The sequence below is a fragment of the Tenacibaculum sp. 190524A02b genome (assembly GCF_964036645.1).
Taxonomy (GTDB): Bacteria; Bacteroidota; Bacteroidia; order Flavobacteriales; family Flavobacteriaceae; genus Polaribacter; species Polaribacter vairaonense.
In genome coordinates this window covers 631,212-688,882 of sequence record NZ_OZ038525.1, presented here as the reverse complement: position 1 = coordinate 688,882, position 57,671 = coordinate 631,212, and the positions used below count along the sequence as shown (strand labels likewise).

Annotated in this window: 47 protein-coding genes and 1 riboswitch (2 of these 48 cut by a window edge); of the genes, 19 read left to right on the top strand and 28 right to left on the bottom strand. The window is 30.6% G+C overall.

Going from position 1 to position 57,671, the window contains the following annotated elements; translation table 11 throughout:
* Positions 1-83: riboswitch (cobalamin riboswitch) on the bottom strand (it extends 117 nt beyond the left edge of the window).
* A gap of 183 nt (positions 84-266) precedes the next feature.
* The 6 genes from ABNT65_RS02885 to ABNT65_RS02860 are packed head-to-tail and all read left to right on the top strand — an operon-like array spanning position 267 to position 5,533.
* The gene (locus ABNT65_RS02885; protein WP_348701960.1) at positions 267-770 is read left to right on the top strand and encodes a bifunctional adenosylcobinamide kinase/adenosylcobinamide-phosphate guanylyltransferase; all 504 of its coding nucleotides are present in this window, start codon (positions 267-269) and stop codon (positions 768-770) included.
* Positions 771-776: 6 nt separating this feature from the next.
* On the top strand, positions 777-1,814 hold the full coding sequence (cobT, locus tag ABNT65_RS02880) for a nicotinate-nucleotide--dimethylbenzimidazole phosphoribosyltransferase (protein WP_348736542.1): 1,038 nt from the start codon (positions 777-779) through the stop codon (positions 1,812-1,814).
* A 4-nt stretch (positions 1,815-1,818) separates the two neighbouring features.
* Positions 1,819-2,589, top strand: a complete 771-nt coding sequence (locus tag ABNT65_RS02875; protein ID WP_348747120.1) for an adenosylcobinamide-GDP ribazoletransferase — start codon at positions 1,819-1,821, stop codon at positions 2,587-2,589.
* Positions 2,574-3,101: an alpha-ribazole phosphatase family protein gene (gene cobC / locus ABNT65_RS02870; protein WP_348747119.1), complete on the top strand. Its 528-nt coding sequence runs from the start codon at positions 2,574-2,576 to the stop codon at positions 3,099-3,101. Before ABNT65_RS02875 ends, cobC begins: the two co-directional genes overlap by 16 nt.
* A gap of 17 nt (positions 3,102-3,118) precedes the next feature.
* Positions 3,119-4,234, top strand: a complete 1,116-nt coding sequence (locus ABNT65_RS02865) for an ABC transporter substrate-binding protein (protein ID WP_348747118.1) — start codon at positions 3,119-3,121, stop codon at positions 4,232-4,234.
* Positions 4,235-4,264: 30 nt separating this feature from the next.
* Positions 4,265-5,533 carry a hypothetical protein gene (locus ABNT65_RS02860; protein WP_348736536.1) on the top strand — a complete coding sequence of 423 codons (1,269 nt, stop codon included), beginning with the start codon at positions 4,265-4,267 and terminating at the stop codon, positions 5,531-5,533.
* Here ABNT65_RS02860 and recG read toward each other — a convergent pair.
* The gene (gene recG, locus ABNT65_RS02855) at positions 5,526-7,643 is read right to left on the bottom strand and encodes an ATP-dependent DNA helicase RecG (protein WP_348747117.1); all 2,118 of its coding nucleotides are present in this window, start codon (positions 7,641-7,643) and stop codon (positions 5,526-5,528) included. The two genes, ABNT65_RS02860 and recG, sit on opposite strands and share 8 nt — an antisense overlap.
* A gap of 62 nt (positions 7,644-7,705) precedes the next feature.
* Here recG and ABNT65_RS02850 point away from each other — a divergent pair, with 62 nt between their 5' ends.
* On the top strand, positions 7,706-8,917 hold the full coding sequence (locus ABNT65_RS02850) for an RsmB/NOP family class I SAM-dependent RNA methyltransferase (RefSeq protein WP_348701971.1): 1,212 nt from the start codon (positions 7,706-7,708) through the stop codon (positions 8,915-8,917).
* 18 nt (positions 8,918-8,935) lie between these two features.
* Positions 8,936-9,985 (top strand): endonuclease, encoded by a 1,050-nt coding sequence (locus ABNT65_RS02845; protein ID WP_348701972.1) that lies wholly within the window; start codon positions 8,936-8,938, stop codon positions 9,983-9,985.
* Positions 9,986-10,059: 74 nt separating this feature from the next.
* Here ABNT65_RS02845 and ABNT65_RS02840 read toward each other — a convergent pair whose 3' ends face one another.
* Positions 10,060-11,241, bottom strand: a complete 1,182-nt coding sequence (locus ABNT65_RS02840; RefSeq protein ID WP_348747116.1) for a DUF3103 family protein — start codon at positions 11,239-11,241, stop codon at positions 10,060-10,062.
* Between the two features lie 564 nt (positions 11,242-11,805).
* Here ABNT65_RS02840 and gyrB point away from each other — a divergent pair.
* The 4 genes from gyrB to ABNT65_RS02820 all read left to right on the top strand — a co-directional run bounded on the left by gyrB (position 11,806) and on the right by ABNT65_RS02820 (position 17,325).
* Complete coding sequence (gyrB, locus tag ABNT65_RS02835) at positions 11,806-13,743, top strand: DNA topoisomerase (ATP-hydrolyzing) subunit B (protein WP_348701975.1); 1,938 nt, start codon at positions 11,806-11,808, stop codon at positions 13,741-13,743.
* 154 nt (positions 13,744-13,897) lie between these two features.
* Positions 13,898-14,941 (top strand): DUF6588 family protein, encoded by a 1,044-nt coding sequence (locus ABNT65_RS02830; protein WP_348747115.1) that lies wholly within the window; start codon positions 13,898-13,900, stop codon positions 14,939-14,941.
* Between the two features lie 138 nt (positions 14,942-15,079).
* Entirely contained in the window at positions 15,080-16,006 is a 927-nt protein-coding gene (gene mdh, locus ABNT65_RS02825; protein ID WP_348736526.1) for a malate dehydrogenase, read from the top strand.
* A gap of 233 nt (positions 16,007-16,239) precedes the next feature.
* On the top strand, positions 16,240-17,325 hold the full coding sequence (locus ABNT65_RS02820; protein WP_348736524.1) for a glycosyltransferase: 1,086 nt from the start codon (positions 16,240-16,242) through the stop codon (positions 17,323-17,325).
* A gap of 2 nt (positions 17,326-17,327) precedes the next feature.
* Here the strand turns inward: ABNT65_RS02820 and ABNT65_RS02815 are convergent, their stop codons facing one another.
* Positions 17,328-18,146: a 2OG-Fe(II) oxygenase gene (locus tag ABNT65_RS02815; RefSeq protein ID WP_348747114.1), complete on the bottom strand. Its 819-nt coding sequence runs from the start codon at positions 18,144-18,146 to the stop codon at positions 17,328-17,330.
* Between the two features lie 67 nt (positions 18,147-18,213).
* On the opposite strand from ABNT65_RS02815, the gene ABNT65_RS02810 reads away from it, so the two are divergent.
* Positions 18,214-19,329, top strand: a complete 1,116-nt coding sequence (locus ABNT65_RS02810; protein WP_348747113.1) for a hypothetical protein — start codon at positions 18,214-18,216, stop codon at positions 19,327-19,329.
* Here the strand turns inward: ABNT65_RS02810 and ABNT65_RS02805 are convergent.
* A complete protein-coding gene (locus ABNT65_RS02805; protein ID WP_348701981.1) occupies positions 19,313-20,014 on the bottom strand; it encodes a cell division ATP-binding protein FtsE in 702 nt (233 codons plus the stop codon). The two genes, ABNT65_RS02810 and ABNT65_RS02805, sit on opposite strands and share 17 nt — an antisense overlap.
* 128 nt (positions 20,015-20,142) lie before the next feature.
* Between ABNT65_RS02805 and ABNT65_RS02800 the strand changes: the two genes are divergently transcribed.
* A complete protein-coding gene (locus ABNT65_RS02800; protein WP_348747112.1) occupies positions 20,143-23,166 on the top strand; it encodes a tetratricopeptide repeat protein in 3,024 nt (1,007 codons plus the stop codon).
* Between the two features lie 30 nt (positions 23,167-23,196).
* A complete protein-coding gene (locus tag ABNT65_RS02795) occupies positions 23,197-24,975 on the top strand; it encodes a hypothetical protein (RefSeq protein WP_348736518.1) in 1,779 nt (592 codons plus the stop codon).
* Positions 24,976-25,236: 261 nt separating this feature from the next.
* On the opposite strand, the gene ABNT65_RS02790 is transcribed toward ABNT65_RS02795, so the two are convergent.
* From ABNT65_RS02790 to ABNT65_RS02760, 7 genes are all read right to left on the bottom strand, one after another.
* On the bottom strand, positions 25,237-26,340 hold the full coding sequence (locus ABNT65_RS02790) for a hypothetical protein (RefSeq protein WP_348747111.1): 1,104 nt from the start codon (positions 26,338-26,340) through the stop codon (positions 25,237-25,239).
* A gap of 210 nt (positions 26,341-26,550) precedes the next feature.
* Complete coding sequence (locus ABNT65_RS02785) at positions 26,551-27,063, bottom strand: alpha-ketoglutarate-dependent dioxygenase AlkB (protein ID WP_348736514.1); 513 nt, start codon at positions 27,061-27,063, stop codon at positions 26,551-26,553.
* Positions 27,064-27,192: 129 nt separating this feature from the next.
* Positions 27,193-27,687 carry a hypothetical protein gene (locus ABNT65_RS02780; protein ID WP_348747110.1) on the bottom strand — a complete coding sequence of 165 codons (495 nt, stop codon included), beginning with the start codon at positions 27,685-27,687 and terminating at the stop codon, positions 27,193-27,195.
* A 70-nt stretch (positions 27,688-27,757) separates the two neighbouring features.
* Positions 27,758-28,057, bottom strand: coding sequence for a hypothetical protein (locus ABNT65_RS02775; RefSeq protein ID WP_348747109.1), 300 nt, complete (start codon positions 28,055-28,057; stop codon positions 27,758-27,760).
* A 400-nt stretch (positions 28,058-28,457) separates the two neighbouring features.
* Positions 28,458-29,135 (bottom strand): hypothetical protein, encoded by a 678-nt coding sequence (locus ABNT65_RS02770; protein WP_348736508.1) that lies wholly within the window; start codon positions 29,133-29,135, stop codon positions 28,458-28,460.
* A 318-nt stretch (positions 29,136-29,453) separates the two neighbouring features.
* Positions 29,454-29,792: a hypothetical protein gene (locus tag ABNT65_RS02765; protein ID WP_348747108.1), complete on the bottom strand. Its 339-nt coding sequence runs from the start codon at positions 29,790-29,792 to the stop codon at positions 29,454-29,456.
* 52 nt (positions 29,793-29,844) lie between these two features.
* Positions 29,845-30,609: an NYN domain-containing protein gene (locus ABNT65_RS02760; protein WP_348747107.1), complete on the bottom strand. Its 765-nt coding sequence runs from the start codon at positions 30,607-30,609 to the stop codon at positions 29,845-29,847.
* 477 nt (positions 30,610-31,086) lie between these two features.
* Between ABNT65_RS02760 and ABNT65_RS02755 the strand changes: the two genes are divergently transcribed.
* Together ABNT65_RS02755 and ABNT65_RS02750 are read left to right on the top strand one after the other, a co-directional pair.
* On the top strand, positions 31,087-32,124 hold the full coding sequence (locus tag ABNT65_RS02755) for a M12 family metallopeptidase (RefSeq protein ID WP_348736504.1): 1,038 nt from the start codon (positions 31,087-31,089) through the stop codon (positions 32,122-32,124).
* A gap of 347 nt (positions 32,125-32,471) precedes the next feature.
* Complete coding sequence (locus ABNT65_RS02750) at positions 32,472-32,594, top strand: hypothetical protein (protein ID WP_348701991.1); 123 nt, start codon at positions 32,472-32,474, stop codon at positions 32,592-32,594.
* A gap of 39 nt (positions 32,595-32,633) precedes the next feature.
* Here ABNT65_RS02750 and ABNT65_RS02745 read toward each other — a convergent pair whose 3' ends face one another.
* The gene (locus ABNT65_RS02745) at positions 32,634-33,194 is read right to left on the bottom strand and encodes an ASCH domain-containing protein (RefSeq protein WP_348747106.1); all 561 of its coding nucleotides are present in this window, start codon (positions 33,192-33,194) and stop codon (positions 32,634-32,636) included.
* 161 nt (positions 33,195-33,355) lie between these two features.
* Between ABNT65_RS02745 and ABNT65_RS02740 the strand changes: the two genes are divergently transcribed.
* Positions 33,356-33,931 carry an XRE family transcriptional regulator gene (locus tag ABNT65_RS02740; RefSeq protein ID WP_348736500.1) on the top strand — a complete coding sequence of 192 codons (576 nt, stop codon included), beginning with the start codon at positions 33,356-33,358 and terminating at the stop codon, positions 33,929-33,931.
* Between the two features lie 87 nt (positions 33,932-34,018).
* Here ABNT65_RS02740 and ABNT65_RS02735 read toward each other — a convergent pair whose 3' ends face one another.
* From ABNT65_RS02735 to ABNT65_RS02705, 7 genes are all read right to left on the bottom strand, one after another.
* The gene (locus ABNT65_RS02735) at positions 34,019-35,839 is read right to left on the bottom strand and encodes an alkaline phosphatase family protein (protein ID WP_348747105.1); all 1,821 of its coding nucleotides are present in this window, start codon (positions 35,837-35,839) and stop codon (positions 34,019-34,021) included.
* 244 nt (positions 35,840-36,083) lie between these two features.
* Positions 36,084-36,752, bottom strand: coding sequence for a phosphonatase-like hydrolase (locus ABNT65_RS02730; protein WP_348701998.1), 669 nt, complete (start codon positions 36,750-36,752; stop codon positions 36,084-36,086).
* Positions 36,753-36,756: 4 nt separating this feature from the next.
* Entirely contained in the window at positions 36,757-37,914 is a 1,158-nt protein-coding gene (locus ABNT65_RS02725) for a TIGR03364 family FAD-dependent oxidoreductase (protein WP_348747104.1), read from the bottom strand.
* A complete protein-coding gene (locus tag ABNT65_RS02720; protein ID WP_348747103.1) occupies positions 37,904-39,166 on the bottom strand; it encodes a DUF5690 family protein in 1,263 nt (420 codons plus the stop codon). Before ABNT65_RS02720 ends, ABNT65_RS02725 begins: the two co-directional genes overlap by 11 nt.
* A gap of 129 nt (positions 39,167-39,295) precedes the next feature.
* Positions 39,296-40,447: a phosphoglyceromutase gene (locus ABNT65_RS02715; RefSeq protein ID WP_348747102.1), complete on the bottom strand. Its 1,152-nt coding sequence runs from the start codon at positions 40,445-40,447 to the stop codon at positions 39,296-39,298.
* A 7-nt stretch (positions 40,448-40,454) separates the two neighbouring features.
* Positions 40,455-41,840, bottom strand: a complete 1,386-nt coding sequence (locus ABNT65_RS02710; RefSeq protein ID WP_348736491.1) for a SusD/RagB family nutrient-binding outer membrane lipoprotein — start codon at positions 41,838-41,840, stop codon at positions 40,455-40,457.
* A 17-nt stretch (positions 41,841-41,857) separates the two neighbouring features.
* Positions 41,858-45,169 carry a SusC/RagA family TonB-linked outer membrane protein gene (locus ABNT65_RS02705; protein ID WP_348747101.1) on the bottom strand — a complete coding sequence of 1,104 codons (3,312 nt, stop codon included), beginning with the start codon at positions 45,167-45,169 and terminating at the stop codon, positions 41,858-41,860.
* A gap of 305 nt (positions 45,170-45,474) precedes the next feature.
* Here ABNT65_RS02705 and ABNT65_RS02700 point away from each other — a divergent pair, with 305 nt between their 5' ends.
* Entirely contained in the window at positions 45,475-46,425 is a 951-nt protein-coding gene (locus tag ABNT65_RS02700; protein ID WP_348747100.1) for an AraC family transcriptional regulator, read from the top strand.
* Between the two features lie 27 nt (positions 46,426-46,452).
* Here ABNT65_RS02700 and ABNT65_RS02695 read toward each other — a convergent pair whose 3' ends face one another.
* The 9 genes in view from ABNT65_RS02695 to ABNT65_RS02655 are tightly spaced (at most 28 nt apart) and all read right to left on the bottom strand, a layout consistent with a single transcriptional unit that may run on beyond the window.
* On the bottom strand, positions 46,453-47,283 hold the full coding sequence (locus tag ABNT65_RS02695) for a crotonase/enoyl-CoA hydratase family protein (protein ID WP_348736485.1): 831 nt from the start codon (positions 47,281-47,283) through the stop codon (positions 46,453-46,455).
* Between the two features lie 11 nt (positions 47,284-47,294).
* The gene (locus tag ABNT65_RS02690; RefSeq protein WP_348736483.1) at positions 47,295-48,374 is read right to left on the bottom strand and encodes a heparan-alpha-glucosaminide N-acetyltransferase domain-containing protein; all 1,080 of its coding nucleotides are present in this window, start codon (positions 48,372-48,374) and stop codon (positions 47,295-47,297) included.
* A gap of 3 nt (positions 48,375-48,377) precedes the next feature.
* Entirely contained in the window at positions 48,378-48,959 is a 582-nt protein-coding gene (locus ABNT65_RS02685; RefSeq protein WP_348702015.1) for a nitroreductase, read from the bottom strand.
* Positions 48,960-48,962: 3 nt separating this feature from the next.
* Entirely contained in the window at positions 48,963-50,774 is a 1,812-nt protein-coding gene (locus tag ABNT65_RS02680; RefSeq protein ID WP_348702016.1) for an IucA/IucC family siderophore biosynthesis protein, read from the bottom strand.
* Entirely contained in the window at positions 50,774-51,364 is a 591-nt protein-coding gene (locus ABNT65_RS02675) for a GNAT family N-acetyltransferase (RefSeq protein ID WP_348747099.1), read from the bottom strand. Before ABNT65_RS02675 ends, ABNT65_RS02680 begins: the two co-directional genes overlap by 1 nt.
* Positions 51,364-53,787, bottom strand: coding sequence for a GNAT family N-acetyltransferase (locus ABNT65_RS02670; protein ID WP_348747098.1), 2,424 nt, complete (start codon positions 53,785-53,787; stop codon positions 51,364-51,366). Before ABNT65_RS02670 ends, ABNT65_RS02675 begins: the two co-directional genes overlap by 1 nt.
* A 4-nt stretch (positions 53,788-53,791) precedes the next feature.
* Positions 53,792-54,940: an MFS transporter gene (locus ABNT65_RS02665; protein ID WP_412766861.1), complete on the bottom strand. Its 1,149-nt coding sequence runs from the start codon at positions 54,938-54,940 to the stop codon at positions 53,792-53,794.
* A gap of 28 nt (positions 54,941-54,968) precedes the next feature.
* Positions 54,969-56,297 carry a lysine N(6)-hydroxylase/L-ornithine N(5)-oxygenase family protein gene (locus ABNT65_RS02660; protein WP_348747096.1) on the bottom strand — a complete coding sequence of 443 codons (1,329 nt, stop codon included), beginning with the start codon at positions 56,295-56,297 and terminating at the stop codon, positions 54,969-54,971.
* Between the two features lie 4 nt (positions 56,298-56,301).
* Positions 56,302-57,671, bottom strand: partial view of an aspartate aminotransferase family protein gene (locus tag ABNT65_RS02655; protein WP_348747095.1) — the 3' portion only. 136 nt of this gene lie beyond the right edge of the window; 1,370 of the gene's 1,506 nt are visible here — the last part of the coding sequence; its start codon lies beyond the right edge, outside the window; its stop codon occupies positions 56,302-56,304.

Here is a 57,671-nt window from a genome sequence, read left to right as displayed (position 1 = left end):
GAACAGCTTCGGCTTTTCACCGAATTCCCTTTTAATTTTGTTTAACAGATTGCTAAGCAAAAACCAAAAATCGCGGCAAATGTATAGTATTCTAATTAATTAACAACTATTAGATAACAATTATTTAACCTATATGACAATGAATTTTTATGCTAATATCTACATCCTATTAGAGAGCTACTTTCTCTTTATATGAAATTTCACTTTAAAAAACAGCTTATGTAACAAAACTTTATAATATTTGCGTGTACAAACAATTTAAAAAAATGATATACTATATAACTGGAGGTGAACGATCAGGTAAAAGCAATTATGCACAAAAGCTGGCTGAATCTATTTCAGATACTCCTGTTTACTTAGCTACTTCTAGAATCTGGGATGATGATTTTAAAAAACGGGTAGATAGACATAAATCTGATAGAGATGAACGCTGGACAACCGTTGAGGAAGAAAAATGGCTTAGTACTGTTATCTCGAACAAACAAACTGTAGTTATAGATTGTGTTACACTTTGGTTAACCAATTTTTTTGTTGATGCTGAATATAATGTACAGCAAGCTTTAGAACTAGCTAAAAAAGAAATTAATAAGTTAACTAAGATTAACGCTAATATCATTATTATTTCTAACGAAATAGGTATGGGATTACATGCCACTACTGAATCTGGAAGAAAGTTTACTGAACTGCAAGGTTGGATGAATCAATACATTGCTGAAGTGGCTAATAAAGCTACTTTTATGGTATCTGGACTTCCTTTAACTCTTAAATAGCTAAAAATGAACACAACAATAACTCCACTATCAAAAGAATTAGCGACAACTTTACAACAAGAAATAGATTTTAAAACTAAACCTATTGGTTCATTAGGAATCTTAGAAACCATAGCTAAACAAATAGGCTTAATTCAAAATACATTAACACCAACACTATCTAAACCTAGTATTATGGTTTTTGCTGGTGACCACGGTATTGCAAATACAGGTAAAGTAAGCCCATATCCACAAGAAGTTACCCAACAAATGGTACTTAACTTTTTAAATGGTGGTGCAGCTATTAATGTTTTTTGCAAACAAAATACTATTAACCTAAAAGTAATTGATGCTGGTGTAAATGCAGATTTTGAAAATCATTCACTTTTAACAAATGCTAAAGTTGCTAAAGGTACCAAAGACTATAGTATTACTAAAGCCATGAGTATAGAGCAATGTATTGAAGCTTTGGAAAAAGGAAAAAAATTGGTTAGAAAATTATACAGTGAAGGTTGTAATTGTATAGGTTTTGGTGAAATGGGAATTAGCAACACCTCATCCGCTTCTTTATTAATGAGTTACTTCACCAACACTCCTATAGAAAAGTGTATTGGACGAGGAACTGGTGTAAACGATGATGGTTTACAAACTAAAATACAAACTCTTTCTAATGTATTTAGCAAGCATATCAATAGTATTAACAACCCTATGGATGCTTTAAGTACTTTTGGTGGGTTTGAAATAGTGATGCTTTGCGGAGCTATGTTGGAAGCCGCTTCACTACGTATGACAATACTAATTGATGGTTTTATCGTTACTTCGGCTTTATTAGCTGCACATGCCATACAACCTACTATTTTGGAGTATTGTATTTTTTGCCATACATCAGGTGAACAAGGACACCAAAAAATGTTAGACTTTTTACAAGTAACCCCGCTTTTAAATTTAGGCCTACGCTTAGGTGAAGGAACTGGATGTGCATTGGCTTTTCCTATAGTACAAGCTAGTATAAACTTTTTAAATCAAATGGCTACCTTTAAAAGTGCCAATGTAAGTGAAGCTTAAAAACATGGTTAAACGACAAATTCATTATTTTTTTACAGCTGTACTATTTTTCACACGTATTCCCTGCCCTAAATGGGTAGATCATTCTCCTGAAATTTTAAATAAAAGTAGCAGATATTTTTCATTAGTAGGTATTTTAGTAGGCTCTATAGCTGCTGCAACATATTACATCTCCTCTTTATTACTTCCTACAGAAATAGCCATATTATTAAGTATGATTAGCTCTGTATGGATAACTGGTGCTTTTCATGAAGATGGCTTTGCTGATGTTTGTGATGGGTTTGGTGGTGGATGGACGAAAGAGAAAATTTTAACTATTATGAAAGACTCCAGACTTGGTACATTTGGTGTTAGCGGATTGATATTTATTTTAGCTCTAAAGTTTTTAGCTTTATACTATCTGCAAAATCATGTAATAAATCTTTTGTTAGTTATTGTATCAGGACATAGTCTTAGTCGTTTTACTGCCACTATTTTATTATACACACACAACTATGTTAGAGACATTGATAGCTCTAAAATAAAACCTACCACAAAACAAATGAGTCTTAAATCGTTAGTTATTTCCTCTATTTTTGGCGTACTACCATTATTCTTTTTTCAAAAACCAATGCTATTTTTAGTATTAATTCCTGTCCTTTTAACTTATTGGTACATGGGGTATTTTTTTAAAAAGTGGATAGGCGGTCAAACTGGAGACTGTGCTGGAGCTTTACAACAAGTATCTGAAATTGTATTTTACCTTAGTATATTAGCATTATGGAAGTTATTTTAGTGCGTCATACAACTCCTAATATTACCAAAGGTATTTGTTATGGGCAAGCAGATATTGAGACTGCTGACTCCTTTGAACAAGAACTTCTCCCCATTCTAAGTGAAATACCAATTAATGAGCCTACTATTGCTTACTTTAGTAGCCCATTACAACGTTGTAGTTTATTAGCAAATAGGTTATCAAGAAACGTCATTTTTGATGATCGCTTAAAAGAACTTAATTTTGGAGATTGGGAGTTGAAAGCTTGGGATGCTATCAATGATCCCTTATTTAACCTTTGGATGAATGATTTTGTTAACACTCCTACCAAAAAGGGAGAATCATATATTGATTTATATACTAGAACGGTAGCTTTTTTAAACGAACTAAAACAGTCTCAACATCAAAAAGCGGTAGTTGTTACACATGCTGGGGTCATAAGGAGTCTTTGGGCACATGTTAATAACATACCTTTAGAAAAGTCTTTCGATTTAAAACTCAGTTACAGTGCTATTGTTAAGTTAATTATATAAACTAAAATTACTAATTTATGAAACCATACTTTTTAAGTGTAATAGCTTTATTCTTTTTATTACAATGTAAAAAAGCACCCAAAAAAGTAATCAAAACTAATAATGTCACTAAAACAGTTTTAAAATATGCCAAAGGTTTTGATATTATTACAGAGAATAATCAAAAGAAGTTAGTTTTAAAACGTATGTTCCCTAACTCCAACAAACAATTATCTTTAATTATAGGAAGCACTACAAACCTTAGTAAACAAATAATTAAAACCCCTATAAATAAACTAGTAGTTACCAGTACCACACACATACCCATGCTAGAATTATTAGGTTGTGAAAATAGATTAGTTGGTTTTCCGCACACTAAATATATCTCTTCAAAAAAAACAAGAAATCGTATAAAAAATGGTCATATTATTGAACTTGGTTCAGAACAGAATATTAATACAGAAAAATTAATTGACTTAGCTCCTGAATTAGTGATAGGATTTTCCTTACACCCAAACAACAAAGTGTATGAAAATGTTAAAAAAACTGGAATCCCAGTTGTTTTTAATGGTGATTGGTTGGAGGAAACTCCTTTAGGAAGAGCAGAGTGGATAAAGTTCTTTGGCGTATTACTACAAAAAGAAAAAGAAGCCGATAGTATTTTTAACGTTATTGAATCAGCTTATTTAAAAGCTAAAAATATTGCCAGTAAAAACACCTATACTCCTACTGTTTTATCTGGAAGTATGTATAAAGATGTTTGGAATGTTCCTGCTGGTGAAAGTTTTAAAGCTACTTACTTTAAAGACGCTAACTTAAATTATATTTGGAAAAACACTAAAGGAACTGGAAGTTTACAACTAAGCTTTGAAAGTGTATTAGAAAAAGGAAAAAAAGCAAATTATTGGATTAATTGTGGTTCTTTCACAACTAAAGAACAAATGCTTACAGCTAATATTAATTATAAAGAATTTGATGCTTTTAAAAACAATAGACTGTACACTTTTGCTCATAAAAAAGGAGAAACAGGTGGAACTATTTATTATGAAATGGCTCCTATACGTCCTGATTTAGTCCTAAAAGATTTGGTGAAAATGATAAACCCTGATTTATTACCAAACTATGAATTAACTTTCTATGATAAAGTAGAATAAATACTAAACGCTTAAACGCTATTAATTAAAATGGAAAAAGTATCTAATAAACCTATTACAACCAAAAGTTGGTTACAACGTTTAAAAGATGAAAGCTGGGAGGCTGAACTACTAGTCTCGGCAATTGCTATTTTTGGTACCTTTCAGTTATTTCATATCATAGATTGGTGGGCTAATTCTTTAATAGACGTACTTAACCCTAGTCAATATAAAATCGGTTATTTTATTGTTTTTTTTGGACTTATAGCTATCAGTATACTGGCTTCCATGTTTATTATCCACTTTTTCCTCCGTGCTTATTGGATTGGTTTAGTTGGACTAAATTCTGTTTTCCCTGATTATAGTATAGAAGACAGTGCATATTCTAAGATTTACACCGAAAAAATACTAACAATACTCCCTAAACTTAAAGACTCTATTGAAAAAGTTGATGAGTTATGCAGTGTTATCTTCTCTGTTGCCTTTACTTTTTTACTAATGTATAGCTACGTAGCAATTTCTTCAAGTTTGTATTTACTAATATACAACCTACTATCTCAATACATTCCTTCTCAAATTTTACTAATTCCAGCTTATTTAGCACTTGGCTTATTGATAGTTCAATTATTTTTTAGCATAATAGCTAATTTAAAACAGAATAAAAACAATAGAAAACTTCAAATAATTAACTTTAGGATAGTTCGTATTGTTTCAATTATATCATACGGACCACTTTATAAATCTATACTACAAGTATCTATGATATTTGGTTCTAACTTTAAAAAGAAAAAATCAATTGTATACTTAATATTTCTTTTCTTGGCAGCCGGTATAGTATTAAGTAGCTATAAAATAAAAAATACTAACATCTTATATCTAATTAATAAAGACATTTATTTTGACAATACTAAAACCTATGCGACTTACTACAAGTCAAACAACAAAAACAACACTTTTTTGTTAACACCAGAAATTGAATCAGATATAATAGATAAAAATATAATAAAAGTATTTATCCCAATATTTAATCACGAAAGAAAACAAAGAGAAGAAATTTGCAGCCCTTTCAATGAAGATTCTAAAATAGATCAAAAAGAAGCCTACTTAAAATGTTACCATGCCTATAATTTTGTTTATTTAAATGATGAAAAAGTATCTGTTGATTTTTTAAAATACTATCATCCAAGAACTAATCAATTTGGAATTATTGGATACGTTCCTCTAACAAAGACTAAAACAGGAAGAAACATTCTTGAAATAAGGAAATATTTTGGAGAAAGCACTACTACTAAATGGAGTATTCCATTTTATACTAACTAATGTTGCTCCAGATCCCTGTTTTCTTCTGTAGTTGCATATAGGTAGCTTTTAAACTAGCATTCTCAGTATTTGACAATGTAGGATCATTACTAATTACATCTATGGCTGTTTTTCTTGCTTGAAATAATATTGGAGAATCTTTTACTACATCAGCTATTTTAAGGTTTAACACACCACTTTGCTGTGTTCCCATAATATTACCTGGTCCCCTCAACTTTAAATCTACCTCTGCTATTTTAAAACCATCTGAAGTTTCTACCATTGTTTGCAATCTTGTTTTTCCATCTGAAGACAATTTGTAACTCGACAATAGAATACAATAACTTTGTTCCGCTCCTCTCCCAACTCTTCCTCTCAACTGGTGCAACTGACTTAATCCAAATCGTTCAGAACTCTCTATTACCATTACGGAAGCGTTGGGTACATTTACACCTACTTCTATTACTGTAGTAGCAACCATTATTTGTGTTTCGCCATTAACAAAACGCTCCATTTCATAATCTTTATCAGCAGGTTTCATCTGCCCATGAACAATACTAATTTGATATTTTGGTGGAGGAAACTCCCTAACAATACTTTCATAACCATCCATTAAGTCTTTATAATCCATAGCTTCCGATTCTTGAATTAATGGATACACAATATAAACCTGTCTTCCTTTTTCTATTTCGTCTTTCAAAAACTTAAAAACAGCTAAACGGTGACTATCATACCTATGTACTGTTTTGATTTCTTTACGTCCTGGTGGCAACTCATCAATAACGGAAACATCTAAGTCTCCATATACAGACATTGCTAATGTTCTTGGGATTGGGGTTGCTGTCATCACTAAAATATGAGGAGGGATAACTCCTCCTAAATCATCTACATTTCCTTTTTGCCAAAGCTTTGATCGTTGTGCAACACCAAATCGATGTTGTTCATCAATAATAGCAAGGCCTAGATTTTTAAACTGTACTTTATCTTCTAAAATAGCATGTGTTCCTATTAAAATATGTAAACTTCCATCTTCTAAACCTGTATGTATTTCCCTTCTCTTTTTTATTCTTGTTGATCCTGTTAACAACTCAACTTTTATATCAGTTTTCTCCAATAACTCAGCAATACCATTATAATGCTGATTTGCTAAAATCTCAGTTGGAGCCATTATTGTGGCCTGATATCCATTATCAATAGCCAATAACATAGTCAATAGAGCTACAATCGTTTTGCCAGAACCTACATCTCCTTGTAACAAACGATTCATATGTGCACCCGAACCTACATCGCGTCTAATTTCTTTTAATACTTTTTTTTGAGCGCCTGTTAAATCAAAAGGTAATTTATGATTATAAAAATCTGAAAAAACTTCTCCAACCTCACCAAATACACAGCCTTTTATTTTTGCTTTTCTAATTAATTTTTTTTGAAGTAATTGTAATTGTATAAAGAACAATTCTTCAAATTTTAATCTAAATTGTGATTTTGCTAGTAATTCTTGACTTTTAGGAAAATGAATATTTAACAACGCTTCCTTTTTATCTATTAACTGATGTTGCTGTAAAATGTAAGAAGGTAACGTTTCAGATATTTCACCAATAAATTGCTGAAATAAATTCATCATCATTCCACGCATTACTTTATGACTTATTCCTTTTGTACTCAACTTCTCAGTTGATGGGTATACAGGTTGCATAGAAGTTTGTAATTTATTTTTATAAGCCTGAACAGTTTCCATTTCTGGATGCGGCATACTTGCCACACCATTATACCAGTTTAACTTTCCATAAATTACATATAGAACATTAGGTTTTAAATTATCTTTTATCCATTTTGCTCCTTTAAACCAAACTAACTCCATTATTCCTGTAGCATCCTCAAAAGTGGCTACTAATCTACTTCCTCTTTTTTGCTTTACAGTTTTTATACCCGTTATTTTACCTACTACTTGAACATCAGATGAGTTTTTTTGTAATTGATTAATGGTATAAAACTGAGTTTTATCTACATACCTAAAAGGAAAAAGGTGTAGTAAATCTCTACACGTTTTTATTCCAAGTTCAGAAAATAATAATTCTGCTCTTGCTACACTTACGCCTTTTATATAGGTTACGGGACTATTTAGGTTCATATAAAAACGAAAATACAAAAACCCATTAAATTCAACTATCTTTGCATTCTTAAATTCAGCAAATGAGATTACATAGAAACTTAGTTTTTACCGTTATTGATAGCTTACGAGATATTTTTAATGAGGGTGTATATGCAGACAAAGCAGTGGAGCTTGCTTTAAAAAGAGATAAACGTTGGGGAGCAAGAGATAGAAAATTTGTTGCTGAGACAATTTACGAAATTGTTCGTTGGAAGCGTTTATATGCAGAAATAGCTCAAGTAAAAGCTCCTTTTTCTAGACCAGATTTATGGCGTTTATTTGCCGTATGGTGTGTTTTAAGAGGTATTAAACTTCCTGATTGGAACCAAATTGAACCTACGCCTTCCAGAAGAATAAAAGGAAAATTTGATGAGTTATCTAAAATTAGAAAATTCAGAGAGTCAATTCCTGATTGGATTGATGAAGTTGGTTTAGAAGAATTAGGTGAAAAAATATGGACCAAAGAAATTGCCGCTTTAAACAAACAAGCTGAAGTTATTTTACGTACTAATACATTAAACATTAGTAAAGAAAAACTTCAGAAAGCGCTTGCTAATGAAAATATTGAAACCGAATTTATCAAAGGATATGATGATGCTCTTAAATTAGTAGAACGCGCTAATGTATTTAAAACCCAAGCATTTAAAAACGGGTATTTTGAAGTACAAGATGCTTCTTCTCAATTAGTAGCTGCTTATTTAGATGTACAACCTGGTATGAAAGTTGTTGACACTTGTGCTGGGGCTGGAGGTAAAACATTGCACTTAGCTTCTTTAATGAAGAATAAAGGGCAAATTATTGCTATGGACATTTATGAGAGTAAATTAAAAAAGCTTAAAGTACGTGCAAGAAGAAATGGTGTTCACAATATTGATACTAGAGTAATTGAGTCTACTAAAGTTATAAAAAAGTTACATGACAAAGTTGATAGAGTTTTAATTGATGCACCTTGTTCTGGACTAGGTGTAATTAGAAGAAATCCCGACAGTAAGTGGAAACTTCAACCTGAATTTTTAGATACTATTAGAAATACTCAACAAGAGGTTTTACAACAATATTCTAAGATGGTAAAATCAGGCGGAAAAATGGTGTATGCTACTTGCTCTGTCCTACCATCTGAAAACCAAGAACAAATTAACAAGTTCTTAGCTTCTGATGCGGGAAAAAACTTTAACTTTGTCCAAGATAATAAAGTATTAGCACACCAATCTGGATTTGATGGGTTCTATATGGCTTTATTAGAAAAACAATAACCCTTTAAATATTTTCAAATGGTAAAAAAACTACTTTCCTTATTATTATTCATAGGTAGTTATGCTATTTTTTCACAGCAGAATTATTATAATGATGTTGATTTAACTAAATCTGGGTTAACTCTAAAAGATGAGTTAGCCACGAAAATAGTTAACACACACACTAGAACTTTATCATATAGTCAAGTATGGGATGCATGTAAAGCCACCGATGTAAACCCTGATAATAGCAATGAAGTTCTCTTAATTTATGGATATAGTAGTACTGGTACTACAGCTAGAACTCGAGGTATTAATGAAAATGGAGGTAGTACTGGAGACTGGAATCGTGAACATACGTACCCAAAAAGTCTTGGAAATCCAAACTTAGGTACTTCTGGAGCAGGTGCAGATGCACATCATTTACGCCCTTCTGATGTTCAACATAATGGAAAGAGAGGTAGTAAAAAATTCGCTTCAGGCTCTGGTAACTCTGGTGATTCTTCTGGTGGTTGGTATCCTGGAGATGAATGGAAAGGTGATGTCGCTAGAATGATGCTATATATGTATTTACGTTATGGAAATCAATGTTTACCTAAAAATGTAGCTATAGGTACTACTAATTCTGTAGATAGTAATATGATTGATTTACTATTACAATGGAATGCTGATGATCCTGTTTCAAGTATTGAAGATGCTAGGAATACTTATCATGAAAACACTTCTAACTCAGCTGCTCAAGGTAACCGTAATCCTTTTATTGACAATCCTAATTTAGCTACACAAATTTGGGGTGGTCCAGTTGCCGAAAATAGATGGGCTACAGCTAATATAAATGAAAACTCTCTATTGGAAACCAAAATATTCCCTAATCCTTCTTCTATTAAAAAAGTTTTCATCAAAGTAAATGACAACCTAAAAATACAAGAGGTAACTTTATATTCTATTTTAGGTAAAACGGTTTACAACGTAAAAAATCCAATTTCTAAAAACGGTTTGATTAGTATAAATAACTTGACTAAAGGAATTTACTTATTAAAAATAGCTAATAGAAATTCAAGTATGACAAAAAAGATTATTATTCAATAATAATGCAAATCTATCTATAAAAAATAGGTCTTTCAATTATCGAAAGACCTATTTTATTTTTATTAAATTAACTCTTATTTATTCACTGCTACTAAGTAATGAGATAAGTTAACTTTAGCATTACCTCTTGCTCCATAATAGTTCGTATAATTTTTATATTTTTCTATAGTATAAAAAGAATCTACATAATCATCATCATTTGTATACCAACTATCTGGCATAGCTTGAATAATTGCGCCAGCAACTTGTCCTAAAGCGTTTACCCATGGCTGAGTTGCAACCGTTCCTATTATTTGAAAAACACCATTAACAATAGTAGATACTAAACTTTTGTAATTTACATTATCATCTTTTTCAAATAACTGTATGTTTGCTGCTTGATACTTATAATCATCCCAAAATAATAATATTTGGTTTGGATAATAATCTCTATCTTCATGATCTAAGTAGTACATTGGAATTACCTTAATTTCTGGTCTATTTTCTTCATCCTTAATTCCAGAAGTAATTGCATACACTTCAGCAGCTCCACTTATCCATGGTTCCTCATCGTCATTTAAACGAATTTTATCTAACTTTGTAGTTACTAAGCCTTCATTTTTAGCAGAATTAGCATTCAAATCCATCTTAGAGTTCTCAAATCGAGCATTTTGAACACCTTCTTCTCTTAAATATTTATTCATATACTCAACTTCTCTTTTTAAAGTTTCAAAACCATTAGTTTCAATAACAATAACTGATTGTTCTGGGGCTTTTTTAGGATCTAAATAAACAACTTCTTTGTTCATAGTAAACGCCTCTATAACCTTCCAATCTTTCTCATCCCCTTCAGGTTCAAAAGAGAATAACAAATCTTTAGAATTTATTTTTTTATTTGCGTTATGCATCCAAACTTCCAAAATTTCAATTTTATCAGCGTTTTCTCCTTTTGCAGCTTTCCTTTCTAAATTATTAGTTTTAGTTGATAAACTTTTAAAGGAAGAAGTTTCAGAAACAAAAGATGATGTTTTCTCTAAAATTGTTGTCATTGCTACACTAGGTTTCTGATTTGACAAAAGATCTAATGTAGTTTTTTTAAAATCTTGATTTCTCATCAAGTCAATAAATTGAAAAGCTACTTCTTTTTTATCTACCAAGTTTGGAGATAAAACAGTAGTTGAGTTTTGATTGTTAGTTGTTAAATCATCTGATGAATTACAACTTGTAATTAACATAGAGGCTAAGATTAGCTTTAATAGAATACGAGGGATTCTCATTTTTAAAATTTTTAATTTGGTTAATAATTAAACTTGCAAGCAAACATACAAAAAACACAACAAAACAATAAAAAAATGTTAATTTTTTAAATATTAACCATAAAAAAACAAAACTTAACTTAAAAATAAACACTAAAACACAAAAAAGACAAACAATTCAATAATAACGATAATAAAATTATTTTTTTACCATTTATAAATTATAACATGACGTTTTTCATTAATTTTATGAATTTACCAAAGTTAATTTTAACCTTTTTAAAGCCTTTTCACAAAACACACTATTAAATACTTTTATAAAAAAGAACAAAACTCACTATAAGGTACTTTTTAAGCATTTTGAGACACTTTTACCCAAAACCTTTTTTATTTACTTTTACAACAAAAACCTCTAAAAAACTTTATTTTAACATTAAAAAAATGTAAATTTGTAGAAATCATAATCGCTTATTGCGATTATTTTTTTGGGGGTAATCATCATTTTCATATAGTTCTTTGTATATCATTTTTTGAACTTTTGATGATTTTTTTAATAACTAAAATTTTAATTAACGCAATAGATATATGAGCGAAGAAAAAAAGCATAATTATTCCGCCGATAGTATTCAGGCTTTGGAAGGAATGGAGCATGTACGTATGCGTCCGTCCATGTATATTGGTGATGTAGGTGTTAGAGGTTTACACCACTTAGTATATGAGGTAGTAGATAACTCTATTGATGAAGCTTTAGCCGGGCACTGTGATGAAATTTCTGTTGACATTAATGAAGATAACTCGATAACTGTTAGAGATAATGGACGAGGTATTCCTGTTGGCTTACACAAAAAAGAAGGTGTTTCTGCTTTAGAAGTAGTAATGACCAAAATTGGAGCTGGTGGAAAATTTGATAAAGATTCCTACAAAGTATCAGGTGGTCTACACGGTGTTGGTGTATCTTGTGTAAATGCTCTTTCAGATCACTTAAAGGCTACAGTGCATCGTGATGGAAAAATTTGGCAACAAGAGTACGAAAGAGGTAAAACATTGTACCCTGTTAAAACTATTGGAGGAACTGATAAAACAGGGACAGAAGTAACTTTTGTTCCAGACAAATCTATCTTCCAACAAACAACTGAATATAATTACGATACGCTTGCTACTCGTATGCGTGAATTAGCTTACCTTAATAAAGGTATTACCGTTACTTTAACAGATAAAAGAGAAAAGGATGATGAAGGTAACTTTATTTCTGAAACCTTTCATAGTACTGAAGGGTTATCGGAATTTGTAAAGTATTTAGATAGTACTCGTGAGCAATTAACAGCTGGTGTTATAGCTATGGAAGGTGAGAAAAACGGGATTCCAGTTGAAGTTGCTATGGTTTATAATACTTCTTACTCTGAAAACCTACACTCATACGTAAACAATATTAATACTCACGAAGGAGGTACCCATTTATCTGGTTTCCGTCGTGGTTTAACTCATACCTTAAAAAAGTATGCAGATGAATCTGGCTTACTTAAAAATGTAAAATTTGAAATTTCTGGAGACGACTTCCGTGAAGGGTTAACTGCTATTGTTTCTGTTAAAGTAGCTGAACCTCAATTTGAAGGGCAAACAAAAACTAAACTTGGTAACCGTGAAGTTACCTCTGCAGTTTCTCAAGCTGTAGCTGAAATGCTAACGGATTATTTAGAAGAAAACCCTAATGATGCCAAAACCATTGTTCAGAAAGTAATTTTAGCAGCGCAAGCTCGTCATGCAGCTCGTAAAGCTCGTGAAATGGTTCAGCGAAAAACTGTGATGAGTATCGGAGGTTTACCTGGTAAATTATCAGATTGTTCCGAAACTGATCCTGCTGAATGTGAAATATTCTTAGTTGAGGGAGATTCGGCAGGTGGTACTGCTAAACAAGGACGTGATCGTAATTTTCAGGCTATTTTACCATTACGAGGAAAAATTTTAAATGTTGAAAAAGCAATGCAACATAAAGTTTTTGAAAATGAAGAAATCAAAAACATGTTCACCGCTTTAGGTATTAGCATTGGTACTGAAGAAGACCCTAGAGCCCTTAATTTATCTAAGTTACGTTATCACAAAGTAGTTATCATGTGTGATGCCGATGTAGATGGTTCTCATATTGCTACGCTTATTTTAACTTTCTTTTTCCGTTACATGCGTGAGATGGTTGAGCAAGGTTATATTTATATTGCGACTCCTCCATTATACCTTGTTAAAAAAGGTCAGAAAAGAGAATATGCTTGGGATGATAACCAGCGTGATTTAATTGTTCAAAAAATGGGTGGCGGTGCCTCTATCCAACGCTATAAAGGTCTTGGAGAGATGAATGCTGAACAGTTATGGGATACAACAATGAATCCTGAATTTAGAACACTTAGACAAGTAACTATTGATAACCTAACTGAAGCTGATAGAGTATTTTCTATGCTTATGGGAGATGATGTTCCACCCCGTAGAGAGTTTATTGAAAAAAATGCTAAATATGCAAATATTGATGCATAAAAACATACTATAAAAAAGTAAAAAGGAGTTATAATTTGATTTATAGCTCCTTTTTTATTGATAATCATTAAAATATTAGATTAAATATCTTTTAGATTCTTTTAAACCTAAAAAGTTTTTGTTAGCTTTGAGTATAACTAAACCTTTACTCGAAATGAAAAAAGCTATAACGTTTATTTTTTCCGTTTTTTTTATAACAATTAGTTCAAAAGCTCAAGAATTAGAAAATATTATCTTAGCAAAAGGGGATGCTGAAAAGCTTACTGAAGCCTATTTAAACCCAGCTATGAAAGGGTTAATTTACAGTATAAACGGAGGCTGGTATCATACTGCTAAGGTTCATAAAAAACTTGGTTTTGATATCACTATAGGTGCTAATGTTTCCTTTATACCTGAAAAAGATGAAATTTTTAATTTAGCTGCACTGAACCTATCTAGTAACTCTAATATTACTAATGCTGTTGCTACTTCTCCAACTGTAGCTGGTAGCCAATCTATAACTCCCGCAGAAGTAAAATTCACACTTCGTGACAATCAAGGAAATGAAATTGGTGAAGCCGATTTTGCGCTTCCTAAAGGTGTAAAAGAAGATCTTCCTGCCAATGCTGTTGCTGCTCCAGTAATTCAAGTTGGCTTAGGGCTTCCTTTTAAGCTTGAAGCTATGCTTCGTTATGTACCAAAACTAAAATTTGATGATGTAAAAGCTGGCCTTTTTGGTATAGGGTTGAAAAAAGAAATTACAGACTGGTTTGGGCCAATGGACAAAACACCTTTGCATGTATCTTTATTAGCTTCTTATACTAATATGAGTGCCGATTATTTAATAGAAAATAGAAATACTGTAAGTGTTAGTACTCAAAATGCTGCTGCTGAATTTGATTTAAACGCATACTCTATACAAGCAATAGCCTCTTTAAATTTCCCTATCATTAATATATATGGAGGTATTGGATATAACGGAGGAAGTACATCATTAGGAATGGTTGGAAGTTATACACTTTCTTATCAATCGAGCATTCCAGCTGCTCCTTCAATTCAAGAAACTATTACCAATCCGCTATCAATTAAAAACAAAACTGGTAGTTTTAATACTACTATTGGAACTAGGTTAAGCTTAGGTTTCTTTAAACTATTTGGTAGTTACACATTACAAGAATACAACACTCTTAATGCTGGTATTGCTTTTAGTTTCAGATAAAAAATTAGTATTAAATACATTATATAAAACACTAGAAAACCTTCTTGAAATTTCAAGAAGGTTTTCCTTTTTTATCCATATTCAAATCGCTATTTTTGTGCATCTTATTAATAATTTTCAATAAAAAAATATATAAAAATGAAAGTAACGGTTGTAGGAGCAGGTGCTGTAGGCGCAAGTTGTGCTGAGTACATTGCTATTAAAGATTTCGCTTCTGAAGTTGTTTTAGTAGATATTAAAGAAGGTTTTGCTGAAGGTAAAGCAATGGACTTAATGCAAACTGCTTCTTTAAATAACTTTGATACTAAAATTACAGGAACTACAGGAGATTATAGCAAAACTGCTGGTTCTGACATCTGTGTAATTACTTCTGGAATTGCTCGTAAGCCAGGAATGTCTCGTGATGAATTATTAGGTATTAATGCAGGAATTGTAAAATCTGTTGCTGCTAGTTTAATTGAGCATTCTCCTAATACTATTATTATTGTAGTATCTAATCCAATGGATACAATGACTTATCTAGTCCATAAGGCTACTGGTTTACCAAAAAATAGAATTATTGGTATGGGTGGAGCATTAGATTCTGCTCGTTTCAAATATCGTTTAGCTGAAGCTTTAGAAGCTCCTATTTCTGACGTTGACGGAATGGTTATTGGTGGACACTCTGACAAAGGAATGGTTCCTTTAACTCGTTTAGCTACTAGAAACTCTGTTCCTGTATCAGAATTTTTATCTGAAGAAAGATTAGAACAAGTTAAGCAAGATACTAAAGTTGGTGGAGCAACATTAACTGGTTTATTAGGTACTTCTGCTTGGTATGCTCCTGGTGCTGCTGTATCAGGAATGGTTCAAGCAATTGCTTGCGATACTAAAAAGATTTTCCCTTGTTCTGCTTTATTAGATGGTGAATATGGTTTATCTGGTTTATGTATTGGTGTTCCTGTTGTATTAGGTAAAAACGGTATTGAAAAAATCGTTGAAATTAACTTAAGCGATGCTGAAAAAGAGCATTTATCAGCTTCTGCTGATGCTGTAAAGAAAAATAACGAAGCGTTATCTTTCTAATTTTTCAGATCTTAAAAGCATATTTTCTAACCCGAATAATCTTATATTATTCGGGTTATTTCTTAAAAAGTGTTAAAACTCTTATGCCAATGTAAGAAAATGGAGAATTGCACGTCTTAATATTAGAGAAACATATCTTATGTTTCTTTTTCATAGTTTTTCATAGCAATTTTCCCACTTCTTTTTTGAAGTGGGTTTTGTTTTTTATCTTTCATCCCTTAAATGTTTTTTCCTTGAAAAAAATTATAGTTTCAGTAACTAACGATATTACTACTGACCAACGTGTAGCTAAAGTTTGTAATACTTTACATAATTTAGGATATGAAATTCTTCTTATTGGTAGAAAATTACCAACAAGTAAGCTTCTGAATAGAAAATACAAAACAAAACGATTTAACCTTCTGTTTAATAATGGGTTTTTATTCTATGCTGAATATAATATCCGTTTATTATTATTTTTACTTTTCACTAAAAAAGACCTTCTTTTTTCCAATGACTTAGACACTTTACTTCCTAACTTTATAATAAGTAAACTCCAAAGAAAACAACTTATATATGATAGTCATGAGTTATTCCCCGAAATTCCAGAATTGATTCAAAGACCCTTCGTAAAAAAAGTGTGGGAAAAGCTTGAAAGCATTATTTTACCTAAATTAAAGAATTGCTTAACGGTAAGTCAAAGTATTGCTGATTTTTATAATGATAAATATGAGACAGATTTTAAAGTACTGAGAAATGTTCCTGTAAAAAAGGAAGTACAAAAAGGTGTATTTCCTTTTGATACACAAAATAAAAAAATAATTATTTATCAAGGTGCTGTAAATCTAGGCAGAGGCATTGAGTTAATGGTAAATTCCATGCACTATTTAAAAGGTTTTATTTTTGTGATTGCTGGTGTTGGTGATGTTATAAATGAAATTAAAACATTAGTTAATGAAAAGAACTTAAATAATAGCGTTTTCTTTTTGGGTAGACTCTCACCTAAAGACCTAAAAAAAATAACTCCTTTAGCTGATTTAGGTATGAGCCTAGAAGAAGATTTGGGCCTAAGCTACCGCTATTCATTACCTAATAAGCTTTTTGATTATATTCAAGCTGAAATCCCTGTTATTACATCGGATCTTCCTGAAATGCGAAATATAGTTTCCTCCTATACTATTGGACAAGTTGTCATAGATAGAACTCCTGAATCAATAGCAAAACAAATTGAATCTATCACAAATGAAAACTATTCAAACAACTTGAAGAAAGCAAAAAATGAGCTTATTTGGGAAAATGAAGAAATTGTTTTAAAAAATATACTTAACAACTTGAAATAGCACTATTTTTTATATTGATGAGGGTTTTCTCTAATCCCTTTTTTAAAGATTTTCCGTACCGTTTTTCTTAATAAATTATCTGATTTTAAAACCAAATCTAACTTACGATTTTTAGAACCAACTCTAAACGTAGTCACATGAAAAGTATCTGTTGGTAATACTGGTGTGTCACTAAAGTAATAGTTAGATACACAACAACGAACAGCTTCTCCTTTAACCTTGCTTACTGAATGCCATGAATTTTGATGTGTAGCCATTACAACTAGTCTATTAAACTTGCTAATTATGGTTAATGGATCTTTACTTATTCCATTGGGCCATAACTCTAAATTTCCACCATTATTTATTTCCCATTCTGGTGTTACGTAATACAACAAATTAACAGCTCTCCATCTATTTCTATCCTTATCATGTGAATTATCTAAATGTGGATGTAAATAATTCTCTTTCCCCATTAAAGACAAACCTCCAGCATATAAAAATTCATCAGGTAACATATCTAACTTTCCGCATATTTCACCGACTATTTTCACTACCTTTTTATCTTGAAAAGCATAAATAAGTTCTTCTAACAAAGTATTATACTTATTCATTTGGTACGCAATATGCTTAAACTCTCTAATATCCTTTCTTTCTACAACGTGCTTCTCTCCTATTTTTGGAAAAACTGCATATACTACCTGAACCAATTCAACTGGTAATAAGTCATCAATAAAAAAATACCCAATTGTATCTTTAGATGCTGCAAACTGACTAGTTAATAATTCTTGGTTCTCCTTTAATTTATCGTAAATTAAATCGGCTATTTCCGTTCGTTGCAAAATAATGCGTATTAATTGTGGTTAAATATATTCATTTTAACTTTTAAAATCTATTTTTGTTATATCCATGAGCAAAAACCTTCATATAATTTCTTTTGACAACCCATATCCTCCTAAATATGGTGGTGTCATTGATGTGTTTTATAAAATAAAAGCACTATCAGATTTAGGTGTTGATATTCAACTACATGTTTTTGCTACAAAAAATAAGCAATCAGATATTGAAGTAACAAAATATTGTTCTCAAGTGTTTTATTATAAAAGAAATAATCCACTTTCTGCGCTCTTTTCAAAGCTTCCTTATAGGATAAAAAGTAGAACAAGTGCTACACTTTTACAAAGACTTTCAGAAAACCCCTTCCCTATTATTTACGAAGGGCTTCACTGCTGTGAGTCACTTCCTTTTGTTACCAATAATAAAACCTATGTAAGAACTCATAATATTGAACATACTTACTTTTATAGCTTGGCTAAAAGTGAAAAAAATATGTTTAAAAAGTGTTTTTTCTATGTAGAAGGCTATAAATTAAAATTATTTGAAAAGCATTTACACAAAGCTTTGGGGATTTTTAGTATTGCTCCGCATGAACAAGACTATTTTCACCAAGTTTATGGTAATAAATCAATTTACATTCCAGCATTTCATGAAGCTACAACTAATAATATGCTTCCTAGAAATAAAGAGTTTGTATTATACCATGGTGATTTACGAGTTTCTGATAATATAAAAGCCGCTCACTTTTTAATAGATGTATATAAAGAAAGTCCTTTTAAATTGATTATTGCTAGTAGTAATAGGGAAAGTTCTATTTTAAATAAAATTAAAAAATATGCTAATATCTCGTTTAAAAACATCCCTACTCAAAAAGACTTGAATATACTTTTTAAACAAGCACATATTAACACGTTAATTACTTTTCAAAAAACGGGTATTAAACTAAAACTGCTTAATTCTTTATACAAAGGGCGATTTGTTATTGCAAATACCCCTATGATTGAAGATACTGGTTTGGAAAACTTATGTAAATTAGCAAATACCAAAGAGCAAATTTTACAGCAAACTGCTCTGTTACTAACCAAAGAGTTTACCGTTGATGAAATAGAAAATAGACATAAAACCTTAACGAGTTTAAGCCCTAAAGAATCTGCCAAAAAAATAATCCAAACTATTTTTCAGGAGTAGTTGGTTGCTGTTGTTGTACCACTTCAAACAATTCTCCACCTTCACACTTTACTGTATTTTGCTTAAACTTAACAATTAATTGATAGTCATGCGTTGCCATAAAAATAGTTTTTCCACTTTTATGAATTTCATTTAGAAGCTCCATTACCTCTAGTGAAGTTTTAGGATCTAAGTTTCCAGTTGGCTCATCGGCTAAAATTAATTCAGGATCATTCAATAAAGCTCTTGCAATGGCAACACGTTGCTGCTCTCCTCCTGAAAGTTCAAATGTTTTTTTGTAGTATTTTTCTTTCATTCCTACTTTATCAAGAACTTGATGAATTTTATCCTTCATATCTTGTTTATTCTTCCATCCAGTAGCTTTTAAAACAAACTCCAGATTTTCAAATACATTTCTATCATTTAGCAACTTAAAGTCCTGAAAAACGATTCCTAATTTTCTTCTTAAAAAAGGAATGTCTTTTTCTTTCATTTTTTTTAAATCAAAACCTACAATACTCCCTAATCCACGTTGTAAACGTAAGTCTCCATATAGCGTTTTTAGTAAGCTACTTTTTCCACTCCCTGTCTTTCCTATTAAATAATAAAAATCTCCTTTATTTAGAGTAAAATTAACTTTAGACAATACCAAATTATCTCTTTGGTAGATATCTGCATTTTCTAATTGTAAAACAGGTACGCTCATAAACTAAATTTGTTTTTTACAAAACTAAAATTTTATTATTTAATTCTGCAACATTTCTTACTTTTGAATATTTATTCTTGCCAACAAATAACAAAAACTTACGTTATAGTTTTAGATAACTTAAAAATATGAGGATTAATTGTATCAAAAAACGCTATTTCTTTTTATTAATAATCACTTTTACTACCACTATTTTTTCGCAAAAAACGGCTTTCAACACTGCGGAGAGTGCTGATTACTACAAAGCTATGGAACTTTATAATAGTAAAGCTTATGCAGCAGCACAAAAGCTTTTTATTAAAGCTTCTAAGGAATCTGCTTCTCATAAGACTTTAAAAGCGGATGCTGATTACTATGATGCTATGTGTGCTATAAAGCTAAATCAAGATGATGCTAATTATAAGGTTTTAAATTTTGTTAAAAATTATCCGCACAATAACAAGAAGGATAACGCTTATTTAAATGTAGGGAACTACTATTTTGCTAACAGAAAAGCTTCACATGCTTTAAGATGGTATCAAAAGGTAAATGAAAAGTTGTTAAATCAACCAGCAAAAGATGAATTAAATTATAAAATGGGCTATGCTTTATTAGTTTCTAATTATTTAAAAGATGCTAAGGCTAGATTTAAAACTTTATTAGGAAATCCTATTTATGGAACAGATGCTCGTTATTACTACGGGTATGTTGCCTATAAACAAGAAAACTTTGGGGAAGCTGAAGATAACTTAAGTCAGTTAGCTAATGATGCTACTTATCAAGCAAAAGCCAATTATTATATTTTAGATATTAGTTTTAAAGCTGGAAGGTTTGATAAGTCTGTACAAATTGGAGAGAAATTACTAGAGACCTCTAAAGATAAAAAGGAAGTTTCTCAAATTTCTAAAATTATAGGAGAAAGTTATTTCAACTTAAAACAATATGAAAAAGCCATTCCTTATTTAAAAGCTTACAAAGGTAAAAATGGTAAATGGACAAATACTGATTATTACTATTTAGGCTATGCTTTTTATAAACAAAAGGATTACGAAACTGCTATTAATAACTTTAATAAAATTATTGGCGGAACTAACAAAGTTGCTCAGAATGCCTATTACCATTTGGGTGAATGTTATTTAGAACTTGACAAAAAAGTAGAAGCATTAAATGCTTTTAAAAATGCTAGTGAAATGGACTTTGATCCTAAAATTAAAGAAGGAGCTTGGTTAAACTATGCTAAATTAAGTTATGAACAAGGAAACCCTTATAAGAGTGTTCCTGAAGTGTTAAAAGAGTTCTTAGCAAAATATCCATACTCTTCTGCTAGTGCTGAGATCAATCAATTATTAATTACTTCCTATTTACATCAACAAGATTATGTAGGTGCACTTGCCTACTTAAATAGTGATAAGAAGAATCCTGAAAATCAAAAATTAGCGAATGAAGTTTCTTTATACAGAGGTATTCAGTTATTTAATGAACAAAAAGTAAAAGAGGCTAAACCTTTTTTTAATAATGCTACTAAAGCTGAAAATCCATCTACTACCAATCAAGCAAATTATTGGTTAGCTGAAACTAACTATTTATTAGGAAACTATAAAAATGCTTTAACACAATTTTTATTAGTAAAAGAAGATACTGTTCAAAATATTAATCAATTAGATTATAACATCGGTTACACCTATTTTAAACTGAAAAAATACACAGATGCTTCAAACCATTTCAAAAAGTTTTTAGCTAAAAATAGTGAAAATACAGATTTAAATGATGATGCTTCGAATAGATTGGGAGATTCTTTTTACGCTACTAAACAGTACAACCAAGCCATTGATGCCTATAAAAAAGTAATTGATGAAGGCGGAACTGGTGCTGATTATTCACAATACCAAACAGCTATGAGTTATGGTCTTTTAGGTAAAAGTGATGCTAAAATAAGTAGCTTACAAACCTTGGCTACCGATTATGTTGACTCACAATTAAAAGACGATGCTCTTTTTCAATTAGCAAATACCTATAGTAGTAAAAATAAAGTACAAAAGGCGCAAAACACATACAATACTTTGGTTACCAAACACCCTACAAGTAGCTATATTCCAAGTGTGTTATTACGTCAAGGGTTATTATATTATAACAATAACAACAGTACTAAAGCTTTGCAAAAGTATAAGGAAGTAGTTGCTAAATTTCCTAACTCGAATGAAGCTAAACAAGCCGTTACCAATGTTAAAAATGTATATATTGATATAGGAAAGGTAGATGTTTATGCTGATTGGGTTAAAAATGTAAAGTTTGTAAACGTATCTGATGCAGAACTAGACAACGCTACATATCAAGCTGCTGAAAATAAATTTTTAGAGAATAATCCTGAAAAAGCCACGGCTGGTTTCCGTAACTATTTACAGCGTTTTCCAAATGGTGTAAATGCTTTAAAAGCTCATTTTTATTTAGCACAGTCTTTACATAAATTGAATCAAAAACAGGAAGCTGCTCCGCATTATGCATATGTTACTAAACAAGCTAAGAGTGAATTTACTGAGGAGTCTCTGGTTAAACTTGCTCAAATTTATTTAGACAATGATGATTGGAAAAATGGTATGACTGTATTACAACAGTTAGAAAAAGAGGCGAATTACCCTCAAAATATCATTTTTGCTCAAAGTAATTTAATGAAAGGCTTTTATAAAGGTAAACAATATGATAACGCTATTACCTATGCCGAAAAAGTATTGGGTTATGGCAAATTAGATACTAAAGTAGCTGAAGATGCTCAAATAATTATTGCTAGAGCTGCTTTTGAAACAAATGACTTTATTACAGCGGAAGAATACTTTAACGAGGTTAATAAAAAAGCTACTGGTAAGCTAAAAGCTGAGTGTTTGTACTATAATGCCTTTTTCTTAAATGATCAAAAGGCGTATGAAGATTCTAATAAAGCTATTCAAGATTTAATTGCTAACTACTCTAACTATAAATATTGGGGAGTTAAGAGTTATGTTATTATGGCTAAGAATTATTATGCTTTAAAAGATGCTTATCAAGCCACTTATATTTTAGAAAGTATTATTAAAAACTTCCCTCAATTTAAAGATGTTATTGAGGAGGCTAAAAATGAGCTTACTTCTATAAAAAACAAAGAAGCTAAAACCAACGAATCAGTAACTAAACAAAACTAAATTTTGTTAAAAGCTAAACATTTGAATTACATGAGAAAGCACGTATGGTTACTTGTTTTATTTACAATATCATTTGTAAATGCACAAGAAGAAACAACAAACAAAGCTAAAGATACTATTATAAAAACCGAGGTAGTAAAAGTTGTTACCTCGTATGTTCCTAAAATTACTGATGCGTTTAAAATAAAACAAAAACCTACAATAACGCATTCTAAGGATACTGAAAAGAAAAAACTTGATTATCAAATTATTTCTGTTCCTGTAGCTTCTACTTTTATTCCTAAAAGTGGTGCTATGAAAAAAATAGATTTAGGTAAACGCGAACGTTTATATGACAATTATGTTTCTGCTGGTTTTGGTATGCAAATAGCTCCTTTTCTGGAAGGTTTTTATAGACGTAATCTAAGTCATGATAGTGAATTGGGGGTTTATGCAAACTTTATTCTATCTCTTGATCCTGTTCAAAATACACAGTTAAGTAGTACTTTTTATAATATGGATGTAGATATATCCTACAAACAGGTAGAGCGTTTATATACATGGGAAGCAGGTTTAAATTTAGAACGTAATAAGTATAGCTGGTATGGCTTGCCTACTAATATTGATTTTCGTGAATCTGTTATTTCAAGTATTGATCCTTCTCAAACTTTTGGCTTTTATAACATCTATGGAAATGTTGCTTTTGATGATTCTTTAATTAATACTATAGATGGTTCTGCTTATTTTTTCTCAGACGCATTTAGTAGTTCAGAAGTTAATATTGATGCAAACGCTAATTTTATTTTTCCTTTAGATAGAATTCATAGAGATATGAACGATTTATCTCTAACTTTATCTACCTATTATTTAGCAGGAAAATTTGCTTTTTCTTACGAAGCTCCTACTGAAATAAAATATAGCTTTTTTAACTTAGGTTTACATCCTACTTATAAATTTGCGGTTCGTGATTTGGCAGTTAAATTAGGTGCTAAAGCATATTTAGGACTCGATTTAGAAAATAGTTTAACCAACTTATTAGTGTATCCTGATGTTGAAATTTCATATCCTATTGTAAAGGATTTTGTTGATATTTACATAGGGGCTTCTGGTGACTTGGAAAATAATTCTTTTAGAAAGTTTACAGAAGAAAACCCTTTTGTTTCTCCTTCTTTAAATATTACCCAAACCAATACAAAGTATAGTGCATTTGGTGGTTTAAGAGGTAAATTAGGGCAACAATTTAGTTATAATGTAAAAGGTAGTTATGCTGATATTGAAGATTATGCTCTTCATACGTTAAATTATTCTAAATCTGATGGAAATAGAGGTACTGGTAACAATGGTTTCTTCTTATATGGCTATGAATATGGGAATTCTTTTAGAGTATTGTATGATGATACTAAATTGATTTCTGTTTTTGGTGAAGTTGCTTTTGAAGGTATTAAAGATTTAATAGTTGGTGGTAATGTTACCTTTAATAAGTTTACTTTAGAGAATGAATTACAACCATGGAATATTCCACAAATTAAAGGGGAATTATTTGGTAGTTATAAAGTTGATAAATGGTATGCTGGCGCTAATATTTTCTTTGTTGGTGAACGAAAAGGTGTGCAATACGCTGGTACTGATGTAGCTCCTTTTGATGTGATTAACTTAGATAGTTATATTGATATTAACTTAAATGGTGGTTATCATTTCCATGATGATTTTTCTGTTTTTCTTAACTTAAAAAATATTATGAATACCAACTACCAACGTTATACTAATTATAACGTTCAAGGTTTTCAAGCTATGGCTGGTTTAACATGGAAATTTGATTCTATGTTTTAAACAATAAAATATTTTTAATACACGAAAAAGGATACTTCATTTTTGTAAGTATCCTTTTTTATTTTTAGCTATTAATAGTTAGTTGTTTAATTCAGAATGATATAATTCACACCTTCTTCAGACTTTGGCCTGCTACCTGTCCGAAGACTTAGTTATTGTGAGCTGACTTTTCTTAATTTTAATTGATACACCACTCCATAAATTAGTCCGAGTAACTCACCAACATAACTCAACCCATTGTTGTTCGTTCATTTTCTTTTTTTAAATAATATTTTTTCCAATTTCTGTCACTTCAGCTTCATCATTATTTAATTTAAGGCAATTTATTTTCACTAATTTTTCTATGGTTTTGTCCACTTCTTCAGTTGAAATAACTCCATTAAATCTTTCATAGATTTGGTCAAGTTTAGTTTTGCCTTTTCCTGAATAATTGACAAATCTAAGAATTGAATCATCTCTATGAGTTATCCCTTTCTTGAAATAAATCTTGTATTCAAAATTTTCTGAAAAGGCTCTTTTTGCCGTATCGAAACAGGATATTAATCCTCTCAAATTTTCATGATTAGAATTAAATCTATTCATCAATTCAAATTCTTTTTCTTTATACTTCACCTTTTGAGTTGTTACGAATCTTAACATTCGTTTTTCAATATTAGGCTCTTCATATTCCAAAAATTGCTTGTCGATTTCAATCTCCAAGTCTTGAATTAATTTTTCTATTTCGGATTGTGAAATTGTTATAATTTTGATTCCCAACTCATTATTAACTACTTCGACTTTCTCTTTTATAAATGGAGCTATTTTGAAACTTTCAAAGTTTGAACAATATCCTAAACTTTGAAATTCACCTTTTTTATATAAGTACATATTTACTCCGTCATCGTATGGTTCTTCATCTATTATACTTTGATTTCTCTCTCTCTCTAAATGACAATTATAGCAAATCTCTTTTGGCAAATATGGACTGTCAGTTGGAATGATTAATTTATTGCAATCTACACAATTAATGGCTCTATGTCTCTCTGTCCACCTTGGGCAGTCATCATCTGGATTATTTGGTGAGGGAAAGAAAAACTCTAAACCATATTTTTCTTTTAATTTTTCACCAATTTCTTGTGCCACTTTTGCCTCTGGATATGGTGGAGCAATTCCTTGAAATAATCTAATATCTCCTCCTAAAGAAATTGTTCCTAAATAGTGTGACGATTCTGTTTTTTTGAAAATTCCTGTTCTTACAATTACAAACATACATAGAAACCAACCTTGAGTATCTCCGTCCCATTGAGCTTCTATTACAATTGGTTTTCCTCCAATTGAATCAATTTTCTTTACTGCTTCTTCATATGTAAAAATGGTGTTTTTCATTTTTTTAATAACGTATAACGGTTAATATAACAAGCTTAACCTGACGTAAGCTGCTATGATTTGCTATACAGTGTTAGCCCCTTTTTATATATTTTTTGTTCGGTTTATTTTCAAATCTAAATATTTCAATTACTTCGTAATCTACTGAAAATGTCGCTCTTTCTCTGAAATCAGCTTTATGTTTTAATCTTTTCTCGCAAGGCTCGTGCATTATTTCATTTTTCTAAAAGTCAAACTCATTCGTCCATTTTCAGTGTCTGATTTTGGAATTGCGTGTTGCCATTCATCTTGAACTTTGTTGGTCATATAAATAAACGAACCAGACGGGAGTTCAAAATCCTTTATTATTTCTCGATTTTTGATATTTCGGAACCTTAAAATTCGAGTTTCTCCAATTGATACTATTCCGACTCCTGTATTTTCTTGCAATATATCGGTCTGATCAGAATGAAATCCCATTTTAGATTTTCCGTCCAAATAATAATTAATTAAGCAATTATTCGGTTTGAATTTAAGTGTATTATTAATTGATTCAATTATAACGTTCAGCTCTGGTGTGAATTCTTGAAAAGGATAGCTTATTTGAGAATAGTTATATGCTTTTCCATAACTCGCAGTTTTTCGAGCAGACATTCTTTCATCCCACTCAACATTGTTTTTTAATTTATCAAACAATTCCGTTGAATTATCTATGAAATTCTCTATAAATGTTATTCCCTTCATTTGTATACTTGTGGCTTACGGTCTTATACAACCATCAGTTACGGGTTAATATGTGTTAATTTTCGGTTTAGCACTAATGTTAGCAATTCCGAGTGGATTCGGACGTAGTCGAATCTGCCGTTATTGCGGTTATAAATTGTTGGCAACTATTTTTTTATTCAAAAATAGTATAATCGCTAATATAACGAATTGTAAAATTGGAAGGAATGCAAGGTATCCACGTAACATTAAACTTCCTTTATTTGCTTTTGCATAATTATCAAATTCCGTTGAATATTTTTCCAGCAAAAAGTCAGTTCCGAAATACGTGAATAAAAACTGTAATACTAAAATTCCAAAGAACATCTTTATTAATGATTTCAAAATTTTTTGAGTATCCATTCCAATCGGTTCATTGTATTTTTTTATTCCCAAAATCACAATTATTGTAAAAAGAATTAAACTCATTACTTCAGGTAACCAAATAATAGTTTTAGCTACTGTTCCAGTAATTATTAAGATGTTCTTAAATAAGTATTCAATTAGATCGCAAAATTCACTGATAGCAATGTAAGCGAAAGCTCCAATTCCTAATTTGCTTATAAAGTCTGTTTGAGTTTTTTTCAATTTACTTAATTCATCCATAATTTAATTCCAATTACACACAACCTTTAGTATAACAAGCGTAGCCTACCGGTAGGTGGCTATGATTTGTTTACCAATTTTCTTTATTTCCTCTTACTCTGTCCACAAAAGTCTTTGAATCAATTTCATCTGCTCCGAACCTTTCTCTGAAACGTTCTGCTATTCGATTTACCCATCCCAAATAGCCTTCCATGCCTTCTGCATTAACCACATCTTCTGCAAATTCAATCGCTTGATAGTGTTTCTTTTTTGAAATTTCTTCATGTTCATCAGGAGGGATGCAAAAACCCCATTTCACACAAAGGTCAGCAAGGAAATATATTAATTCTCGTTCCATTGGTGGAACATTTTTTCCTACTTTAAATCCCATTCAGTTTTTAATTGCACATATAACATTATAGGATTAAATCATATAAGCCAAAGGCGCATTTTGATTTAATCCGTAGTTGAACTATGCGGTATCTGTTTTACCTATGGTTTATTATGGGGATTAAATCCTTTTTTCTGTTGACCAAATTTAAATTATTTTACTAAATAAAGACCAATTTTTCTATGTTATTCTGATTTAGATAATCATTATAAATACAGCTATTAAAGTATTAAAAAAGAAAACATTCCTTTGAGTTATGAACCTTTTATACCCAAAAAAACGCTACGTTAAACCCATAGGTAACACTAAAATTACGCTAAACCTTTAAGGGGTTAGCCAACACTATCTTCATACTTTGGTCTACGACCAGTCCGAAGACTTAGTTATTACCAGCTTTTTTTTATTCTTTGAATTCAAGTATATCTTGTTTCATTTCGTTATTCCAAAAATCCACTTTGTCTTTATAGATTCTTGTTATCGGGTATCCATTAGTTTCCTTTTTCGATTTCCATGTTAGATGGACAACAGCAATTCTTTCATCTTCTAGTTCTAGTACGATATCATCATTATTTATCTTTCTAGCAATTAGTTCAGTATTTTGATAACGTAACATATGATCATCAGGTAATTCAAGTTTGAGTTCGTTCATTAAAGCTTGAATATTTTTCTCTTCCATTTCAATTACATCCCAGTACGGATCTAGGAACTTCAATTCAAAAGTCGTGTTATTTAGTATGTCTTCTAAATTTCCATTTTTCAATAAGTCAACGATTGTTTTTTCGATACAATTTCTGGATAATTCTTTTACTAATAAGTCTGGAGGTACTAGATAAAGTCCATTTAGGTTTTCTCCATTTTCTTTATCTGTACTAATCGCAGTTTCAAGAAATTTATACGTCCAAACATTTATTCCATAACTTCTACCATCTAAAGTATCAACTATGATGTTTGCAAAATCATTTTCAATATCATCCCAAGGAGTTGATATTTCAAATTCAAGCCATAATTTGAATGGTTTATTCTCATTTCCAATGACTTTTTCACTTAAAGAATATGGATTTATGTTTCTAATATCCATTTTTATCTAATTGCTGGTAACGAGGGAATAAACACAATGTGTTTACTCCCATTACATATACAAATCTACTAGTTTTTTAACTAATTAAAAACCATAAAATAGTTCAACATCAATTTAACCCCACAAACAACTAACTACAAGCACTTTAATACTAAGTCAATAAGCACAGTTATGATAAACATACATTTTATAAAATAAAAATTAGAATAAACGAATATTATTCGAATAATATTCGTTTAGCAGATACTTCAACAAAATAACCTTATGAGAATGTATCAATGAGCTATGGGAAAGTTTCAGCGGACTACGGAAACACAGCTACGGACTGTGGGAAAACTTCAGCGAACTACGGAAACACAGCAGCGAACCGTGGGAAAGCATCAGCGGACTGACTGCAAGTGTCAGCGAACCGACTGCAAGTATCAGCGAACTGACTGCAAGTATCAGCGAACCAACTGCAAGTATCAGCGAACCACCTGCAAGTGTCAGCGAACCGACTGCAAGTGTCAGCGAACTGACTGCAAGCTTCAGCGAACCGACTGCAAGTATCAGCGAACCAACTGCAAGTGTCAGCGAACCAACTGCAAGCATCAGCGAACTGACTGCAAGTATCAGCGAACCGACTGCAAGCATCAGCGAACCGACTGCAAGCTCCAACTAACTACAGATAAGCCTTATAATTGAATTTTTCTTGTGAGTAAATTTTTAACTATGATTTTCTTCCTCTTGTTGCTCTTGTTTTTTTCTCTTTAATCTTTACAAAGATTAATTTATGCCTGTTTTTTTGATTTTCTCGTTGTTCTACTTCAAACCTATTTATTGATTTTATCAACGGAGTTAGTTTATCAAATCCGTAGTTTCTGGAATCAAAATTTGGTCTCTTTTTCTGTAACAAACTCCCTACATCTCCCAAAAATGCCCAACCATCATCATCCGATAAATCTCTTATTGTTGAAGCTATTAAATTTATATCTCTCTTGGTTATCTTATCGTATGCCGTTTTATCTGATTCTTTACTTTCTACTTTTTCTTCAGATTGTTGTTTTAAAATCTCTATATAAATAAACTTATCACAAGCTACAATAAACGGATTCGGAGTTTTCTTTTCTCCAATACCTATTACTTGCATCCCTGCTTCTCTTAATCTAGTAGCCAAACGTGTAAAATCGCTATCACTTGACACTAAACAAAAGCCGTTTACTTTTTTACTATAAAGAATATCCATAGCATCTATAATCATAGCAGAATCCGTAGCATTTTTTCCTGTTGTATATCCATATTGCTGAATAGGTGTTATGGCATTTTCTAACAACAGATTTTTCCACTTAGTAAGCCCTGGTCTTGTCCAGTCACCATATATTCTTTTAATTGTTGGGTTTCCGTATTTAGCAATTTCTTCCATCATTTCTTCTACATAAGCAGATGGGATATTATCGCCATCTATTAAAACGGCTAGATTTGAGTTGGTAGTCATTTTTTTATAGTTCAAAAAAACATTAAAAAAGCTGTTTGTCTTTCTATGTTTTGTTTTGTAGTAAATGTAGGTAATTCTTCTTAATTGACTTTTAGAATGAAGTGTATTACTTATATTATACTCTTCTTTTTAAGTTTTGAATTGTTTTAAACTAAAAAAATTATCATAAATAATAAAAAAAATCTCATACTAAATTCACAAGTGATTCTCCATTTACTTATTAAATTAATAATTAAGCTCTCGAAAATCCAACAAATAATACATAAAACCCAATAAAACTTATACTATATAGTTTTAATTCTTAAAAACAATACACTACATAGGTAAAATAATATCAATTAAGATAAAATAATACCACCCTACCATCGTTATATTAGCCATAATTAAACAAAACAAAAATTTTTATGTAAAAATTAAACAAATACATAAAAAACAAACATCATGAAAAAACTTAAAACCCTTCTAAAACAATCAATCATGAGAAAGTTAAACTATTGTACCTTATTTATTGGTATACTATTTTTTATAGCTTGTGAAAAGAATGAACTTACAAACGACGTAAACATTACAACTCCCAACATTAATGATCCTGAATTGGCTTTTCCAAACAAATCTGGAACGCTAAAAAAAGGCTTTTATTTAGGAATGCCTATTACTTATGAAGTTATTGATAATCAATACATTATTAATGGAGATATTATGCTTCCTAAAAATCAAGTATACGATTCTATGGAAGGTATAATTTTAGAGCCTGGACAAAAGCCTTCTGCTCATAAAATTTTTAGTGCTGGTAGATCAGATTCTAGATGGCCAAATAATACTGTTTATTATTCAATTGATCCTAATTTACCCAACAAATACAGAGCTACTGATGCTATTAGACATTGGGAAAGTAAAACCAACCTAAAGTTTATACAAAGAACCAATCAGCCTAACTATGTTTATTTTTATAGTGGTCCTGGTTGTAGTTCTCATGTAGGTATGCAAGGTGGTATTCAATATATCTCTTTAGCTGGTGGTTGTACCACAGGTGCAGCAATTCATGAAATTGGACATGCTGTTGGACTTTTCCATGAACATGCAAGAGCAGATAGAGATCAATATGTTACTATACATTGGCAAAATATTCAGTCTGGTACAGCTTATAACTTTGAAACTTATTTGCAAAGAGGCTATCGTGGCTCTGATAATACTGCTTTTGACTTTAATTCTATTATGATGTATGGAGCTTTTTCCTTTACAATAAATAGTAATCCAACCATAACTAAATTAAATGGTAATACCTACCAACATCAGAGAAATGGATTGTCTAGATTAGACATTCAAGGTATTAACAAAATGTACCCTGCTTCTGGAACTGGTGGCGGAGGCGGAAACCCTACCTACGTAAATGGTCAATGGTATACTGTTCATGGGTTACGTGTTTACAGATATAGTAATGTATGGTGGTATCAATACCATGGTACTTGGAGACAAGTAGAATATGTAAACAATCAATGGCAATACGTAAAATAAATTAATAAGATATTTTGTTTTGTTTTCTATTATTAGCTGCCTAAAAGGCAGCTTTTTATTTTAATAGTTCTTATGTAAAAATGAACGTTTAAATTATTCTTAATTAATTTACAAAATATGCTTTGTAAAAATTACTGAAACTAAAAAACAAGCTTAAAAAGCTTGTTTTTCGATTTTAACTTTAACTATTATAAAATTTGTAATTTACATTAAATTACCTTCTAACATTTTCTCTTTGAGTGTTTTTATTAACTGTTTTGGTTTTTCAGCTTCTTGTTTTGTTGTTTCTATAAACTGAATATAATTAAGGCTTGTTGTTTTTAAATAAGAAGTCTATACAACTTAATATGCCAATTACCATCCAACAAATAAAAACCTTTGATGTTAGTTATACGGTTTCTTATCAAGATTTTTCAGGTGTAGTTTTAAGTAAATCTGTTTGTGATCGTCTTTTAGTGGAAGAGGTTTAGTTGGCAACTTTTTTAAATCCTTAAAACTTCTCCGCAATTTTATTTAATTAATGTATTTGTCCAAATAGTTTTAAACTGCTCACATACTATAAGCATATCTTCTGTTGGTTTTTCATTTTTTATTTTCATTTCACGTGAATAATAATCCCAGTGAACTTTTTTCCAATATTCCAATGACTTGTCTCCTTCTCCTTCTATTTCGGCATACTCTTGAGTTATTTTATTGTAAGGCACCTGTTCTATAACTGTAGTTTGAATTATAGCTTTTCCTTTACCGTTCCAATCAGTAATTATATAAATGTCTCCTTTTTTTGGTAAAGGTTCATTATTTGTTTCATACCACCATAATGAAGTTGATGTAGCTTGTTTGATTCCATCAACCACCAACTGAGCACATTCATTAGCATCTTTTTCATTATCGCAAAAAAACCAAGAATCTGGCATAGTTACATTTTTAAAGCTTGGATTATTAGCTAAAAAATCTTCCCATAACTCAATGACAGACCTATCTATTTTAACTTCCATTGTATTCTGTTTAGTTTCTTTATTTTTACATGAACAAAATAACAACAACCCAAATACAAGAAATAACTTTTTCATTATCTATTTAATTTTGGTTGTAAATCTACTTAATTTCTTTTACAAACATGCTTTTTTGCTATATACCTAACCATAAATATTTCTTATAAAAATTAGGTTTTACTTGTTTTAACACTTTCTTTTTAACTATTTTAGTGCAAACTTTATTGAGAATTCTTGTTATGACTAATTTTTTAATAGGCATTGGAAAAAGAATAAAAGAAATCAGAAAGTCTAAGGGCATAACCATTAGTGTATTAGCTGAAAATGCTGGCGTAAGTAATGGACTTATTTCAAGAATAGAAAACGGTAGAACCATCCCCTCTTTACCTGTTTTTTTAGAAATAATTGCGGCTTTAGAAATTGATGCCAGTACTTTTTTTCAAGGTGTTGAAAAAAGAGCTGGTGCTAAATTTATTCATGTAAAAAAAGAAGAGCAACAACTAATTGAAAAAGAGGTTGAAGCTAAAGGGTTTACTTATCATCAAATTTTTGGAAAAAGCTTACATGCTATGGGTTTTGAGGCCGTTATGCTTACGGTTGCTCCAAACTCTGAACGTGAGAAAGTTATTACTGATGCCTGGGAGTTTAAATACATCCTTAAAGGCAGTTGTACTTACATTATAGATGATAGTGAGGTTACAGTTAACGAAGGTGATTCTATTTACTTTGATGGAAGACTACCTCATGTTCCTGAAAATAGAACTCAGGAAAATTGTACTATGCTTGTTCTTTATTTTTATTCTGAAGTTAACTAAAAAAGAATCTCCTATTTTACTAGGAGATTCAAATAAAACAATTAATTAAGAACTTAGCCTTTTATTTTTTAATCAGGCTAAGTATTCTTATTTTTCAAATCCGGGCCAAGTAACGTTATTTATTGGTTTTGGATAACCTACCTCTACCCTATCTAACACTTTACTATATTTTAAATAAGTTCCATCATTTAAAAAGAAATAACAATGAACTGAATTCCAATTAACAGCTGCTGTTATTTTTGTTCCATAGCCTGCCATACCTGGCCAAGTACTATTGTTTACTGGTTTTGGATAGCCTGAATCTACCCTATCATTAGTAATGTTATAGCGTACGTAAGTTCCATCATTTAAAAAGATGTATGCTTTTTTACTATTCCATTGGAAAGCTGCAATTATTTTATTTTTATAAAGAGCTAACCCTGGCCAATTACTATTGGTAATTTCTCTAGCTCCTGAATTAGCACGATCTGTATTCATATTGTAATTAATATAAGTTCCGTCATTTAAGAAAAAGAAACAAGTACTATTGTTCCAATTAAACGAAGCTGTAATTTTATTTCTAAATACCTCTAAACCTGGCCAATTTCCATTAGTTACCATTATTGGGTAACCTGCATCTACTTTATCTAATGCTTTATTATAACGCATGTACTCTCCATTTCCTCTGAAAAAATATGCTTTATTATTTATTGAGTCATTCCAATCTAAACCAGCGATCACATTTATATTTTTTATGGTAACTGAAGCAGTTTGCCCATTTAAAACTAATGTATATGTTAAATCTCCATCTGGCTGATTATTATCTACAAATGAACCTTGTGAAGCATTTACACTGGCTAAATATTGTTTGTTTCTATAAACTTCTATTGTTCCGCTAGCTCCAGCACTCCAATAAATGGTGTTTTTATTTTTCATCATTACTTTTCTTGGTCCTACATTGCCAATTAAAGAAGTTGAACATAATTCCCATTCTCTTTTTATAGGAATCTCTAAATGTGTTAAAATTGTAGGCACTAATGAAGTATGTGATACATATCCATATAATCCACCATAATCTTTATTAGGCACTGAAGCATCTACCGATGTAAACTCCTCATTTCCTGCTCTATTTAATCCAATAAAAATTGTTTTTTCTGTACCTGATTGCCCTCCATGATTGTATCCATTACTTTGTCTACCATGATCTGTACTTAAAATAATAAGCCAATCTTCATTTTTTTCATTCGCTCTTTTTTCTATAGCATTTACAATGGATCCAACTCTTGTATCTGCTCTTCTTACAGCATCGTTGTATAAACCTCCAAAACCACTTGCATGTCCAACTGCATCAGGTTCATCAATATCTATAAATAAAAAATCTGGGTTATGATTATTAATTTCAAATAAAGCATTGTTTACTGCTTTATCATCACCATATTCTGCATGCTTAAAATCTACATACTTCATTTGATCTCTTAAAAAGTCATGTATTGTTTTCCAAGTAATCACACTTGTTGTTTCTAAATTGGGGTTATGCTCTTTAAGTATTTGGAACACACTTTTTACATTTAGTTTATATGAGCTACTGTTATCTAAAACTCTATGTTTATTTGCCCATACTCCTGTTAACATGGTAGTCCATCCTGGTCCACTATTGGTTTTTTGCTCTGATGAAGTACCTTTAATACCTCCGGTATAAGCTTTTACCATATTAAACTTATCTATGTTTGGTGTAGAGACTCCGTGAATTTTTTCCCATTGCAAACCGTCTATACCTAATAGCAATACTTTTTTCTTTTTTACTATTCTTGCTTTGGATGTTTTGTGTTGTGTTGTTTCTTTTGTTTCAAAATCGCCAGTAGTTTGACAAGCTGTGAAGACTAGCAAGCATGCGATTATAACTTGATTGATGAATGTTTGTTTTTTCATTTGGTTGGGTTTAATATTTGTTAATTTTTATATTAAAAGTATCTTCTTTAGAAAGTAAAAAAACTACCTCTAGAGATAGTTTTCTTTTTGTTATTTTTTAACATTAGTAAAACTATAATTCAAAAATACACTTATAGTAAACTAATTTTATTTAAGTAGTTAAGTTTAAGGCAAACTTAACCTAGCTAACATTAGCAAAATACTTACCCAACACAAGGTTTACATTTTATTAATAGTTAACTTTTTAGCTTATTAAATCCACTAAAGATTCTAAAATATAATCAGGTTCGACGGTTTCTAATTGCTCTTTAGTTTGAGCTCCTGATAATACCCCAATGGTAAGTCCGCAATTGGCATTTTTTCCTTCTTCAATATCTATAGCAGAATCTCCAGCTTTTAACACAACAGAAGCATCTTGTATAGCAAACATATCCATAGCTTTTTCAATCATTTCTGGATGAGGACGTCCATTAACTACATCACTTGCTGTTATTAAAGCATCAAAGTGTTCTCCTTCTTTCCAATTCATTTTTTGCAATAGTAAGGTAGCTATTTCTCTATTATAGCCAGTATTTAATACTATTTTAATATCTTGATTACGCAACTTTACTAATACTTGATCTACACCTTTTACTGGTTTTACATTTAAGGTTTGGTATGCTTCATCTAACATTGTTTTAAAGTTTTCAAATACTATTTGTGATTCGTTAACTTTATCAGATGCTAAATGAGCTAAAATATCCTTAATAGCTTGGTGTTTTTCTTTACCTGCTCCTAATTCTAAAACCTTTGGTAAGTCAACTTCTACTCCATAATTTACAATTGCTTTATGTAATGTTTTATAGACTACATTTTGTTCATCAACTGTGGTTCCTGCCATATCAAATACGGCCAATTTTATGTTTTCTAACATTCCCTTATTTGTTATAAATTCTATTAATGTTTTCTTTTGAAAATCCTGCACTCCCTGTCATTCCTTTACCTCCTATTCCTGTAATAATATGTATATTACTTCCAATAGTATGCTCAAATATATCTTGTGATTTACACTGACTATAAAAACCTGCCCAACGATGTTGAATATCATAGTTAGGTAAATTGATTATTTTTTTAGCTTCTGCAATCATAAATGCATCTATTTCTTCCTTTAAATCAAAACCTAAATCATCTATATTTTTTGCGGTTGCATACTCATGAGAATCTCCAATAATTACCGATCCGTCTATTGCTTGTTTAAACAAAATATGAATTCCGTATTCTTTCTCAAAACTGTTTGGGTCTTCTTTTAATTTTATTGCTTCCCATGAAGGACATTCTTCAAAAGCTTCATAACGACGAATAGTTAGTCCTGTTAAAATTGAACCATCTAGTTTATAGTTTTCCTGTGGTTTAGTTTGTAGCATTTGTAATTTTGATACAATTAAATCACTCTCGTTATAGATGGTTGGAAATAGTGCTTTAAAATCACTCCCGTTACATACAATGGTTTTAGCTGCTTTATACTGTGCTCCATCTGCTGTATATACAGTAGTTTCTCCTTGGGTTTCTTGTATATTAACCACTGTAGTATTGTAGAAAAAAGTAACTGCCAATTTTTGTTCCATAAAACTATGCAAACGATGGATCATTGTTCTAGGTTCTACAGTTACCTCATCTGGAAAAAACAATCCTGCCTTACAATACTCTTTTTTTAATCCTGCATATTTTTGTAGGCATTCTGTTTTTGTCAATAATTGCGAGTTATAATTATTCTGTTTGTTTATTTGATGTAACTCTTCTATTAGCTGAATTTCTTCTTCGTTTGAGGCTATATAAACGGTTCCGTTTTGACGAATAGAAATATCAAATTGCTCTTGTATTTCTTTGTAAATTTTTAAGCTTTCTCTTCCATAATTTTGCCACTTTTGGTTCATTCCTGAAGGCACTACTTGTCCGAAATTTCTTACGGTAGCTCCTTGAGGTTTATTGTTTTTTTCTAAAACAGCAACTTTTAATCCTTTTTGTGAAGCATGATAGGCATGAAAAGTACCTAACACACCACCTCCTACAACTATTAAGTCATATCTATTGTCCATATACTAATTTGTTTACTTTAATTGTTTTTTTACGTTCTTTTTTAAAGAAATACATGCAATAAATTGTTATTGCAAAACCAAGAAATCCTAAAATATATAATGCGCTTGTAAAAAATGACAACCAAGAAATACTTGCTTTTCCAAAGTTTTTATAAAGCAGAATTACAATACTTCCTAAATACCCAAATGCATCTGCTATGTATATTAAAAAGCCTACATTTCCTTTTATTTTAAAGGTAGCTATCATTCTATCAAAGAAAATTCCATTAAACGGTACATAAGAACTATATAAGCCTAAACCAGATATAATCATCCAACTAATTGCTGAAATCATTTCTGTTTGAAATAAATATGTAGAAATAATGATAGAGGTGGTTCCTAGTATTAATACATAGTGATAATACATAAATGCTTTATAGTTTTTGGTTACGCTACCTATATACCCTAAAATAAATAATACGATTAATGCGATTGGAATTTCGGTTACACTAAAAATTGAAGCATCTTGATACCCTAATGCATCCCATATTTCACGAGCAAAATTATCTCTGAAATCTCTAATAGATGTTAATGTCATAAAAAACACAACTATTAATGCTAATGGAACAGCATATTGTTTAAAAACTTCTTTACGTTCTGATTTAGTTAAAGGGTTCCTTATGGCTCTTAGTTGATTATCTTCTTCTGTTGGCTTAGGAAGTTTCTCTAAAATGACAGCAAACAACACCAAAGGAGCTACAAACAATAGTCCTGTTACAAAGGGCATCCAAGTTTCAGAAATATGCCAACTATCCATAGTCCATTTACCAATTGTTTTTACAACACCTGAGGAAACAATGAAACTGGAAGATAAAATAACACCTAATAATTCAGTTACTTTACGTCCTTCTATATAAGAGAATACAATTCCCCAAATCATTCCTAACGGTAAACCGTTTAAGAATAAGCATATAATATTGTATGGAGCAGGTATTATTGCAAAACCTAAAAGCGCTAATTCTGCAAATAAAATAAAGCCAATTAAATAGAAAACCCTTCCTTTTGATTTCATTTCAGAAATAATTTTTATTCCTAAAAATTTTGAAAGTGTATACCCTAAAATTTGTGCTATAATTAATAAAATTTTATAGTCAATTCCCCAAAAAGCCAAATCAGAAAAGGTAGCTACCGTAAATGGTTTTCTGAAAGCATACATGCAAAAATAAGTTCCAAAAGCAGCTAGTGAAGCTTGTAGTATAAATCGTATATTCATTTATTTAGCTTTGTATTAATGATTATTGTTAACATACAGGTTTCATTTTTTTTTAGTAAGATAAGCTCTCTTAATAAGAGAGCTTAATCTAACATTAAACAGAATTAATTTATTCAATAGATGAAAAAATTATCTTTCAAGTATTGGTAAAACTTTTTGATTTGCTTTACTTCCTAATACTTTAATTTGTAATATATCTTGAATCGTAGCTGCTATTTGATTGTTATACAGTTGGGCTTCCGTTTTAACTTCACCCTTACTTGATACATTAGGTCCAATTACTGCTAACCATGTTTCATCTGATCCGTTTATATTATAGGTTTTCCCATGATAGGTTAAGTTCAGTCCATGACTTTTCCAGCTTTCCAAAGGTTCTGTTCCTCTACCATGATCTGTAGTTATAATGAATGTTGTTTTTCCTTTATAAAATGGATTCGACTGGCAGTAGTTCCATAATTGCTGTATCATAGCATCTGTATTTTCTGCTGCTAATAAATAATGTGTGTAATCTCCATCATGTGCAAAATCATCTGTTTCACCATAAGAGATATACATTAGTTTAGGCTTTTCCTTCTTAATAAATTCTAAGGCATAATTATGTGTAAATACATCTTGCCTTACAGAACTCCATGGTTGAATGGCTTGCTTTTGTAATTGGTTTAAATAATTTTCTTTAGCAGTTAAATTATCACCAATTGCTTCTTTATAACCTGCATTTACATATATTTTACTTCTTTCTTCATTAATGATATATGGAAATACATCCCAACTACCAAAAGCTCCTACTTTACCTTTATATGCTGGTAAATTATTGGTTAACTCTAAAATGGTTTGGTTTGGGTTATTCTTTTTATCATTACTATTAATCCGATCATTATCTGCATAACCACATAAAATCTCGCTATATCCTGGATAGGAAAACCAATGGGTATTGGCTACATTTACTTTATTATTATAAGTTCTATTACCATACAATTGTCCTTTTTTTGCTATTGAATTCCAAAAAAATGGTAATAAGGTTGTTCTTCTTTCTACCGATTCTTTTTTCCAATACTTTGCTTTTAGGTACGAAGTATCTTTTGTATAAGTTGTATTATTTATTAATAAAGAATCTGCGCCCGTAAAAAGTTCTTGCCATCGTAAACCATCTAAAGTGATTAAAAATACTTTTTGACTGGCATCAATATTTTTAACAGTACCATTGGTATCCTTTGCTTTTTGAGTATTACACCCAAAAAACAAAGGAGTTATTGCTAATAAGTAAAGGATTACTTTTTTCATATGTTGGTTACTTATCCCACCAAGATTTAGAATTATAATCATTCCCTCCAGTTAACCAACTTAAAGCTTGTGCATTGTTTGCTTTATTTGTGAATGTTTCCTCTGATGGATATTTGAATCTTACAGGAACTTTATCTCCATTAATATTATTTAGAGCTACTGGAATTGTTGGAAATCCTGTTCTTCTATAATCAAACCATGCTTCATGTCCTGTCATGATATTAGCTAAATACTTTTGGTTGATGATATTCTCTAAATTACCATTCCATTGTCCTTTCGAAGCACTTGTTAAATAATCAGCTGGAATAGCTACATTTCTATACTCAAAATTTGCTTTTACTGCATTTTCATAATGTGTTTGTGCGTCTGATGTTATATACCCTTTTAAAGCAGCTTCTGCTAAAATAAACTCTTGTTCATGATAGGTAGCAAATACCATATCCATTACATCTGTTGCTCTTAGGTTATTACTTAGTCCTGTATAATTACCTGCTCTATCATTTGAGCCTGGTGTAATTCCTACATAATTGCCAGCATCGTTTGTTTTGTAATAAAATGCTAATCTTGGGTCTTGTTTATCTTCTAACATTTTTAATACCGTAGTAGTAACACTATATAGCGAGAAATCACCATCTCTTACTCTTGATAAAAACCAATGATTAGGTTCTCCTTGAAATGCTAAAACAGCATTATCTGCATTAGAAGCAAAAATATTTCCTGTAGCTATAATTTGCTTAATTTTTGCGCCTACGCTTGGGTAATTTTCACTTATTCTTAGTAAATAACGTAATTGTAATACGTTGGCTAATTTTATCCAAGATTCTTTGTTTCCTGAGAAAAGAATATCTCCAACAATTCCTGTATTATCTGTTGTTAATGTTGAAGTAGCTTGTGCTAATAAACTTAATACTCCATTGGTAGCGGTGTAAATATCTTTTTGTTGATCGTACTTTGGTGTTAAATTATTTTTATTTCCTGCTTCAAAAAAAGGTACTGGTCCGTATAAATCTGTTAGTTCAGCACCAATAATTGCTTTTACAATTTTAGCTACTGCTTTTGTTGATACACTTGCTTTTTCACTTGCTAATACATCGTTCATATCTGCTAATAATTTATAATTAGCTACCCACACAGCATTATTAGTTTCTATCTCATATTGATCTACATCATTAAAATCAAACTTACCATGGTGTTGCATTAACGTACTACTGAATGTAAACCCATTAGTTGCTGTTTGATTTCCTAATGTATAGATTGCGTTTGTTAATAAATAACTTGCTTCCGGTTGTGTTGGTTCGTTTGGATTGATATTTAACTCCGAAAGGTCACTACATGAGGTAAAAATTACGATTAATCCTAGTAGTATATTTTTGAATAAATTACTTTTTTTCATTTTAATATTTTTTTGAATTAGAACTTAAATAAAAAGTTAATTCCGTAGCTTCTTGCTGATGGATACGATACGTCTTCAATACCAGGAACGATATTACTCCCTTGTAATGCTAATGTTTCAGGATCAAAATGTGGATTTGAAGAAGGTGTCCATAAAGCTAAATTTCTTCCAACTAAAGAAACACGTATACTTTCCATTCCTAATTTTTCTACCAATGTAGTTGGTACATTATAACCAAATTTTACTTCTCTTAATTTTACATAAGTTGCATCTACAATTCCTGTTTCTTGATGACTCTTTCTGTTGTAAAGTGGCTTGTAGTATGCCCACCAACCTACTGCATCAGCATCAGTTAATGGTACGTATTGTCCGTTTACCTCTTTTACACCATCAGGAACAATATCTTTATAAGCATTTCTGTCTACTGAACTTTCTAAGTTACCAGCGTACGTACCTACTTGTTTTGTTCTTGAGATTAACGTTCCTCCTTGCTTCCAATCTACTAAAAATGATAAGCTAAAGTTTTTGTAGGTAAATGAATTATTAAAGCCTAGTGAAAAGTCTGGATTATAGTTTCCTAATAATTGTAGCTCATCTTCTATTACTGGTGCTCCATCTTTATAAACTATTTTTCCATTATGACGTTTGAATCTTCTTCCGTACATATTTCCAAGCTTTTCACCTTTTCTTGCTTGAATAAATACTTTTGATCCTTCTGCATCATATACAGAGGCAAAATTAGTAGTTAAAACTCCATCAGTTCCTTCTGGTAACTCTAATACTTTTCCTTCATTTTTGGTAAAGTTTATGCTTGATGCCCATTCAAAGTTCTCATTCTTAACTGGTTTTACTGTTAACAATGCTTCAATACCTTGATTCTGGATTTTACCTCCGTTAATTACCTGACTTAAATATCCTACAGTATTTGATACTGGAACTCTAATAATTTGATCTTCTGAAATAGATCTATAATAAGTAAGATCTAAATTTACGCTATTACCAAACATTCTTAAATCTGCTCCAACTTCATATGAAGTGATTTGTTCTGGTTTTAAATTTTCATTTAATAATACATTACCTCTACTTAAAGTTCTGTTACCAGCATATGGGATTTGATATTGATATGGAGTTTTTAAATTATAGGGTTCTGTATCATTTCCTACTTTTGCCCATGAACCTCTTAACTTAAAGAAATTAAACATTTCTGGCATTTCAAAAATATCAGTCATAACAGCACTTAGCGATGCTGATGGATAGAAATATGAATTATTATCTTCTGGTAAAGTAGAAGACCAATCATTACGAGCTGATAACTCTAAGAATAATTTATTGTCATATGATAACCCAAATACTCCGTATAAACTTCTAATTTCTTTTTCTAATTTATACTGATCTGTTACTAAAGGTAATCCTGAGTTTTTTAAGTTATAAATTCCTGGAATTACTAATTTATTAGCTATATTAGATAAGAAGTTAACTTCTTGTTCCATAATGTTTCCTCCTAAGTCTACATTTAATCCGAAGGAGTCACTAATATCCTTTTTATACGATAGTAATACATCTGTATTTATTTCTTTAAAGTTTACTCTTTCATCTTTATAAGCTCCTTGTAAGAAACGCTGTGTACTATAAGCTCTTTTAGATTCACGATGATCTGAGTAGTAATCCATACCACTTCTTGCTTGTAACTTTAAAGCATCAGTAAATTGGTATTCTAATTTTATATTTCCTAATAACCTATGCTTATCAAATGCATTGGTATTTTCATTTAACATGAAATAAGGATTGTCATGCCAAGCGTAGTTATAGTTAAACTGCTCTAAGCCTTCATAACCTCTTTGCCAGTATTCTTTTAAAGCGTTTGTATTTACCGTTCTTCCATACCATGTAAAAATATACATTGCAGATTCTGAACCATACCCAGAACTTGGACGGTTATTACTTTTTGAATTAATATAGTTTGATTTTAATGATAACTTCATTTTATCCGTTACATCAACACTTCCATTTACTCTAAAAGATTTTCTTGTTAAATCTGTATTTGGAATGATGCCTTCACTATCCAACAAACCTAAACTGAATACCACATCTGACTTTTCTCCTCCAAATCCTACAGATGTTGATATTGTTGAAGTATGTCCTGTTCTAAAAAAATCTTCAACATTATTAGGTCTAGTTACAAATGGTGTAGCAATAATATCATTAGGATCTGTTGCAGGTGAAGTAATTGTACCATCTGCATTTCTTACCCATCCTCTGGCAAAAATGTCTCCAGCTCTTAAACCTCCAGTAGTTGGACTATCAAACTGTGTAATTAATTGTCCTAATGCTTGTGGTCCCCAAGAAACATCTTCTTGATCATTTGACCCCAAAGCATTGTTTAAACCATCAACATACTTAAAGTCTCCAGCCCAACCTTGTCCGTATTTATTTTGGTATTTTGGTAAACGTAATACACTTTCTAATGTTAATCCTGTATTTACCTCAACTTGTAATTTTTTATTTCTTTTAGCTGATTTTGTATTGATTAAAATAACTCCGTTAGCTCCTCGAGAACCGTATAAAGCTGTAGCACTTGCTCCTTTAAGTACACTCATACTTTCAATATCATCTGAATTGATTTCAGAAGCTCCATTTCCATAATCAACTTCTTGCATTTCACTACCTCCTGTGTTTTGAATTGTATTTAAATACGTTCTGTTGTTTATTGGAACTCCATCTACAATAAATAATGGCCCATTTTGCCCTGAGTTTAATGATACTTCCCCACGAATTACAACTCTTGATGATGATCCTACCCCCGAAGAACCATTTGTTATTTGTACTCCGGCAACCTTACCATTTAAAGAGTTTACTAAGTTTGTTTCTTTTGCTTCTGCTAATTCCTTAGGCTTTAAAGTAGACACTGCATATCCTAAAGACTTTTCTTCTTTTTTAATTCCTAATGCTGTAACCACTATTTCATTTAGTTGTTCTGAAAGTGGTTGTAATACAATAGTTCCTATGTTTTTAGTTTCTCCTGAAATTACAGTTACATTAACTGTTTTTGTTTCGTGTCCTATAAATGAAACACTTAATACTAAATTACCTGAAGAAACATTATTAATTATAAAGTTTCCATCAAAATCAGTTGTAGCCCCTTTATCAGAATTTACAACTGTTACATTTGCCCCTGGCAATGGAAAATTGCCATCACTTATAATACCTTTTATGGAGGTACTTTGTGCATAAGTGCAAATACTTACTAAAAATGTAAGTACAGTTACTAAAAAATTTTTGTTACCCATCTTGTTTTCTTTATTTACAATAGTTAAAATATACTGACGCAAATCAATATTTTTTTTATTATTTGTAAATATATTTTACGTTAAGAAAACTTTTAGTAATCTATACTTTTATGTAATTTTTTTGTTAAGTGTTCTTTACTAAGGTTAACATTTTGTTTTTTTAATTATATAAATCGCTATAAATTAAGTTTTTTTTAAAACTATTTGTTTTTTACTATTTGTAAACTAAAAAAGGAGTATTATTCAAACCTAAGGTACTTTTCGTTATTAATTGACGTTATAATTGTAGTATTTTATTTTTATTTAGATTGATTTAAGTTAAATTTGTACCCCTTTTCAATTATAACATGTATTTAACCAACCATACTTTATTAAATAAAGATTTATTTATAGAAAATCATATAACAAACAATTGTGGAGTTTTTACCAAAAACTACTCACTCAACGAAAAATTTGGTCAAGGAAATCTTATTACCCATTCTTTTGATGGGCTTCATATAGAGTTTTTAACAGCAACTTTACATGACAACTATATTTTAAAAAATGTTAACTCTAGTAATACGTTTGATTTATCAATTTTATTAAAAGGAGAAAAAGTCATTAGTTGTAGATCTGTTAATAAAGAAATTACTCAAGAGTCGCAAGAAACATTAATGTACTTCACAAAGAATGATGAAGAATGTATTAAATATTATAAAAACATTCCTGTAAAGGAAATTCGAGTTAAAATGTTTTATGAATTTATAAAAAAACATCAATTGACTACCTTATTTCCTTTATTAAAAAAATGTTCTGAAATTAATAGTGTGTATAGTTTTACGGCTACTTTTTGTTCTAAAACTCAAGAAATAATCACTAATTTATTAACCGATACTAGAAAAGGTATCTTAAAGCGTTTATTTTTAGAATCAAAAGTACTTGAATTGATTTCATTACAAGTAGAACAACAGAATAAATTAAACTCTTCTGAGCATTTAGTAAAAAAACTGTATAAAGTTAGGAACATTATTTCAGCAAACTTAAACGAACATTTTTCTATTAAGAAATTGTCTAAAGAGGTTTTACTGAATGATACCATTTTAAAAAAAGAATTTAAACGTGTTTTTAACACTACTATTTCTGAGTATTCTACTTCCTTACGAATGACTAAAGCTCGTGAATTGTTAACACATACTGATAAACCTATTTATGAAGTTTCAGATATAGTGGGTTATAAAAATCCTACACATTTTTCTGCAGCTTTTAAAAAGCATGAAAGTCTTACCCCTAAACAGTTTAGAGGTAAGCATGCTGTTTAATTTCAATTTAACCTTAGTATCGTTTTTTTATGCTGTTATTTTTAATTTTCTCTTTTGAGCATTAATAATTAATTCCATTCTCCTCAAATCTTTACTCTCCATGTTTAAACAAGCATTTACCCAAAGGTCTGTTATGTCTAATAATTCTCCCTTTTGCAAAGGGAAAACTTTCTTTATACTTTGATAATGACAATACTGAAAATTAAAACTTGATTTGTTCTTATTTATATATTTTATGATTGCCTTAATGCTTTCTTCTTCTTGAAAAATTGTGTCTATTAACCCAGATTCTTCTAGCTCTCTAGCTTTATAAATAGCTCCGCTATAAAGTATTTCAGTAGCTTTTTTAATATTTAATTTTCTACATAAAAAACTATAGGCTCCCATTCCTGGAAATAAATTGAATTTATTTTCAGGAAGGCAAAATTTAGCCTTCTTATTTGCTAATACTACATCATGAGCTAATACACATTCAAAACCTCCTCCATAAGCATTGCCTTCAACCAAAGAGATATTTATAATTGGTAAATCAAATGATTTATAAATATTATAAATAGCATCTATACATAAATGCGCATATTCTTTTAACTTTTCTTTGTTTTTTGACTTAATGCTTTCATAAAAATATGGCAAATCTCCTCCAAGATTATAGACTTCATTATGTGTTGAGCTTGAAACTATATATTTTAAGGGGTACATATTATCTGAAAACATCATTTTAAGATCTTCAGAAAAACGTTTAAACTCTCTAAGGGCTTCAATACAAAAATTAGGTATTCCCTCTGTTTTAATCTTCCAGTTTACTAATTCATATTCTGGATAATAATCTACCTCAATATTCTTATACTGATTTAACATATTTAGTGTACTTATTTCTTGCTACTTTTTTCAAAAGCTTTATCAACTACTTTTTGCACTGCAAATGTTAACACTGTAAAAAGTATCATTAGTAAAAGTATAGGAACTACCGTTTTATCATGGTATCCAAAAAAAGTCATGCCCCAACAAATTAAAGCCCACTGCACTACATATATTGATGTGATTCTATTACTACAATAAAAAAATACATCAGTTATTTTATTAGGTTTTATTCTTTTTAAAATGATTTGCGCTAACCAGAAAAACAATAAGTTATAGCCTAATAAATACAATACGCCTCCTGCCCCTAAATGAAAGTAATCTCTCATATGATACTCATAATCATAAAAACATAGCGCTCCTCCTATTATTACCGTGGCTAAGCCCGCATATAACATAGCTTTAAATGTTTTTTCAACATCTTTGTTACTTTCATTAAATAGATAGCCAAAAAACATTCCTACAAAAATAAATGCTCCCCAAGGAAATACTGAAAAGTATACATTCCAATCTTTCCCCCATAATAAATCTAATATGTAATCAACTCCTGGTATTCCTATCCTGTACCCTCTAATAAATTCTGTAATCAATAAAACTAAAACCGCTAATACTAAGGTTATGTATTTATTCTTTTGTCCGTATTTATGAACTACACCCATAAAAAACAAGCATACCCCAGCTAACTGTAATATGTCTCCTGTTAATAACATATATATCATATTACCAAAATTTGCGGGTGGTGTCCAACCATACGCTTTTATAAAACTATCTGGTATAACACCTAATACAGTAGGGACAATAAACTTTAAGAAATTCATAAAGTATCCTATTCCTAATAAATAGAGTCCTCTTTTAATAGAAGAACTGATCGTATTCCTTTTAGATAGCGTATATGAAAATCCCATAGCTATTAAAAAAACTCCAGCCCATTTTCCAAAAAAATGGACTAATAATCCTAACCAACTTTCTTCTTGAGTGTAGGTAGTTCCATAAATTAGTAATGTATGCGCCATTGGTATAAAAAACACACCAATTCCTCTTGCTAAATCAATAGCTTGAATTCTTTTAGTTTTTGTTATAGTAGTACTCATTTGTTATATTTTTTGCCAACTTAATTTTTTAGTTATTGATTTTCTTTTTCTATTCACCTCTAACGTATCTTTCTTCAAATAGCCCATATAGAATATTCCAAAGCATTTTTCATTGTCTTTTAAATCAATAATTTCTGATACATATTTAATAGTTGCTTCTCCTGAATCCCAATAAGCTCCTATTTTTAAAGAAGTACAACTTAACCACATGTTTTGAACAGCAGATGAAACTGCGGCTATTTCTTCCCACTCTGGTATTTTTACTCTTTTACTTCTTTCCATTATTAGAACTATCAGTGTAGCATTTTTAGGGTACTGTTTTGTTTCTTCAAACCTTTGATTTGAAAATTCTTCTTCAGTATATCGCTCTCTATAATAATTAGCCATATAGTTCCCTAAATTTTCATGATGCTTCCCTTCTAGTACCACAAATCTCCATGGTTGTGTCAATTTATGTGTAGGTGCCCATATTGCATTAGTAACAATTTCTTCTATTAATTCTTTTGATATTTTTTCTTCAGAAAAATCAGAAGCATAGTGGGTTCTTCTACCTCTTATTATTCTTGTTAATTGCTCAAAATCCATATTCTATAATTTCATTAGTGCTTTTTCTTTTTTGACAGCAAACTGAGCTATTGGATTCTCTAATACTCCATCTAGTTTTAGGCTCTCAATTGGATCCGCTAGATTCAACATTTGCTTTGTATTAGATAATTGTAGTTTATTTAAACAGCATCTATCAAATTGAGATTCAAACAAATTATAACGTTCATACTTATCTGAAAACTCTGGGTATTCTTCTTGATATTCATGAATGCAATCTGCTACAAGCTCCCAAAATTGATTTTCTGAAAATTCACCATGTGTTTCTAATATCTGTCCTATAAACCTGAAAATACAGTCAAATACATCGGTAAAAATTGATAGTATTTTCATTTTATCAGAAGTCTTAGTAAACAACCTATCTACATGCTCTGGTAACTCCATAGTTTCATTAAATACAATTACTTCCTCTGTTATGTCTTTCATTAATACATATGCTGGTGTATAATTTTCTAAAACTAAAATTAGGTTTTCTCCATGCGGCATGAATACCAATTCATATTTGTAGAAACAATGCAACAGTGGACTTAAATATGCTTTTAAATATTTCTTTACCCAAGATTTGGTTTCTAATTTCGAGGCTTTAATCCACTCCACCATCAAAGAAGTGTCATTTTTATCAATATGTAACAATGCAGCCATTGTTGCTACTTCTTGATTCTCGCTTATTTTACTATATGGACTCTCTCTCCATAAGGCTGATAACATTTTATTATGAGGGTTCGTTTTTCCTAAAACTTCATAATAATGATTGTGATATCCTACCGTTGCTACTTCACCTAACATGGTAAACCCGTTATTTTTTAGGTAAGAATCATTTCCTAATAAATTATTTATCCAATGGGTAATATGTGGAGTACTTTGCATATAGTAAGGTGATAACCCTCTTACAAATCCCATATTTAATATAGAAAGTGCTGTTTTTGTATATAATTTTTGTGGATTAGTAGCATTGAACAATGTTCTTATAGATTGTTGTGCTGAAAATTGATCTTCACTTTCTCCTAAAAAAACAATATCCTCATTAGCTATATCTGCTGCAAATACGTGAACTAGTTTATTTTCCCATTGCCATGGATGAACAGGCATAAATACATACTCTTCAACGTTTAATTGTTTATTTTCAAGTAGTGCTCTAAAAGTTTCTAACTTTTCAACTCCTAATTCACTTTTTAATAAACTTTCATAATTAAATGTTTCTAAAGCTGTAAATGTGGTATAGTTTTTATGCCCCGCAATCCAATAAATATTAAATTTATAATCTACTTCTGGTGCATATTTCAAATAATCATTTCTATTAAATCCTATACGTCCATTATTAGCTACAAAACAAGGGTGTCCTTCTGTCATAGCATGCTCTATATCTTGAAAGCTTCTTTTTGCTAATTCTTCAGATGAAAATTGTTCGTTATCATATTTATAACAAGCACTTATTAAAGTGCTTGTTATTTCTTCTAAATACGTTGCTAGGAATTCATCGGGTATTTGTAATATCTCTTTAAACTCTACAATAAATTTTAAGGCATCCAGCTCTTGTTTTTCTTCTTGAACTATTTTTTTTATGCTTTCAATATTAACATACCAATGATCTAGATAAAATTGTTTTGCTTCAAAAGTGTATCTTATTTTACCTGTTTCTGTGGCTAGTTCATACTTCTTCCATCCTTTTCCTAAATCCTCTATTAAAACAGGATTAAAAATGAGCTCATGAGTAAATTCACTTATAGCCTTTTTTATTAATTGTTTATTAACTTGACTCCAAGTTTTAGGATGTATAGTTAGCGTAGGTTGTTTCATTATATTTCTTTTAATGCTTCTGTAGCTTTTTCATAATCCTCCCTTGTACATATAGCCAAAGCAGCTACTTTATTAGGCAATTGTATGGTTCCTTGATATACAAAACCGGCTTTTTTATTTAGTACATGAATTTTATCGTTATTCTCATCGGGTTCTACAACTACTCTTTCTACATAAGGTAAACTGAAAAAATAATCCATAATAGTAGAAAATACATGCCAAGTAAATTTTGGAATTCTCTTTTGTACTGGGGCTACTAAAACATGCATTCCATAATCATTTAATCTTGCATTATAAAGTTCTCCTATAATATCTTCCGAAGCTTTATAGCGTTCCATTAAAAATATAGGCTCATCATCAAGTGTTCCAATATATACATGGTGATGTGGATTTTCATCTAATTCTTTGTATGCTTGAAGTACTTCCTCTTTTGTACTAGTAAGCATATCCCAATATTTTGCATAGGGTTGTGTAACCCAATTATGAATGATCTCTACATCTTTTTTTAGATTTAAAGGACGTAGCGTTATTACTCCAATGCCTACTATTTTCTTACTAAAAACTTCTTGTTCTATCTGTATTGTTCCCATTATACTTCTTGCAATTGTTGTTCTTCTTTAAATACAGCTATTGGGTTCTCTAATTCTCCTGCAAATTGAAGTAATGCTACAGGGTCATCTAAATCAATCATTTGTTTATGATTATTTAGTTGTAATCGATTTAAACAAGATAACTTAAAGGTATCTGCAAACAAATCATACTTTTCAAACTTTTCAGCAAATTGAGGGAATTGTGTTTGATAAGTTGCTATATTTTCTGCAACTAACTTCCAAAATTCACTTTCTGGAAAATCTAAATGCTCTTCTAAAATAGGTGTTAAATACCTAAAGAAACCATCAAATACATCTGTAAAAATTGAAAGTAACTTTACATCTTCAGGTACTGGTGCATACATTCTTTTTAAATGTTCCGGAAGTTCAACATCAGGACTTAAAATAACGGCTTCTTCAGTAATATCTTTTAATAAACTATTTACAGGTTTGTTATCTTCTAGAACCAAAATAATGTTTTCTCCATGCGGCATAAACACTAAATCATATTGGTAAAAACAATGTACTAATGGACTTAAATATGCTTTTAAATAAGCTGCTATCCAATTTTCTGGTGTTAATCCAGAACTTTTAATTAACTCAGGTAACAATGCTTCTCCATATTGATCAATATGTAGTAATGCTGCCATTGTAAGCGGTTTTTGTCCTTTTTTTATTGCTGAATATGGACTTTCTCTCCATAAAGAGGCTAGCATTTTGTTATAATCATTATGTGGGCCAAACTCTTCAAAATAAGGATTCACATAACTTACTGACCCTATCTCACTTAACATTCTAAAACCTGTTTCTTGTATATATGCATCTTTATATAACAGCTCTTCTAACCAAACCGCCATTTTTGGAGCAGTTCCTAAATAATATAATGGTAAACCTCTCATGAAGCCCATATTTAATATTGATAGTGCTGATTTAGTATAGAATTTATAAGGATTGGTATTATTAAATAGCGTTCTTATAGATTGTTGTGCCAAATACTGATCTGGTCCATAACCTAAACATACTAAATCTCCTTTAGCTACTTCTGGCGCAAATACCATAGCTAATTTGTTAAACCATTGCCAAGGATGAATTGGCAAAAACAAGTAATCCTCAGGATTATGACCCTTTTCTGTTAAAACTTGATTAAATTGTGCTATAGTAGCGTTATCTAGTTCTTGATTTATTAATGTTTCATACGGTAATTTTTCGATAGCTGCATAGACTGCTTTTGATTTATGTCCTGCTAGCCATAAAAGTGAAAATGAATTTCCTGCCTCTGGTGCATAAGACCTGTAATCACTACTATCAAAACCAATACGTCCATTATTAGCTACAAAACCAGGATGCCCTTCGGTCATTGATTGTTCAATAGTTTGAAAATCTGCATCTGCTAACTCTTTAGCCGTAGGGTTGCCTTTTACTATTTTAAATGCACTACTATATAAAGTACTAATTATTTCTTCAAGATATACAGGCATCTTAGCTGTATCCATACCAAGAATACCTCTAAATTCTTTTATAAATAGTATTGCATCTAGAGGAAGTTCTTCTTCTCCATTGTATTTTTTTATACTTTCTTCCTTAATCATTAACTGATTTAAAGATAGAGCTTTTGCTATAAATTCATAAGCTATTAAAACATCATCTGCTACTATTCTATATTCATTCCAGTTATTAGCTAATTTTTTAACAATAGTCGGGGTTATTAAACGTTCATGAGCGAATTCTGTAATCGCTTTTTTTACTAATAAGTTATTTGATTTTTGCCATACTTCTGGCTTTATATGTTGTGTAGATTGTTGTGGTGAAACCACATTATCTAATGTATTCATGGCACTACGTTTTGAAGGTGTAAATAATTGTATGTGTTTGTGATATGCTTGCCTGTTTAAGAATGCTAATTGTGCAGTTTTATAGGGTAATTCAACTACTTTATCTAGTGTAAAACCTATGCGTTGACATAGTGCAAACATTTTTTTATTTCTTATATCTGGTTCCACTACTATTCTATCAATAGCGGTATTAGAAAAAACAAAATCCATTATACTCCTAAACATATACCATGTAAAGTTTGGTGTTTTAGGTTGTTTAGGAGGTGCAACTATAATATGTATTCCGCAATCAGAAGGTTGTGCATTATAATAGTTGTTTATAATATCTTTTTGTGGATTGTATTTTTCTAGTACAAAAGCTATTTCACCGTTATACTTACCGATATAAACATCATAATGATCTGGAGCTGTTAACTTTTTATATTCCTCTTCTACTTCCTGTAATGAGGCTTTTTGCATCCCCCAAAAAACAGCATAATCTTGAGTTACCCAACTATGTAATATTGGACTATCTCTTTTTATGTGAAATGGTTGAATGCTAATTGTTCCAAACTCATGATATGATTTAGAAAATAAAGTGCTTTTTTCCATTTTTTTATAAAGTTTTAGGAACTCTTTTAGGGTTGAACGAAAATTTAAAGATGAAGAAATACAAAACTAATGTTACTACAAAACCTATTAGTGCAATTAGAAATGGTAATTGTAATCCCCAATTATCAACAATAATTCCTACATTTAGAGAAGCTATTAATACTCCTAAATTTTGAAAAAAGTGTACTTTACTATAATCTACAGCATAAGATTCTGGTGTGCTCATTTCAAATAGTAATACATCAAATTTGACTACACCTTGAAAAATTGCCCATCCGTAAATAATTCTACCTGCAATTACAAACATATCTGATGGTATTCCTTGTAATAACAACCCTATGACACCAATGGATAATGCTGAAATTATGCCTTCATAACCATTATTAGATTTCCTTTTATTATTAATCCATAAAACTATTAGTGCTACAAATCCTGGTATTGCGTATATGGTTCCTGATACAATCTTTGAGCTATAATGAGAAAAACTCTCCCAATACGTAGAGAAAAATGGCCTGATTAAAAAATCACTGAAATAAAGAATGAATGTTAACAATCCTATTTTCAATATAAAATTTGTTGATGATAGTTTCTTTTCTTCATTCTCACTTTTTTCTACAACGATTGATGTATTGTATTTTTTGCTTTTTAGTAAGTAAGCACTCATTAACATTTGTACGAAATCACCACCTGCCATTATTAAAAAAATAGAACTTGGGTCAATATAATCTACCGTAACTCCACCAATAACAGCTCCCAAGATACCTCCTAAATGGACAACAACTGATAGCACACCTATAGTAGTTACATGCTCTTCTTTTTTAATGATTTTAAGAATGTAAGGATATACTAATAAATAGCTTCCTTTAAACAAAACCATTATAAGAGATACTATCCAAAAGTTTATATACGAATTTGTCCAATAACAGTACAATGCTAAAATACCAGCCACTGCTTGTGTATAAATTAAAATTTGAAGCTCAGCCACTTTTTTGGAAACATAAGCCCAAAAGGGAAAAGCTATCATTACCATAAAGCAAATGGCTGCAAAGTAATATCCTACCATCTTAGGATCGGTCATACCAAACCTTAATTTAAAAAATTGAGGGTAAAATGGATGCAATAAGTAATCACTTACCACTGCTATGAATGTCATTAATATTAGAAATGATTTTAACTTCATTTTACATAACATTTAAAGACTTTAATACCTCTTCTTCTTTTGTTACCCCAAATTGTTGGAAGGCTATACTTTTCTCTATTGGATAATATTCCTTCCCTGTTAATTCTTTTATGATGCATGAGTTTCTATAACATGCCATTCCTAAATCTGGAGTTACAAATCCATGGGTATGTAACTCTACATTTTGTACAAAAACATCTTTATTATTCTTATCAATACTGTAGTTTCTATTTACATTAAAACGACCTTTGTCATCCCATTGTAATCTATCAGAAATTCCATCTAAAAATTCTGGAAGTCTATACCCATAACCAGTAGCTAATACTAATCCTTCTGTCTTATGATTGAAATATTTATCTTGCTCTATTTGATGTAACTCTAAGATTATTTCTTCTTCATTTATAGAAGTTTCTTTTAGCTCTGTATTTGTGCGTAGGTTTACTTTTAGTTCACCATTAGTTACAATTTTTTTAGTATACAAAGTATCGTGAATTGCATTGATTAAATCTTGATTTATACCTTTATACAAATGCTTCTGATTTTTAATTAAATCATCTCTCTTCTCTTCTGGTAAATTATAGAAATAGTCTACATATTCAGGAGAAGTCATTTCCAATGTTAACTTTGAATATTCTAGTGGGAAAAACCTCGGTGATCTGGTTATCCAATTGAGCTCATAACCAATGGTATCAGCTTCTTGTAATAAATCATAAAATATTTCGGCTGCACTTTGACCACTACCCAAAATAGTTATTGATTTCTTGTCTTGTAAACGTTCTTTATGATTTAAATATGATGAAGAGTGAATTGCATTGCCTTTTAGTTTTTTAGCACAGTTAGGTATATATGGTTGTGTTCCTGTTCCTAAAATTATTCTTTTGGCTTTATAAACTATAACTTCTCCTGTTTGAGTATTCTTAGAAGTTACAACATAGCACGCTGAACTTTCTTCATAATTAATATGCGTTACTTCTGTTTTGAAAAAAACGTTAGGTAACTTTTCTATAGCCCATTGGCAATACATATTATATTCATTTCGGAGTAATAAAAAGTTTTCTCTTATGTAAAATGAATACAGTCTCCCCTGTTTTTTACTATAGTTTAAAAAACTAAAAGGATTGGTTGGATCTGCTAAGGTTACTAAATCTGCCATAAATGGAACCTGCAATGTTGTATCTTGTAACAGCATTCCTGGATGCCAATTAAACTTTTCTTTTTTATCTAAAAAAACACCATTTAAATTATCTATTGGGGCTGTTAAACATGCCAATCCTAAATTAAAAGGTCCTACTCCTACTGCTACAAAGTCTAAAATATCTTGTTGTCCCATTTTCTTAATAATTGTTTCTAATATATTCTGCTCCACTATTTTTAATTGCTCTCACTATTCCTAGAAGATTTTCTATAGAATTATTTGGATTTAATAGTGTGAACTTTAAGTAAATTGTATTGTTTAATTTTGTACTTGCTACTGACGCTACACCTTCTTTAAATAAGCTATTTTTTATAAACATATTAATAGCATCATGTTCTTTATTAGAAGTAGCTTCTTCAGCCTTATACCTAAACACCACTGTACTTAACTCAGGTATATGTGCTGTTTCAAATAAATAATCTTTATTTATTTCTTCATAAATAGCTTTTGCCAAGTGATGCACAGCTTCTAAATAAGATGCTATTGTTTTTGCTCCAACCGTCTTTAGAGTAAACCATACTTTTAAAGCATCAAATCGTCTTGTCGTTTGAATTGACTTTTCAATAAGATTGGGCCTTTCTGGATCTTTATCCTCTAATGGATTTAAATAATCAGCATAATAAGATACGTATTGGAAATGCTGTTTATTTTTTGCTAAATACACACTACTACAAACCGGTTGAAATAAGGTTTTATGAAAATCTATAGTAACAGAATCTACTTTATCCATATACTCAAAATGATGCTTGTGTGTATCTGTTAATACAAAACAACCTCCATAAGCACCATCAGCATGCAGCCACATCTTATATTCTTTGGCTACTTTAGAAATGGTTTCTAATGGATCAAAGCTTCCATAATCTGTTGTTCCTAATGTAGCTACTACAGCTATTGGAATATTTCCTTCTTGTTTTACTTTTTCTATAGCTAGTACCAGTTCATTAACATCCATTCGCATTTCATCGTCTGTCTTAACTGGTATAACAGAATCGTATCCCATTCCTAATAATGCTGCATTCTTCTTTATGCTAAAATGTGCTTTCTCTGAACAGAAAATTCTAAATTTACTTACTTCATCAAACCATCCATTTTGTTTAATATTTACTCCGTAATTAGCAAAAGCATAATGGTCTCTAGCCATTAATAAAGCCATAAAATTTGATTGTGTTCCTCCACTGGTAAAAACACCATCGGTTGTTTCAGGAAGTGTTAGCTCATTTGAAATCCATTTGATTACTTCCTGTTCTATAAAAGTACCTGCCGTACTTTGATCCCAAGTTTCAATGGCTGTATTTAAAGTAGTAGCAACTGCTTCTGCTGCTATTGATGGTAACGTTATAGGGCAATTTAAGTGCGCAACATAATCAGGATGATGAAAGGCTATAGCGTTCTTTACATACAAGTTATTTAATACCTCTAAAGCTTCATTAAATGTGTATGTATCTCCATTAATTTTTGCATCTAATTTATTTTGTCGAATTTCAGAAAGTTCATCACCTTTATAAAAGC

What these genes read in the sequence shown, in the direction of transcription:
- cobT (WP_348736542.1), top strand. Translation starts at nt 777, where the DNA reads ATGAACACAACAATAACTCCACTATCAAAAGAATTAGCGACAACTTTA.
- ABNT65_RS02755 (WP_348736504.1), top strand. Translation starts at nt 31,087, where the DNA reads ATGAGAAAGTTAAACTATTGTACCTTATTTATTGGTATACTATTTTTT.
- ABNT65_RS02715 (WP_348747102.1), bottom strand. Translation starts at nt 40,447, where the DNA reads ATGAAAAAAGTAATCCTTTACTTATTAGCAATAACTCCTTTGTTTTTT.
- ABNT65_RS02865 (WP_348747118.1), top strand. Translation starts at nt 3,119, where the DNA reads ATGAAACCATACTTTTTAAGTGTAATAGCTTTATTCTTTTTATTACAA.
- gyrB (WP_348701975.1), top strand. Translation starts at nt 11,806, where the DNA reads ATGAGCGAAGAAAAAAAGCATAATTATTCCGCCGATAGTATTCAGGCT.
- ABNT65_RS02775 (WP_348747109.1), bottom strand. Translation starts at nt 28,057, where the DNA reads ATGGGATTTAAAGTAGGAAAAAATGTTCCACCAATGGAACGAGAATTA.
- cobC (WP_348747119.1), top strand. Translation starts at nt 2,574, where the DNA reads ATGGAAGTTATTTTAGTGCGTCATACAACTCCTAATATTACCAAAGGT.
- ABNT65_RS02695 (WP_348736485.1), bottom strand. Translation starts at nt 47,283, where the DNA reads ATGTTAAATCAGTATAAGAATATTGAGGTAGATTATTATCCAGAATAT.
- ABNT65_RS02785 (WP_348736514.1), bottom strand. Translation starts at nt 27,063, where the DNA reads ATGAAGGGAATAACATTTATAGAGAATTTCATAGATAATTCAACGGAA.
- recG (WP_348747117.1), bottom strand. Translation starts at nt 7,643, where the DNA reads ATGAACCTAAATAGTCCCGTAACCTATATAAAAGGCGTAAGTGTAGCA.
- ABNT65_RS02875 (WP_348747120.1), top strand. Translation starts at nt 1,819, where the DNA reads ATGGTTAAACGACAAATTCATTATTTTTTTACAGCTGTACTATTTTTC.
- ABNT65_RS02845 (WP_348701972.1), top strand. Translation starts at nt 8,936, where the DNA reads ATGGTAAAAAAACTACTTTCCTTATTATTATTCATAGGTAGTTATGCT.
- ABNT65_RS02805 (WP_348701981.1), bottom strand. Translation starts at nt 20,014, where the DNA reads ATGAGCGTACCTGTTTTACAATTAGAAAATGCAGATATCTACCAAAGA.
- ABNT65_RS02680 (WP_348702016.1), bottom strand. Translation starts at nt 50,774, where the DNA reads ATGAAACAACCTACGCTAACTATACATCCTAAAACTTGGAGTCAAGTT.
- ABNT65_RS02790 (WP_348747111.1), bottom strand. Translation starts at nt 26,340, where the DNA reads ATGAAAAACACCATTTTTACATATGAAGAAGCAGTAAAGAAAATTGAT.
- ABNT65_RS02670 (WP_348747098.1), bottom strand. Translation starts at nt 53,787, where the DNA reads ATGGAAAAAAGCACTTTATTTTCTAAATCATATCATGAGTTTGGAACA.
- ABNT65_RS02735 (WP_348747105.1), bottom strand. Translation starts at nt 35,839, where the DNA reads ATGAAAAAACAAACATTCATCAATCAAGTTATAATCGCATGCTTGCTA.
- mdh (WP_348736526.1), top strand. Translation starts at nt 15,080, where the DNA reads ATGAAAGTAACGGTTGTAGGAGCAGGTGCTGTAGGCGCAAGTTGTGCT.
- ABNT65_RS02860 (WP_348736536.1), top strand. Translation starts at nt 4,265, where the DNA reads ATGGAAAAAGTATCTAATAAACCTATTACAACCAAAAGTTGGTTACAA.
- ABNT65_RS02780 (WP_348747110.1), bottom strand. Translation starts at nt 27,687, where the DNA reads ATGGATGAATTAAGTAAATTGAAAAAAACTCAAACAGACTTTATAAGC.
- ABNT65_RS02795 (WP_348736518.1), top strand. Translation starts at nt 23,197, where the DNA reads ATGAGAAAGCACGTATGGTTACTTGTTTTATTTACAATATCATTTGTA.
- ABNT65_RS02690 (WP_348736483.1), bottom strand. Translation starts at nt 48,374, where the DNA reads ATGAGTACTACTATAACAAAAACTAAAAGAATTCAAGCTATTGATTTA.
- ABNT65_RS02770 (WP_348736508.1), bottom strand. Translation starts at nt 29,135, where the DNA reads ATGGATATTAGAAACATAAATCCATATTCTTTAAGTGAAAAAGTCATT.
- ABNT65_RS02830 (WP_348747115.1), top strand. Translation starts at nt 13,898, where the DNA reads ATGAAAAAAGCTATAACGTTTATTTTTTCCGTTTTTTTTATAACAATT.
- ABNT65_RS02685 (WP_348702015.1), bottom strand. Translation starts at nt 48,959, where the DNA reads ATGGATTTTGAGCAATTAACAAGAATAATAAGAGGTAGAAGAACCCAC.
- ABNT65_RS02665 (WP_412766861.1), bottom strand. Translation starts at nt 54,940, where the DNA reads ATGACATTCATAGCAGTGGTAAGTGATTACTTATTGCATCCATTTTAC.
- ABNT65_RS02720 (WP_348747103.1), bottom strand. Translation starts at nt 39,166, where the DNA reads ATGAATATACGATTTATACTACAAGCTTCACTAGCTGCTTTTGGAACT.
- ABNT65_RS02885 (WP_348701960.1), top strand. Translation starts at nt 267, where the DNA reads ATGATATACTATATAACTGGAGGTGAACGATCAGGTAAAAGCAATTAT.
- ABNT65_RS02660 (WP_348747096.1), bottom strand. Translation starts at nt 56,297, where the DNA reads ATGGGACAACAAGATATTTTAGACTTTGTAGCAGTAGGAGTAGGACCT.
- ABNT65_RS02745 (WP_348747106.1), bottom strand. Translation starts at nt 33,194, where the DNA reads ATGAAAAAGTTATTTCTTGTATTTGGGTTGTTGTTATTTTGTTCATGT.
- ABNT65_RS02810 (WP_348747113.1), top strand. Translation starts at nt 18,214, where the DNA reads ATGAGCAAAAACCTTCATATAATTTCTTTTGACAACCCATATCCTCCT.
- ABNT65_RS02840 (WP_348747116.1), bottom strand. Translation starts at nt 11,241, where the DNA reads ATGAGAATCCCTCGTATTCTATTAAAGCTAATCTTAGCCTCTATGTTA.
- ABNT65_RS02800 (WP_348747112.1), top strand. Translation starts at nt 20,143, where the DNA reads ATGAGGATTAATTGTATCAAAAAACGCTATTTCTTTTTATTAATAATC.
- ABNT65_RS02740 (WP_348736500.1), top strand. Translation starts at nt 33,356, where the DNA reads ATGACTAATTTTTTAATAGGCATTGGAAAAAGAATAAAAGAAATCAGA.
- ABNT65_RS02760 (WP_348747107.1), bottom strand. Translation starts at nt 30,609, where the DNA reads ATGACTACCAACTCAAATCTAGCCGTTTTAATAGATGGCGATAATATC.
- ABNT65_RS02710 (WP_348736491.1), bottom strand. Translation starts at nt 41,840, where the DNA reads ATGAAAAAAAGTAATTTATTCAAAAATATACTACTAGGATTAATCGTA.
- ABNT65_RS02700 (WP_348747100.1), top strand. Translation starts at nt 45,475, where the DNA reads ATGTATTTAACCAACCATACTTTATTAAATAAAGATTTATTTATAGAA.
- ABNT65_RS02750 (WP_348701991.1), top strand. Translation starts at nt 32,472, where the DNA reads ATGCCAATTACCATCCAACAAATAAAAACCTTTGATGTTAGTTATACG.
- ABNT65_RS02730 (WP_348701998.1), bottom strand. Translation starts at nt 36,752, where the DNA reads ATGTTAGAAAACATAAAATTGGCCGTATTTGATATGGCAGGAACCACA.
- ABNT65_RS02725 (WP_348747104.1), bottom strand. Translation starts at nt 37,914, where the DNA reads ATGGACAATAGATATGACTTAATAGTTGTAGGAGGTGGTGTGTTAGGT.
- ABNT65_RS02850 (WP_348701971.1), top strand. Translation starts at nt 7,706, where the DNA reads ATGAGATTACATAGAAACTTAGTTTTTACCGTTATTGATAGCTTACGA.
- ABNT65_RS02675 (WP_348747099.1), bottom strand. Translation starts at nt 51,364, where the DNA reads ATGGGAACAATACAGATAGAACAAGAAGTTTTTAGTAAGAAAATAGTA.